Source organism: Bradyrhizobium sp. MOS002 (genome assembly GCF_003020115.1).
Classification (GTDB): Bacteria; Pseudomonadota; Alphaproteobacteria; order Rhizobiales; family Xanthobacteraceae; genus Bradyrhizobium.
On the sequence record NZ_PYFX01000002.1, the window covers coordinates 340485 to 395571 of the forward strand.

Consider the following 55087-nt stretch of genomic DNA (forward strand, 5'->3'; position numbering starts at 1 on the left):
TTCGACGTCAAGCAGGCGGATTCCGATCCGGATTCCGGCTCGAACGCGACGGATGACGACGCGGTCGACGTCCTCGAGGATGACGGCACCGATCCGGTCGTCAACGAACTCGGAAGTTTCATCGTGGCCATGAACGAGGACGAGCAGATCGATCTCGTTACGCTGACCTGGCTCGGCCGCGGCGACGGCACGATCGACGATTGGGACGATTTGCGCGCACGCGCCGTCGAGGCCCGTGCCGAGTATCGCAGTCCCCGGCGCGAGACGGCGCATTATCTGCTCGGTGAGCCGATGCTGGGCGATCTGCTCGCCGACGGGCTCGATGAATTCGGCGTCGACTGGACCGAGGGAGGCCTCGTGGCCGATTCATCCTCTCCCAGCCAGCGGGATGAAGACGAGATCACCAAGCAGCGGTGATCCTGGCCGATACTAGCGCGCGCAGTCGACGACCACCGTGCCGAGCTTGTCGCCTTTCTCGACGGCGACATGGGCCTGCGCCGTTTCCGACAGCGCGAACTTCGCCGCGACGTTGTGGATTCGCGGCCCCGCCGCCAGCCATTTCGAGATGTCGGCCTGCGCCGCCGCAAGCTGCGCCGGCGGCAGCGCGAACAAGACGAGCGAGCGGAGCGTGATGCACTTCTCCATCAGCTCACGCATCGGCACGTTCGGCGTGCGGTTGCCGTTCGTCGCGTAGACCGCGATTGTCGAATTCATGGCCATCAACTTCAGGGTCGTCGCGATGTTGCCACCGAAATCGACATCGACCAATTGGTCGACCCCGCGTCCACCGGTGAAGGCCATCGCCTTGGCAACGACGTCTTCGTCCCTGTAATTGACCACGAGATCGGCACCAGCCTGTCGCGCCTGCTCGCCTTTCATCGCCGAGCTGACGGTCGCGATCACCTGCGCGCCGCCCCATTTCGCGAGTTGCACGGCGTAATGTCCGACCGCACCAGCGCCGCCGGTGACCAGCACGGTCTTGCCCACGACCGGTCCGTCCGCAAACAGGGAGCACCACGCCGTCATGGCGGGAATGCCCAGCGTCGCGCCTTCCGCAAAAGAGAGATTGTCCGGCAACGGCGTCACCAGATGCTCGGCAAGCGCGATATATTCGGCCGCGGTGCCAAAGGCGCGGCCGTTGCGCTGGCCATTGAACAGCCAGACCCTGTCGCCGATCTTGAACCGCGTCGCGCCATCGCCGATCTGGTCGATAAAGCCCGCGCCATCGCTGTTCGGAATGACACGCGAAAATTCCTTCGCGCGATAGCTGCCGCCGCGCCGGCCGACATCGGCCGGGTTGACGCCGGAGGCTTCCAGGCGAATACGAACTTCGCCTGGGCCGGCGACCGGCGTCGTCATCTCACCATAGGTGAGCACGTCCGCCGCCGGTCCTGTGTCCTCGTACCAGACTGCCCTCACAGGGTTCCCGGGAAAGCGCCACCATCGAGCAGAAGGTTCTGACCGGTGATGAAGCCGGCCCTGCTGCCGCACAGGAAGGCGCAGGCATAGCCGAACTCGTCGGGGTCGCCGAAGCGGCCCGCGGGGTTGAGCTTGGCGCGCTCGGCCAGAACCTGGTCCGGCGTGATGCCGCGCTTCTCGGATTCCCCCTTCGCGGTGCTGCGCAGGCGGTCGGTCTCGAACGGGCCCGGCAACAAGCCGTTGATGGTGACGTTGTTGATCACGGTCTTGCGCGACAGGCCGGCGATGAAGCCGGTGAGGCCGGCGCGGGCGCCGTTGGAGAGACCGAGGATGTCGATCGGCGCCTTCACCGCGGCCGAGGTGATGTTGACGATGCGGCCGAACTTGCGCGCCATCATGCCGTCCACGGTCGATTTGATCAGCTCGATCGGGGTCAGCATGTTGGCGTCGATCGCCTTGATCCAGTCGTCGCGGGTCCAGTTGCGGAAATCGCCGGGCGGCGGGCCGCCGGCATTGTTGATCAGGATATCGGGCTCGGGGCAGGCCTTCAGCACCGCCTCGCGGCCCGCCGGCGTCGTGATGTCGCCGACGATCTCGGTAACAGTCACATCAGGATAGGCCTTGCGGATGTCGTCGGCCGTCTTCTTCAGGGCCTCGGCGCCGCGCGCGGTCAGCGTGACGTGAACGCCGGCCTCGGCCAGCGAGATGGCGCAGGCGCGTCCGAGGCCTTTGCTGGATGCGCAGACGATGGCGCGGCGGCCTTTGATCCCAAGATCCACTGTTTCACTCCCGTAATGTCAGGCAGGTTTTTAGAGCCGCCACTCTAGCCAACCTTGGCGCCGCTGATAAGGGACGGGCTCGCATCAAAATGCATGCAGGCTTGCGCGGCGATGCAAATGTGCGGGCATGATCCGGACCCGAAGGGCCCGTTAGCGAAAAGTGTGCAGAGGTTTTCCGGAAAGATCATGTCCGGACAATGAGCTAGATGCGCCGCTCCTGCTTGAGGCGGTCGATCGCGGAGGCCGCCTCCGGCGGGAGCGACTTGAAGCCCATCTGGCCCACCATCGAGAACAGCGGCCGCAGGTGCGAGCCGGCGAGAAACGGCGGCTGGCGGTTGGCGGGCACGATCTGGTCGAACACCAGCACCAGCGTCGTGGCGACGAGGCCGACCCTGATGGCGCCGAGGGCTGCGCCGCCGAGCCGATCGCCGATGCCGGCCTGCCGTATCGTATCGCTCAGCGCCAGCCGGCCGAGATATCCAAACAGCATGCCGACCACCACGAAGATGCCGAAGAACCAGATCCAGTTCTGCAGTATTGGCGCATTCGGATTGCCCGCGACCTGCGGCACGATCAGCGGCATCAGCGCGACCGCGATGGGAGCGGCGAGGAGATAGGCCAGGATCGTCATGGCGCTGCCGAGCAGGCCGGTCCTGAAACCGAAGCCGATCGCGATGGCGAACGCCGCATAGACGGCGAGATCGAAACTGTTCATGCGCGGGAGCCTGCCATGGAACGAGTGAACGCAGAACCGATCATTCCGGTTTCAGATCGTTAAAATCGTCTGTATTGATGGCCCAAAGCTCAGGGATCGCCCCAAGGAAAGCGTCAAGGAAAGCGTCATGTCAGACCTATTCGACGTCAGTCAGGAAACCATCCTCGTCACGGGTGCGAGCCAGGGGCTGGGGCGGCAATTTGCCCGGGTGTTGGCGGCGCATGGCGCGGCCGTCGCGCTCGCGGCGCGGCAGACCGACAAGCTGAAGAGCCTGGAAGACGAGATCCGCGGCAAGGGCGGCCGCGCCGCCGCCGTCGCGCTCGACGTCACCGACACCGCATCGATCGCCAGGGCCGTCGATGAAGCGGAAGCCGCGCTCGGCCCGGTCACGGTCCTGATCAACAATGCCGGTATCGCAATCGAGAAGCTCGCGACCGAGCAGACCGAGGCCGATTGGGACGCGGTGATCGGCGCCAATCTCAAGGGCGCCTATTTCTTGGCGACCGAGATCGCGCGTCGCATGATCGGGCGCAAGCAGGAAGGCAACATCGTCAACATCGCCTCCGTGCTCGGCACCGGCGTGCTGAAGGCGCTGTCGCCTTACGCGATCTCCAAGGCCGGCATCATCCAGGCGACCAAGGCGATGGCGCTGGAGCTCGCGGGGCAGAACATCCGCATCAACGCGCTGGCACCCGGCTATATCGACACCGAAATGAACCATGCGTTCTGGTCGACGCCGCCAGGCGAGCGCCTGACCAAGCGCATCCCGCAGCGCCGCATCGGCGCCGAGTCCGATCTCGACGGCGCGATCCTGCTGCTGGCCTCGAAGGCCTCGCGGTACATGACGGGCAGCGTGGTGACGGTGGACGGCGGGTTCTTGTTGAATTGAGCACACCGCTGTCGTCCCGGCGGTGTCCGGGACCCATGCGCCGAGTGGGAGTTATTAGCGCGAACTGGTCACGACCTATCTTCGCCAAACCAAACTCGGTGGTTATGGGTCCCGGCCTTCGCCGGGACGACAGTGGAGAATGACGCAGCAGCTTCACGCTACCGCATCTCACCCCTGATCATATCCGCCGCCTTCTCCCCGATCATGATGGTCGGCGCATTGGTGTTGCCGCCGATCAGTGTCGGCATGATCGAGGCGTCGACGACGCGCAGGCCTTCCATGCCGTGCACCTTCAACGCCGGATCGACCACGGCCATCGCGTCGGTGCCCATCTTGCAGGTGCCGACGGGGTGATAGACGGTGTCGACACGCGCGCGCAGGATGGCGCGGATGTCGTCGTCCGTTCTCACCTTGGACGTGAACATGTCCTTCTTCTGCAGCGCGCGCAGCGCAGGCGTCTCCATCAGTCGCCGCGTGGTCTTGAAGCCCGCGACCATCGTCTCGAGATCCTCCGCCTCGCCCAAGAAATTCGGATCGATCATCGGCGCTGCCAGCGGATCGGCGCTTTTCAGCCAGACGCTGCCGCGGCTCTTCGGTCGCAACAGGCAGACATGGCATGAGAAGCCCGCCTCCTTGTGCTTCTTGCGACCATGATCGTCGAGCATCGCGATGACGAAGTGCAGCTGGATGTCCGGCACGTCGAGATCGGCTCGGGTCTTCAGGAAGCCGCCACACTCGGCGAAATTGGTGGTCATCAGGCCGCGCCGCTCCCGGCGGTATCGCTGGATGGCGCGAAGCAGGGATGGCAGCCGACCGAGCGACGAGTGGACGAAGTGCGGATAGTCGGAGGCGTAGACGAACACGAAATCCGGATGATCCTGCAGATTGCGCCCGACGCCCGGCAGGTGATGCACGACGCCGATCCCGTGCGCGGCAAGCGCCTCGCTATCGCCGATGCCCGACAGCATCAGCAATTGCGGTGACTGGAAGGCGCCGGAGGCGAGGACCACCTCGCGGCGGGCGCGCAGCTGCCTTGTCTGCTTGCCCTGGACATATTCGATGCCGACCGCGCGCCCGCTTTCGAACAGGATGCGCGTGGCATGCGCCTGGGTCTCGACACGCAGATTGGCGCGCTTGTCCATGTAGGGATGCAGATAGGCGCGTGCTGCGCTCCAGCGCTCGCCATGATGCTGCGTCACCTGGTAGCTGCCGAGCCCTTCGTGGTCGTCTTCGTTGAAGTCCTCGCGGATGCGGAACTGCGCCTCGCGCGCGGCCTGATGGAAGACATCATGGATCGGATTGTCCGAGCGCAGCCTGTTGACATGCAGCGGGCCGCCCTTGCCATGATACGCGCCGTCGAAATCGGTGTTGTTCTCCGAGCGCTTGAAATAGGGCAGCACGTCCGTGTACGACCAGCCGGCATTGCCGAGCGAGGCCCAGTGGTCGTAGTCCCATTTGTTGCCGCGGATGTAGACCATGGCATTGATCGCCGAGGAGCCGCCGAGCCCCTTGCCGCGCGGTTGATAGCCGATACGGCCGTTCAATCCCTTCTGCGGCACGGTATCGAAGGCCCAGTTCGCTGCCTTGTATGGCAAAGCGAGTCCGAACGGCGTGGTGATCCGCCAATTGTCGTTCCGACCGCCGGCATCGAGCAGCGCCACGGATGTCCCCGCGTCCTCCGACAGCCGCCCCGCAACCGCGCAGCCGCCGGAGCCCGCGCCGACGACGACGAAATCGAATGTGTCAGTCACTGATGTTTCTCCCGTTATCGTCATTCCGGGGCGATGCGGAGCATGAACCCGGAATCTCGAGGTTCCGGGTTCGCTTCGCGCCCCGGAACGACCACCCCTACGACATGAACCGCATCATCTTCTCCAGCCGCGCGATCTTGCCGCCATAGGGCGGATAGAGGTCGGCGAGGCGGTTGAATTTCGAGCGATAGAACACCGGCTTCAGCTTGCTGAACGTGCGAAAGCCCCATTCGCCGTGATAGGCGCCGGTGCCGGATGCGCCGACGCCGCCCATCGGCTGGTTGATTTGCGCGAAGTGGAACAGGCAGTCGTTGATGGTGACGCCGCCGGAGACGGTGCGCGCCAGCACCTCGTCGCGCGCAATGCGGTCCTTGCCGAACCAGTACAGCGCCAGCGGCCGGTCGCGGGCGTTGACGAAGGCGATGGCGTCGGCCGGTTCGCGATAGCCGAGCACGGGGAGTACCGGTCCAAAAATCTCCTCCTGCATGACCGCCATGTCTGCGGTCGCGCCCACGATCAGCGTCGGCGGGAATTTGCGGTGTGCCTTCCAGTTGGGATCGTCCGCCTTCGCCGGCTGCAGGATCTTTGCGCCGCGACGTGCCGCGTCCGCGACGAGATTTTCCAGCCGCGCATAATGCCCGTCGGAGATCACGGAGGTGTAGTCCTTGTTGGCGGGGTCGGTGCCGAACATGCGCCGCATCTGCGCCCGCATTTTTTCGGCGAAGGCCTGCAACGAGCGCTCGGGCACCAGCACATAGTCCGGCGCGATGCAGGTCTGCCCGGCATTGAGCAGCTTGCCGTAGGCGATGCGCCCGGCGGCCTCTTCGAGGTCGGCCGAGGCGTCGATGATAACAGGCGACTTGCCGCCGAGCTCGAGCGTGACGGGCGTGAGGTTACGCCCCGCGGCCTCCGCCACCAGCCGCCCCACTCGCGTCGAGCCGGTGAACACCAGATGATCGAACGGCAAGCTTGCGAAGGCTTTTGCGATCTCGTCCTCGACGCCGGTGACGAGCAGCTCCGCAGGATCGAATTTTTGCGCGACCGTCTCCTTCAGCAGCGCGGAGAAGTGGGCGACGTGTTCGCTCGGCTTGATGATGACGCGGTTGCCGGCGGCGAGCGCGCCGATCGCGGGCGCGAGCGTCAGCTGCAGCGGATAATTCCAGGGCGCGATGATGCCGACGACGCCGAGCGGCTGCGGCATCAGCCGATTGCGCGCGGGCAGGAATTGCAGCGCCGTCGAAACGCGCTGCGGCGCCATCCAGCTCTTGAGGTGCTTGGTGGCATGACGGATCTCGGAGAACACCATCATGGTCTCGGCGATGGTGGTCTCGACCGCGCAGCGGTGGCCGAAATCGGCCGAGATCGCCTGCCGGAAGCGCTCCTCGTTGTCCGCGACGACAGTGCGCAGCCGCGCCAGCCGGTCGAGCCGCTCGGCGAGGCCAGGCGCCGGCTCGGCCCGCGACCGCGCGACCATGGCATGGCAGGCGTCTTCGAGGCCCCGAAGCGGGGCGCTCGGCGGGGGGCGATCCAAGGGGCGATCCAAGCCGAGGTCCATGGCGTTCTCCCCTTGAAGTGGCGTTTCCGCCTGGTTTTGTGGCCGCAAGCTGGCCCCTTGTGGAACTTCTGGCAAGGGCGGGCCAAACGGGCCGCAAATTCGTCCACCGCGCTGTCATAAAGTTCGAAAAAAACGTCCCCGCAGCCCTTTCCAAAGGCAGCCCGGGTTGGTACATACCGCCCGCACCCAACGGGCTTTGCCCGGGGTTGCCTTCCAAGGAAGCCTTCGGGACGGACGAAGCAAGCCACGCGAACAGCGCCGGCCCTTCATTCACCGTCCCCGGCACTTTCACGAGGGCAAAGCAACGGTTAACGCGGGGTGGAGCAGCCCGGTAGCTCGTCAGGCTCATAACCTGAAGGTCATAGGTTCAAATCCTATCCCCGCAACCAAGTTCGGACCTTACCGGTCCCGATCCGAAAATGGCCCGCTTCATGCGGGCCATTTTTGTTTTGGGCGTGGTGCGGTGGAAACGTCGGCCGCACCTTGCGCAAGAGTGGGGGAACGCCTCACTCTGGATAGCTCAGGATCATTTTCAGCAGCTTCGGAAACCGCGCATTGATGTCCTCCTCGCGCAGGACATTGCGGTGCTGGACGCCTTGCTTGGAGGTCCGGATCAGGCCGGCCTCGCGCAGGATACGAAAATGGTTCGACAGGGTCGACTTCGCCATGTCGGGGCAAGGCGCCGCCTCGGTGCACGACATGCAATCGCTCTGTGCGGCCAGGCTTTTGACGATCCGCAGCCGCATAGGGTCCGCGAGCGCTCCCAGCACCCCAGCCAGTGAAATCTCGCTCCGCGGTGGGTGAACGAACTGCACCATGAACAAAATATAGCACCTCCCTTGAACTCATTCAATAGTTCACTAGTATTGAACTATTGAATATCGGCGTCGTGCCGGACGGTGGAGAATATGTGATGACCAAGAGACTCGAAGGAAAAGTTGCGCTCGTGACCGGCGCTTCCAAAGGCATCGGCGCCGAAATCGCCGCGCGGCTCGCGGCCGAAGGCGCGGCGGTTGCCGTCAACTACAGCTCCAGCAAGCAGGCCGCCGACCGCGTGGTCGCCGCCATCGTCGCCAAGGGTGGCAAAGCCGTCGCGGTCCACGGCAATCTGGCCGACGCCAAGGACGTGACAAGCGTGGTCGCAGAGACCGTAAAGGCGTTCGGCGCGATCGATATCCTCGTCAACAACGCGGGCATTTACGAATTCGCCCCGCTCGAGGCCATCACGCCCGAGCATTTCCATAGGCAATTCGACCTCAATGTGCTTGGCCTGCTGCTGGTCTCGGGCGAAGCGTCGAAGCACTTCAACGCCAATGGCGGAAGCATCATCAACATCAGCTCCGGCGTATCGACCATCGCGCCGGCGAACACAGCCGTCTACACCGCGACCAAGGCATCGGTGGATGCAATCTCCGCCGTCCTGGCGAAGGAGCTGGCGCCGCGCAAGATCCGCGTCAACGCCGTCAACCCGGGCATGATCGCGACCGAAGGCGTCGTCTCGGCCGGCCTGCACGAAGGTGACATGCGCAACTGGATCGAATCCACCACCCCGCTCGGCCGCATCGGCAAGGTCGAGGAGATCGCTGCCGCGGTGGCCTTCTTCGCTTCGGACGACGCGTCGTACGTCACGGGCGAGACGCTGCATGTGACAGGCGGCCTGCGCTGACGGAGCGCAAAGCTTAAGGGTTTCGATGAGGAGATGGCCCGCGCCGTGCGGGCCATCTTTATCGCGCGCCTCTCAAAACCCCGTAATCGCCTTCCCGTCCGCCCCGACCAGCATCGACGGTGCCTCGCCGAACACCAGTCCCTCCGGCTGAAACTTGATCGTCTTTCCGCCCTCGACGAACTCCGCAAAATTGCGCGGTGTCGCCGAGTGCACGCCGTTCTCCAGGAAGTCGTCGATCTCGTAGCAGGTGTCGGGCTTGCCACCGGAGCCTTCGCCCAAGAACTTCTGGAAATTCTGGCTCGTCACTTTTGCCTTCTTGCGCGCCGACCAATTGGCGTAGCGGCGGTAGAGCTTTGGCATGATCACCGGGCCCTTGTCGGTCGCGAGCACGTCGGTCTCGTTTGTCTTGGGTTCGCGCAGGTCGAAGTCGAAGGCGGGAATCGTCCTGGCGAGGTGCTTCCAGACCGGCAGCTTCCTCGTTCGCGCGGTCTTGGCCGGCGCGAGGAAAGCCTTGATCTCGTCGTCGTTCATCGAGGAGTAGAACGTCGGATAGGCAAAGCCCTGCTCGACCAGCCAGTGGTTGATGTCGACCTTGTGGCCGCTGACCGTCACCTCGATGTCGCCGACCAGGCGCCCATAGGTGTCGAACACCTCGTTCGGCGCATCGACATGGGTGAAGACCCGGCAGGCGAGCGTCGCTTCGCCGGCGCTGCTGAGGAAATCATGCAGGGCCTTGCTCGCGGTGGCGCCGAGGAATTGCCGGTAGGAATGGGTGACCTCGTGATAGGCCTGCCGCTTGGCGTCGGTCAGCCCCTTCTTCTCCGCGGTCGAGAGCGGCGAGGGCTGGTAGTGCAGCTCCGGCGCGTCGATGCCCTGGAGGCGGATAGTGAGCTTGCCGTTCTTGATCGGTGCCGTGTTGGTTCGGCCCTTGACCTTGGCGTTGTCGAAGACATGGGTCGGCTGGAACGCCGAGCTGTCGTTCTTGCGAAAGCGGATCGCGTCGGGCGCGACGGCCACCACGACCTTGGTGGTGTCGGCATCCGACCGCCCCTCCGGCCAGAACTGCTTGACCTCGATGGTGCCTTCGACCTCCAGCAGTCCAATGGGCATCGGCCGCTCCTGTCATGGTTCAGGAGGCAGCGAATCATTTTCGTACGACAAGCCCATGACGGAAGATGGGACAGGCGCGACGTGTCACGGACACGCCGGATGCTCTAACCCGCGCGCTCGTAGCGCGCGGGCGAAGATGATCTTTCTGGAGGAAGCAGAATGGCTCCGAAGATCAGTCCCTGTGCGGGCAGACCATCGTCAGATAGAGCAGCGTCGGGGCCTTATCCTCGCCATCGCGATATTCCCACTCCAGCCGAATCTCATGCCGGTGCGCATAGGCGTCGTTCGCCTTGTGCGTGATGATCTTCGTCTTCATCGGGATCGGCGGCTCGGAGTTGAAGCATTTCCGCACGCAGGCATCGAGCAGATCGCATCGCGTCAAAGGGATGACGCCCGGCTCGTCTTTGGACAATGGGATCGTGTTGGGTTGGGTGCTAAGATCGACGCGAGCCCGGCCCTTTTCCTTGTGCCAGTATGCCGCGCTCCCATCCGGCCATTTGTCCGCCGGCGTCAGGATCAGGTGATACTGCCCGTATTCCAGGGTCGGCAGGTGGATGTCCGGGGACGCCTTGAGGATGTCCACGCTCCGCTGCATGTTTTCCAGCGGGAAATAGTTGTCGTTCATCAAATCTTTGAATGAAGCCCCGGTATAAGTTCTTGAGCCCATCGCCTTTTCCCTCAATATGTTCTTGGCTTCGCGAAAATACGTACAACTCCAGCGACGCCGGTCAGCTTGGCCAATCCTCGCGCCCTCGAATATGTGCCCCATCTTTGTTGGGATTTGCTTACGCTACCACTCAGGACTGTGTTTCGTCCAGATCGCCAACTGCACCGTGCCCCGCTAACGGTGAGGGAGCGAGCGCGATTGCTAAGAGGCTTTCGACAGGTATTCTTATCGAGAGGTGCTTGCGGTTCTGGTCGACAGAATGACCGCGGCCTTTGAGGCGCAGGAATGAATTGCTTCACGTGTCAGTCTGCGATCGGTCCGGACGACAGCTGGTGCTCCAAATGCGGGGCGGCGGTCCGCCAGCGCGTCGATCCCGACAGCGAACGAAGGTTTGTGACCATTCTGCGCGCCGATGTCGTCGACTCCACGGGTCTTGTTGCCGAGCTGGAGCCGGAGGCGGCGGTATCGCGCCTCGAACCGGCTCTTGCGGCGATGAGAGGCGCGGTGCGCCAGTTCGGCGGCATCGTCAGCAAGGAGTTGGGTGACGGGTTGGCTGCCGTCTTCGGCGCCCCGATCGCCGACGACAACCACGCCCCCCTGGCCTGCCACGCGGCCATCGAGCTGGTCCGGCGCGTTGGCAGTCTGGGCGATCCAGGACTTCAGGTCCGGGTCGGCCTCCACTCGGGTCATGTGGTGGCCTACATGGTCGCCAGTGAATTTTCCAAGGTCTACGAGATCGGCGGCGCCGCCCAGCATCTGGCCGCGCGGCTGGAGACGGCAGCCGAGGCGAACCAGATCTACGTGTCCGAAGCCTGCCAGAAGCTTGCGGACGGACATGTCCGCTTTGATTTTCTTGGCCGCAAGACTCTGCGCGGCTTCAACGAAGCTCTGCCGGTCTATCGGATCATTGGAGCGAGCGATCTTTCGAGCTGGCGGGTGCGTCGCGCTCGTAGCGTCTCCCGGTTTGTCGACCGGACGACGGAGCGGGCGCTGCTATGGCGCGCTGCGGAGAAGGTTGTCACCAGCGGGCAGACGGTTCTGCTGATGGGGGATGCGGGCATTGGAAAGTCGCGGCTTGCGCATGAATTTGCGCAGGGCCTCAGGGCTGACGGCTGGCGGTTGCTCGACGTCGAATGCAGCCCAAATCTTCAAGGCGCGCCATTTAGCACCCTGAAACGACTGGTGCTTTCCCTCCTGGAGGCAGTCTCCAGGGACTCGGATCGCCTGGCAGACCCTCGAAAGGAATTGTCGGCGGTCCATCAGTTTGCAATCGACGCGGTGCTGGATTTGCCCATTTCCGATCCGCGTTGGAGCGAATTGGAGCCCTACGCGCGGGGGCGGGCGATTTCGGAGGCAAGCTGCGCAATCCTGGAAGGCGTGGCCCGTCACAGCGGCACCGTTCTTCTCATCGAGGATCTGCACTGGGTTGATCGAGCCAGCGACACGGTCATTGCCGCCATAGCGTCGCTACAGGTGCCGAATCTGTTTGTTTTCCTCACGAGCAGGCCGAACGGAATGCCGGAATGGATCGCGCGTTGTCATGCAGAAGTGATCGCGATGCGGTCACTGGATGATGAATCCGGAATGGCCATGTTGGCTGACATGCTCGGCACGTCCGTGACAAATGCAGGCTTGAAGAACCGGATCATCTCTCACACGGCCAACGTTCCGCTGTTCATCGAGGAGGTCTGCCGTGGTCTGAAGGATAACGGCACACTTCGCGGCCAGTGGGGTGATCTGGCCCTGGTGCGTCCGATAGAAGAGCTAGGTATTCCCACAAGTATCCAAGGCGTGATTGCGGCGCGACTCGATCGGGTGTCGAGGCAGGAGCGCCTGGTTTTGCAGGTTGCTGCCGCATTGGGGCCGCGATCGAGTGAAGCCGTCGTGCGGAGAGTCTCAGAGTTGCCCGAAGATGCCCTCCGGGATTGCCTTGCAGCGCTCGATCGGGCCGAGCTGCTGGTCAGGATCGATAGCGACATCGCGGACTCGCTTGAGTTTCGACACGAGATGGTTCGCCAGGTGACCTACGAATCGATGGTCGAAAAGGTCCGCGAGAGCGTGCATGCGCGGGTTCTCGCGGCATTCGAGAACGACGACATATTGAGAGATGATCCTGACGCCCTCTGCTACCACGCAATGCGTGCGAAGGACTGGCCCAAGGCGTTCAACTACGGGAGAAGCGCCGCGCAGAAGTGTCTTTTGCGCTCGGCATATGCCGACGCGGTCGACTACTTCCGGACAGCGATGAGTTCACTCGACAAGACGCCAATAACCAGTTCGAGGGAGACGAATGCCATTGATCTCCGGATGGAGGCGCGCATGGCGTTCATCTGGTCCGGTCGGGTTGCCGAGTGGGTCGATCTGGGAAAGGAAGCTGACCAGCGGGCCAGCGAGATCAATGATGTCGGCAGAAGGGTTGCCGCCAAGACGGTCATGGCGGGTGGGCAGAACTTCTATGGGACGCCTGCGGAGGCCGTTACTCTTGGCGAGGAGGTCGTTGGTCTCGCCGAAGAGTCCGGCAATCCCGGTTGGCGCAACCTTGCGCAATACAATCTCGGGCAGGCCTATTTTCTTGCCGGGCGCTATCGTGAGGCGGAGCGGACTATCGCACGAGCCCGTGCCCATCTGATGGGCCCGGACGCGAGTGCGCCGTTCGGCACGCCCCCGAAATACACCCTCCTGCTCTGCTGCATGATGAAAAGCTTCACCCACACCGTGATGGGTGAGTTCGATGCCGCCGAGCAGCTCCAGCAGCAAGCCGCAGCGATCGCGGAGGAAACGGGTCGCCCCTACGACCATGTCGCCGCGGCCTATAGCGGCGGCTGGCTGAAGCTCGGCCGCGGCGAGCCGGCGGCGGCCGCGGCCATTCTTGAGGACGGTTTTGTCCTGGCGCAGAAGCACGGCATCCGGCTGTTCGTGCCGGTGCTCGCCTGCCATCTCGGCATGGCCTATCTGGAGCAGGGGCTGTTCGACCGCGCGCGCGGCATGCTGACGGAGGCGCGCGAGGAGGCGAAGGCGGTCGGCTATACCTCGGCGGTGCTGCGCAGCTCGATCTACCTGGCGCTCGCCACCCACCGCCTCGGCGACGTCCAGGCCGCGCAGAACATGCTGCGCGAGGCGCGCAACACCGCGCGGCAACAGGGGTTCTCGGGCCTGGAGGCGGAGGCTCTGTTCGGCGAAGCCATGGTGACGCCGCCGTCGGGTCCGGAGGCCAAGGCGGCCATCCTTGGCGCCTTGCGCGCGACCATCGCGATCGCCGCCGAAAGCGGCGCGCTGCCGCTGCAGCACAAGGCCGAGGCGATGCTCAACGAGATCCAGGCGACGGGTGACGAGCTCAGCTGACGGCAGCGGCGGCCCGGCTGCCATCGCGGCCGAAATCTGCCCGACGCGTCAAATAAATCCAGCAGGCATTGCAAGGAGTTAGCTACTGTGCATGGGGTTGTTTTCGCCCTTTTATTTCGAAGGGCCCCTCATGGTGCAGCGCGGAGGAAGGCCCGCTCGTGCGGGCCCGCTCCGATGACTATGCCCTTGCACGCGCAGCAAGGTCGGCTACCGTCGGCCCTGGCCGCTCGGCCAGGTGACTTTTGATTTCAATTTTTTAGCATCCGATTTTTCGGCGCCGCGACGGCGCGACGCCCACCGAACGAGGCGGGGCCATGATCACACGGGACCAGTCGGCGCTGCTCGCGCCGGTCGAGCGCGACCTGCGGCTCGATCTCTTCCGCGGCATCGGTCTGTGGATGATCTTCCTCGACCACATCCCGCACGACGTCGTGGCCTGGCTGACCTTGCGCAATTACGGCTTCAGCGACGCCGCCGAATTCTTCGTCTTCATCTCCGGTTATCTGGTCGGCTGGATCTACGGGCCGATCGTCGCCGGCGGCTGGTTTCTCGCCGCGCTGAAGCGTCTGTGGCGGCGCGCGGTCGAGATGTATGTCGCCCACATCATGCTGTTCCTGTTGTTCACGGCGCAGATCGCCCGCACCGCGCGCCGCTTCGACAATCCGATGTACGAGCACGAATTCAACGTGTTCAATTTCCTGTCGCATCCGGACGAGCTGATCGGGCAGGCGATCCTGCTGAAGTACAAGCCGGTCAATCTCGACGTGCTGCCGCTCTACATCACGCTGGTGTTCGCCTCGCCTTTCATCGTGTGGTGCCTGGTGCGCCGGCCGAACCTGACGCTCGCCGCGTCCGTGGTGCTCTACGTGCTGTCGCGCTGGTTCAACTGGAACATCGCCTCCTATCCGCCCGGCACGACCTGGTACTTCAACCCGTTCTGCTGGCAGCTGATGTTCGTGTTCGCGGCTTGGTGCGGCGTCGGCCAGATCGACAAGATCGCGACATGGGTGTGGTCGAAGGCGGCGATGGCGCTGGCCGCCGCCTGGCTCGCCTTCGCGTTGCTGATCGTGATGACCTGGCACGTCCCTGCGCTCGAAGCCCTGATCCCGAAATGGATGATCAAGGCGATCTACCCGATCGACAAGACCGACCTCGACATGCTGCGGTTCACGCATTTCCTGGCGCTGGCGATCTGGGTAACTCATCTCGTCTCGCGCAAATGGCGGACCTTGCACGGGGCCTGGCTGCGCCCTGTGATCCTCTGCGGTCAGCATTCGCTGCCGATCTTCTGCCTCGGCGTCTTCCTGTCGTTCTCGGCGCACTGGATCCTGACGCAATACACCAGGGGCGTCTGGGAGCAGCTCGCGGTCTCCGTCGTCGGCATCGTCATCATGATCGCAGTCGCCTGGGTGCTCGATCGGGCCGAACGGGTGCCGAACCTGTTCGTGAAGGTGACGGAGGTCGAGGAGGCCGACACCGCGCTGGAAAGCGCGCCTGCGGACAGGTCTGCCGTGGCGCCCGCGGGTCATTGAGTATCACCGGCCGGCATTTCGTCGAGAGGTCCAACGGAGAGGTTTATGTCCAGACTTGTGTTGACGATCGCCGCCACCCTCCTGCTCCTGATCTCTGGTGCGTCGGCGCAAGCACCGTCGCCGGAGGCGATGAGCGCGGCGCGCAAGCTCGTGGTCACCTTGAAGATCGCGGATCAGTATCGCGCCCTGTTGCCGCAGCTCCTGCTCAAGCTGAGGCCCGTGGTCGCGCAGGACAGGCCGGAGATCGAGCGCGACTATGACGCGGTGACGGCACCCGGCTCCGAGATCTACACCCCGGCCCTCAGCTCGATGATCGACCAGGTCGCCGCCCTCTATGCCCAGAGCTTCAGCGTCGACGAGCTGCGCCAGATCGAGGCCTTCTATGTCCAGCCGGCCGGGAAGAAACTTTTGGAGAAGTCGGATGCGCTGGCGCAGGCAAGCGCGCAGATCGGCCAGGACGTCAGCCAGAAGACGGCCGACGAGCTGAAGCTGCGCCTCATCGAGGCGCTGCGCCAGAAAGGGCACAAGCTCTGAGCTCAACTCTTGCGTAAGGGCGCCGCGCTCGCTGATTTGACGCGGCCGTTCGCGCCGACTACGCTTTTGCAAAGACAAGAAGCGCGTGAATGCCGTGGCCTGACCTGTGCTCAGGGCGGCCCTCACGCCAAGAGAAAAATTCTGGGGAACGGAAATGACCGGCGATATCGCAGCCACCATCTCGAAGGCCCGCGAGCATTCCATCGGCGACCTTCTGCGCCGTGCGGCGGGCCGCGATCTGGGCAAGCTCGCCGTGAGCTGCGGCGATGTGAGCTGGACCTTTGCCGAGATGGACGCGATCTGCAATCGGCTCGGCCGCGGCCTGCTTGGCCTCGGCGTGAAAAAGGGTGACCGCCTCGCCGTGCTTTCGCGCAATTCGCACGCCTTTGCGGTGCTCCGGTTCGCGCTGGCCCGGATCGGCGCGGTGCTGGTGCCGATCAACTTTATGCTCAATCCGGACGAGATCAATTTCATCCTGAAAAGCTCCGGCGCAAAGCTGCTCGCGGCCGGCCCTGATTTCGTCGAGTCTGCGCGCGCGGCCAGCGCCCGGGATTGCGCGGTCGAGAAGATGATCTGGCTGCCGGGCGAGGATCCCGCCACGGCGCCCGCGGGTCTCACCACCTTCGACGATCTCCTCAGCCCCGATGGCTCTTACCTCGAGGCGTCCGTCGACAGCCGCGATCTCGCGCAGATCGTCTACACCAGCGGCACGGAGTCGCTGCCCAAGGGCGCGATGCTGACCCATGAAGCGGTGATGTGGCAGTATGTCAGCTGCATCATCGACGGCGGCATGAGCGTGGACGATAAATTCCTGCACGCGCTTCCGCTCTATCATTGCGCGCAGCTCGACGTGTTCCTGGGGCCGCAGATCTATCTCGGCGCCTCCGGCGTGATCACAGGCAAGCCTGCGGCCGACAACATTCTGTCACTGATCCAGACGCACAAGATCACGTCGTTCTTCGCGCCGCCGACGATCTGGATCGCGATGCTGCGCTCGCCCAATTTCGACAAGACGGATTTGTCGTCCTTGCAGAAGGGCTATTACGGCGCCTCGATCATGCCGGTGGAGGTGCTGCTCGAGCTCCAGCGGCGCCTGCCCAGCGTGAAGTTCTGGAATTTCTACGGCCAGACCGAGATCGCGCCGCTCGCGACCGTGCTGGGTCCTGCGGACCAGCTGCGCAAGGCGGGCTCGGCGGGCAAGCCCGTGCTCAATGTCGAGACCCGCGTGGTCAATACTTCGATGGAGGATGTGAAGGTCGGAGAGGTGGGTGAGATCGTGCACCGCTCGCCGCATCTGCTCTCCGGCTATTACAACGATCCGGTCAAGACGGCGGCGGCATTCTCCGGCGGCTGGTTTCACTCCGGCGATCTCGCCACCGTCGATGAAGAGGGCCACATCACCGTGGTCGATCGCGTCAAGGACATGATCAAGACCGGTGGCGAGAACGTCGCGAGCCGCGAGGTCGAGGAGATGGTCTACCGCATCCCCGCAGTGTCTGAGGTTGCGGTGGTAGGCCTGCCCGATCCGCGCTGGATCGAGGCGGTGACTGCGATCGTCGTGGTCAAGAGCGGCGAGAAGCTCGACGAGGACACGGTCATCAAGCATTGCGCCGGCCAGATGGCGCATTTCAAGGTGCCCAAGCGCGTCATCTTCGTCGAGGCCTTGCCCAAGAACCCGAGCGGCAAGCTGCTCAAGCGCGAGCTCCGCCAGCGCTTCGTCGGCGGCGAGACGCTCGACAAGGCCATCCAGAAGAATTTTGCGACCTGAGGCGGAGCGCCTGACCATGAAAGTCTGGCAGATCGCGCGCGACTGGTCGATTGAGGGCATGGAGCTCGCCGAGCTACCGGAACCCGCGCCGGGTCCCGGCCAAGTCACGGTGCGGATGGTGGCCGCATCGCTGAACTACCGCGATCTCCTGACCGTGCAGGGCAAGGGCGGCGTCTCCAGACTGCCGCTGATCCCGTTCTCTGACGGCGCGGGCGAGGTGATCGCTGTCGGCGATAGCGTTTCCCGCGTCGCAGTCGGGGACCGCGTCTGTCCGATGTTCTTCCAATCGTGGATCGATGGAAAGGTCTCGGCCGCGAGCCGGCGCTACGCGCTCGGCGGCACGCGTCCGGGGGTGTTGCAGGAAGTCATGTTGCTCGATGCCGAGGGTGTCAGCCGCATTCCCTCGCATCTCTCTTTCCAGGAAGCGGCGACGTTGCCCTGCGCCGGTCTTACCGCCTGGCGCGCGCTGTTCGAGGAGGCCAAGGTGCAGCCCGGCGATACCGTTCTGGTGCAGGGCACTGGCGGAGTGTCGATCTTCGCATTGCAATTCGCCAAACTTGCAGGCGCGAGCGTGATCGTGACCTCATCGAGCGATGAGAAGCTCGAACGCGCCCGTGCGCTCGGCGCCGATCACACCATCAACTATCGCTCAGTTCCTGAGTGGGGCAAGGCCGCGGCAGAGTGGACCGGCGGCGGCGTCGACCACGTCGTCGAGGTCGGCGGCAAGGATACGTTCTCGCAGTCGCTCGAGGCGGCGCGGATCGGCGGCACCATTCTGGTGATCGGCGTGCTCTCCGGCTTCTCGCAGCAGATCGCGATCCCGAGCCTGTTCTCCAAAAATTTGCACGTCATCGGCCTCTCTGTCGGCAGCCGCCGCATGTTCGAAGGCATGACCGCCGCGATTGGGCGAAATGGGATGAAGCCGGTGATCGATCGCGTGTTCGCCTTCGAAGCCGTCCCCGATGCGCTGCGGTTGATGCAGCAGGGCGGCCACTTCGGCAAGATCGTGGTGGAGTTTGGTTGAGTGGAGTTCGGCGGGTGTCGCACCGCGCAACTCGCCCCACATCGCAATGACGGCTGAGAAGTTCGGGCCTCAATACTTCTTTACAGCCGCGCCGAACGCGAACCACAGCGCCATGGACGCGAGGCCAAAACCGCCGAGTAGCAGGAAAGTCGGGCCATAGCCGATCCATTGCGCGATCCAGCCGCCCAGCGCGGGGCTGAGGCTCGCGCCGATGCCCTGCACGGTGATCACCGCACCCTGGCCGAGATTGATGCGGCCGGTGCCGTTGAGCGAGCGCGCGACCATGCCCGGGACGGCAACCGTCTGGAGCCCGGTGCCGATGCCGTCGAGCACCTGCATCGGCACGACGCCCCACCATCCCGTGACGAAGAAGGCGAGCACGCCGCGGATGGGCAGGAACATGAAAGAGACGAGGATGATAGGCCAGTAGTTGCGCTTGCTCGCGGCCTTCATTGCGATCAGCGACGTGATGACCATGACGCCCTGCGCGATCACCACGGTGGTCGCGACGAAGCTCGGGCCGTTGGCCTGGCCTTCGGCGACCGCCGCAAGGCTATAGAGCGGCACGATGGCGGCATTGCCGAGATGGAACAGCGCGAGCGCCATTGCCAGCACCAGCAGAGCACGGTGCTTGAGCAGCATCGTGAACGCGTCCGGCGCGCTGTCGGGATCGTCCTCCTTGCTGCCGCGCGCGGCGCGATCGTCGATCGCCTTGGCCGGGATCATCATCACGCAGGCGATCGCGATGGCGCCGAAGATCGCCGCCAGCACGAACACGGAGACATAGCCGAACTTGTAACCGAGATAGCCCGACAGCGCAGCGCCGACCATGTTGCCGGCATGGTTGTACGCCTGGTTGCGGCCGTTGAGCGCGTTGAAGCCCTTCTGCTTGGCGATGCCGAGCGTGATGCCGGTGACCGCCGGCACGATCGCAGCGCTCGCCAGCGATTGCGCGACCTGCGAGAATGTCACCGCCCAGAAATTCTGCGAGATCAGGATGATTGCGGACGCGAGCACCACACAGATGCCGGGAATGACGACCCACATGCGCTTGTTACGGCTGGCGTCGATGAAGCCGCCGATCGGCGTCGTGATCAGCATGCCCGCGACATTGCCGATCGTCATCGCGGTGCCGATCAATCCGCTGGCCCAGCCGCGCTCTTGAAGAAAAACACCGACGAACGGGCCGATGCCCGACTGCATGTCGGCCATGAAGAAGTTGAGAGCGAACAGGGGCCAGATACGAGACGAGGAGGGGGACCGCGATGTCATCGATACCAAAACATGGTCTCAGCCGGGATACGGCGGGTGGGACATGATCCTTTCAGCCAATCGTTCTGGCGCGGACGAAACTTTAACGGGCGCTGATCGGGTTGGTTCCAGGCCTCGGGCCTTGCGGTCCCCGCCAGCAATTCCGTATTGACGTTGGATTGTCTCTGTTGGGAGTACGGCATGCCCCTCTGGACCTGCGAAACCTGCGGCGCGCAATTTCCGGATGGCGAAAATCCGCCCGCGTCCTGTCAAATTTGCCAGGACGAACGGCAATACGTCGGCTGGAAGGGGCAGACTTTCCTCACGCGCGAGGCGCTCGCGGAACGTCACCGCATGGTCTGCCGCGACGATCTCGGCCTCACCGGCATCGCGCTCGAGCCGAGCTTTGCCATCGGTCAGCGCGCGCTGCTGGTGCCGCTCGCGGACGGCTGCCTGATGTGGGACTGCGTGCCGCTGGCGACGCCGGAGGCGGTCGCGCATGTGCGATCACTCGGCGGCCTGAAGGCGATCGCGATCTCGCATCCGCATTACTATGGCGCGCTCGCCGACTGGAGCGAGGCGTTCGGCGGGGTGCCGGCCTATTTGCACGCCGATGATCGCCAATGGGTGACGCGACAGCATCCCTCGATCGTGCACTGGACCGGCGACAGCCATCGCATCTCCGACGATGTGCGGCTCCTGCGCACCGGCGGTCATTTCGCCGGCGCCACCATCCTGCACCACGCGAGTGGTGCGGACGGCAGGGGCGCGCTGCTCACCGGCGATATTGCGCAGGTGACGATGGATCGCCGCTTCGTCAGCTTCATGTACTCCTATCCGAACTACATGCCGCTCAATGCCGCCGCGGTGCGACGGATTGCGGCTGCCGTCGAGCCGCTGGCCTTCGATCGGATCTACGGCGCCTGGTGGGGTCGCAACATCGCCGCAGGCGCCAAGGCCGCATTCGCGGCCTCTGTCGCGCGCTATCTGGCCGGCATCGCCTGAGCCGGTTCGTGACCGGATTTATCTTGCTGATCCACAATAAGTGGACTATAAGTACAGTTATTAAGCGTGGCGCGACGATGCGTCTGCGGGACCGGCATGATCGATGCATCGCTGTTTCCGCGGCGCGCTTGCCGCGTGAGCGGGAGTTCGGTCCATGACGGCAGGGCGCGACTACGAGATCTTCGAGGCCGGGGACGTCACGCTCCGGTCCGGGGCCGTCTTCCCCTCGCTCAAGCTTGCCTACAAGACCTACGGCACGCTCAGTCCGGACAAGGACAATGTCGTTCTCTATCCGACCTCGTTCAGCGCGCAGCACACCGACACCGAGTGGCTGATCGGCCCCGACGGCGTGCTCGATCCAACACGCTGCTTCATCATCATCCCGAATCTGTTCGGTAACGGCTTGTCGTCTTCGCCGTCGAATTCCGCCGCGCCGTTCCCGGTCGTGACCTATCACGATTCCATCGCGGTCCAGCACCGGCTGCTCGCCGAGCGGTTCGGCATCTCGAAGCTGGCCCTGGTCTATGGCTGGTCGATGGGCGGCATGCAGGCCTATCACTGGGCGGTGCTGCATCCCGACATGGTCGAGCGGGCGGCCGTCGTCTGCGGCAGTGCCCGCTGCGCGCCCTATAATTACGTCTTCCTGGAAAGCGTTAAGGCCGCGCTGACCGCCGATCCCGCCTTCCGCGACGGCCGCTTCGCCGAGAAGCCCGTCGCAGGCTATCGCGCCATGGGGCGCGTCTACGCGGGTTGGGCGATGTCGCACGGTTTCTATCGCGACGAGATCTGGCGCGAAGCAGGCTTCACCTCGCTGGACGACTATCTCGTCCGCACCTGGGACGCGGCGTTTGCCCGGCGCGATGCCAACGATCTCCTGGCGCAGATCGGCATCTGGCAGAACGGCGACGTCAGCCGCTGCACCGCATTCGACGGAGATTTCGATCGCGCGCTCGGTGCGATCAAGGCGCACATGCTGCTGATGCCGGGCGCGACCGATCGCTATTTCGACGTCAGCGACAACCAGGGCGAACTCGGCCGGCTGGTCAACGCGAAATCGGCCGTGCTGCATCCGATCCCGTCGTTGCACGGCCATCGCGCCGGCAACCCCGTCAACAATCCGCGCGATCAGGCCTTCATCAAGGCGGAGATCGCAGAGCTCCTCAGCAAGTAAGACAGGTTTCCGATCATGAGCGACGCGACCGTTTCAGAGCCCGGCCACCGCCTGAAGCCGCTCACGCCGGCTATGCTGCGTGAATTGTCGGTGCGCTCCAATCTCAGGGGGGCCGCGAAAAGCCTCAGCCATTACGGCCTGGTCGCGCTGGTCGGCGCGTTGGTCTGGAAGGTCGCTTCGACCTGGGGGGTGTTATGGGCGCTGCCGCTGATGGCGGTGCAGGGCTATTTCGTCGCCTTCCTGTTCATGGCGTTGCACGAGACCGCGCACAAGACCGCGTTCAGGAGCCGTGGCCTCAACCTTGCGGTCGGCTATCCCGCGGGCTTCATCATCGGACAACCTTACGAATATTATTGCCTGTTTCACTGGGACCATCACCGCTACACCCAGGATCCAGACAAGGATCCTGAACTCATCGTTGGTGTGAAGCCGACATCGGACACGCAGCTCGCGATCGCCTATAGCGGCCTGCTTCAGGTCGTTGGACGCCTGCGGCTGATGCTCAGCCATGCCGTCACCGGCAAGGTCGTCGTGCCCTGGATTCCCGAGAACAGGCGCGGCATCATCGTTACCGAGGCGCGCGCCTATGCCGCGCTCTATGCGCTGCTGCTCGTGCTGTCGCTATGGTTCTCGTCGGCGCTGCTGCTCTGGGTCTGGATCGTGCCGCTGATCATTGGGCAGTTCTTCCTGCGGCCCTATCTCTACGCCGAGCACACCGGCTGCGAGCGTACCCGCAGCGCATTCCAGAACACCCGCACCACCTACACCGGCGCGGTCGTCAAATGGGTTGCGTGGAACATGCCCTACCATGTCGAGCACCACGCTTATCCCTCGATCCCGTTCCACGCGCTGCCGAAGCTGAACGGGATCGTCGACGGCGAAATCGTCCATCGCGGCCGCGGCTACATCAGGACGACGCGAGAGACCTGGGCCTGGTTTCGCCGGCAGCGGCAGGCAGGGACTTAACTGCGGCTCGCCAAACCGTTGGTGGCAGCCTCAGCAGTGCTTTGCGACATCCGTAGCAGTCCGGTCATCGGTACAAGCTTTTGCGCCTTTCCGATTGGAATCTTTACGCTGCGATAAGCGCGAATTGCGGTCGCCGCGGGCACTCCGATACCTTGCTCTCCATGCGCCCCAAACGCGAAAAAAGTTAGCCAACCGCATCAAGGGCTTGGCGCTGTCGTGGGCCGACGCAGCCGTTGGTTAGCGGCGTGTTGCAAGGTCGTACGCGTTTTAGCTGAAGCTTTTCACGACAAGTCTAGCCATCCCTCATAGCGTCTCTCGCGACGAGACTGGCTCGCCGCAAGCGGTTGAAGACGCAACCTCGGCATTGCAGAAAATATTGGAAACACCGAATTCGCGAGGTCAGGTTTGCTGGCCTCGAACATGGAGATTGCGTGATGCGAGAATTTCCCCGCTAGACAGACAAACCGCTGGGGCGGCTGCTGGTCGTAGACGATGATCTCGTGCAACGGATGATTGTCGGCAAGGTCGGTGCGAAGGCCGGGTATGACTGCTTGGTCGTGCCGTCGCTGGAGCTTGCTGAATCGGCCCTGTCGAGAGAGCCCTTCGATGTGATGACCGTCGATCTTTCGCTCGGTGTGCGCGATGGCATCGAACTGCTCCGGTTTGTCGCCGAGCGGGGTCTCCGCGACATGTCGATTGTGGTCATCAGTGGCTGCGATGGCCGCGTTCTGAAGTCGACCAGGCGCATAGCAGAAGGCTTGGGATTGTCGGTGATCGGCACGCTCGCCAAGCCGCTGGACCTGGAGGAATTGAAGGATCTCTTGCAGTTGCCAAGACGCGAGCGGGCTTCTGCGCAAGTTCGACCGTCGCAGATCGACGTGTCGCCGGAACGCATCGCCGCAGGCATCCGCCAAGGCGAGTTCGTGGTCGAGTTTCAGCCGAAAGTCGAGCTCGCAAGCGGCAGAGTCGTCGGAGCCGAAGCGCTTGCGCGCTGGCGCACGCGTGAATTCGGGATTGTCCCGCCGGCGACTTTCATACCGATTGCCGAGCAATGCGGCCTGATGCCGGAGCTCACCGACGCGATCCTGTCCTCGGCGATGTCGCAGGGGCGCAAGCTGATCGATCGATATCCGGATTTCACGATCGCCGTGAACGTGTCGGGATCCCTGTTGTCCGACCTGGCATTACCGGAACGGATAGAGGAGGTCTTGCGAAGGGAGCAGGTGCCGGCGCATTGCCTGACAATCGAGATTACGGAAACGACCGCGATGGAGAACGTCGATCGAGCTGCGGATATTTTGGTGCGGATGCGCCTCAAGAACATCGGAACTGCCATCGACGACTTTGGAACGGGCTATTCGTCGCTTGCTGCGCTGGCCAGGCTGCCATTCAGTGAGCTCAAGATCGATCGGTCCTTCGTCAATGGCTGCGAAAACGACGAAGACATGATGAAAATCATCGAGACGTCGGTCGGCCTGGGACGCGCTTTCAACATGAAGGTGGTCGCTGAGGGTGTCGAGACCGCGGACTCGCTGGCGCGAATCCGGCGAGCGGGCTGCGACGTCGCTCAAGGCTTCTTCTTCAGCCCGTCCTTGAGGCTCGCCCGTGCCGAAAGCTGGGTGTCGCAACGCAATGAATTTGTGGCGAAACGGACGGCCTGGATGAGCCAGCAATCGCCGGCGATGGCGGATTCTGGTGCGGTTACCGTCCCGGGGAATGGCCATCAACAGATCGATGCTGCCCAGGTTCAATAGAAGGTACGCGCGGGGGTGAAGTCGCGGCAGGAGTTGAAACGCAACCCCGGCCGCGGAGCGATCGGGGTTGCGCCAGCCGATGCCGTGCTCAGTAGATCCCGTACGCGCAGACGTTCACGACGCGGACGCGCAGGCCGTGGCGGGTCTGGACGACGCGCTCCTGATAGCAATTGTTGACGCCGCTGTTGACGTAGACGCCGCCAAAGCCCCAGCCGTGACCCAAATGATGGTGGAAGCCGTGGGCCGACGCGGCGGTGGGCGCGAGAGCGGCAACGCCGAGCGAGCCGGCGGCGATCAGACCAAGTGCAAGCTTACGAAACATTTTCATTCTCCGGTATGGCGCAAAGGGCCGTTGTTGTGTCCCTGCATCTCGGTCGAGCCGAAACGCGGACGCGTTCATGCAGCGAGGCGAGAATCGTGTTTCAGGAGTGTTTCGTCGGTCGCGGCGGGTTGCGCCGCCGTCCTGCTTTCCGCGCCGTCGCCCCGCGATAACGCGCGGCCATCGCTTGCGTCAGCTCCGCCATCTTCTCGCGCAGATCGGCCGGCTCCAGCACTTCGGCCTCGGGCCCGAGCCGCAACAATTCGGCCGCGGCATGCCATGACGTCTTGCCGGTCGGCACTCTGGCTATGCGCCAGCCGTCGGCATCTGCGGTGTCTTCGAGCTGCGTACGCGCTTTGACGTAAGGCTGGCTTAGCGCATCGAGCAGTTTCACGCCGAAGGGCGACAGGCGAACGATCGCGACATTGGGATGCATCTCGGCCTCGAGACGCAGCGTTGCGTCCCGCCAATAGGCTGCGAGATCGAAGCCGGCGGGCCGCTCACAGCGATCGTCGAGCGCGGTGCAGTCGAGCACGCGCGCGACGCGATAGGTCCGCACGCTGCCGTCGACCAGACCTGCGAGATACCAGCTGCCACCTTTCAGCACGAGACCGAGCGGCGCGACGCGGCGCTGCTTTTCGGCGCGCCAGCTCTGGTAGCGGATCTTGATCAGTGTCCCGCGCAGGGTCGCGCCGGCGATGGCGCGCAGATGCTTGGGTTCTTCCGCCTCGCCAAACCAGCCCGGCGCGTCGAGATGAAAACGCTCCTGCATCCGTCCGGCGTCTTCGCGCAGATTGGCGGGCAGGGCGGCCATCAGCTTGTTCTGTGCGGCGATCATCGCCGCATCCAGGCCGAGCGCCGCCGCCGGGCCCGGCAAGCCCGTCAGAAACAGCGCTTCCGCCTCGCTTTGCGACAACCCGTTCAGCCGCACGCGATAACCGTCGAGTAGGCGATAGCCGCCCTCTGCGCCGCGGTCGGCATAGACGGGGACGCCGGACGCCGCGAGCGCGTCGATGTCGCGGTAGATCGTGCGCACCGAGACTTCGCAGGCCTCCGCGAGCTCAGGGGCGGTGACCTGCCCCCTGGCCTGGAGGGTGGTGAGGATCGACAGCATCCGGCTCGCGCGCATGATCCCTTAAACCATACCTGACACAGGATGTCAGGTATGGTCCGCTACAACGCCATCGCCAGCCGGCCAGATGGAGACTCGCCATGACCGATCCGAAGCGCATCACATTGTATTATTCGCCGCAAAGCCGCGCCACCGGCACGCGGGTGCTGCTGGAGGAACTGGGTGCGCCCTATGATCTTCATGTCCTCAACATGAAGGCCGGCGAGCAGCGCCAGCCGGCCTATCTCGCCATCAACCCGCTCGGCAAGGTGCCGGCGATCCGCCACCGCGACGCGCTGGTGGCCGAGCAGGTCGCGATCACCATCTATCTCGCCGATTTATTCCCGGAGGCCGGGCTGACACCCGCGCTGAACGATCCGCTGCGCGGCCCTTATCTGCGCTGGATCGCCTATTACGGCGCCTCGTTCGAGCCGGCCCTGATCGACAAGTTCATGCAGCGCGAGCCGGCGCCGATCACGCAATCGCCCTATGCCGACTATGACACCATGCTCGGCGCGCTCGAGGCGCAGCTGTCGAAGGGGCCGTATCTGCTCGGCGAGCGCATGACGGCCGCGGATGTTCTCTGGGGTGTTGCGTTCAGCTGGACGATGATGTTCGGTATCGTGCCGAAGAAGGAAGTGTTCGTCCGCTATGCCGAACGCATGACCTCGCGGCCGGCGTTCCAGCGCATCAACGCGGCTGACGACGAGATGGCGGCTCAGCATGCTGCGGCTGCTGGTGGAGGGTGAACGATCCAGGGGTTGCAGATGACGAAGCCTATGCACACGACCAACTGCTTCGACACCTTCATCCAGGTTGCTGAAGATTGTCCTGCGCGTACTGGCGAAGAGCCGCCACTGCGCGCGGGAAAGCCGACGGTGGCGTGCCTGCAATACGGGATGATCGCCAAAGCGCCTTACAAGTACACGTCCGACGACGTGATCTTCGCGACGTCTGCGCCGGGACGCGAGCTCGATGGGAAGGCGACGAAAACGGAGAAGCATGCGGCTCGTGAAGCGTTCTTCTCTCGTGGCCAAGCCTGCATGAGGGCGTCGAGCCTGGGCAAGCGCTTCGGCTGGGGCGTTCATGCCGACAAAGAGGGCCGGATCGCGATCTACGCGATCGACAGCAAACGTTACCAGGCGCTCGTCCGCGATCCCAAGCTTACACAGGTGCGTGCGATGCGGTCGAAGCGGGCGTGATCAGAATTTCGGCGGCCGTTTTTCCGCGAACGCCTTGATGCCTTCCTTGATCTCGTCGCCGCGCATGCTGTCGCGGTGACGCTGGTCGGCGGCTTGCTGGTCGAGTTCGCCGCGGGCGAATTCGTTGATCGCGCGCTTCATGCCGCGCATCGCCTGTGGAGCGTTGCCGGCGAGGATGTCGGCGAGCCTGTCGACCTCCTCGTCCAGAAACTCCACCGCCACCATGTCCGTGAGATAGCCGATCCGCAGCATCTCCGGCGCGCTGATCTTTTGCGCGGTCAGGAACAGCTTCTTCGCATTGTCGACGCCGAGCCGCGTCACATAGCGTTTGATGCCGCTGCTGTAATAGTGCAGCCCGAGCCGGGCCGCGGGCATGAACATCTCCGCGGTGTCGACGCCGATGCGGAAGTCGCAGGCGAGCGCGAGATCGGTCGCACCGCCATAGACGCCTCCGTTGAGCCGGCAGATCGTGGGGACGCCGAGATCCTCCAGCCGGTTGACGACCACCTCGAAGGCGGAGCCCGCGCTCTGCTGCTCGTTCGCACTGACCGCCCGCTCGGCAACCGAGTTGAGGTCATAGCCCGCCGAGAAGGCGCGCCCCGTGCCGGTCAGCACCAGCACGCGGATATCGGGATCGGCCTCGACCCGGTCGAACAGTTTGATCAGCTCGCCGAGATCCTCGGCCTGGAGCCGGTTGAGATGTTTGGGACGATTGAGGCGGATGGTGGCGCGTGCACCAATGAGTTCGAGCACGGGGCCGGTGGCTGCGTCGGTGATGTCCGACATTCTTGTCTCCATTTATTTGCTTGTCGCCATCTATCTGTTTTCGAGCGTGCGCCGCTTTGCTTCCGCATCGATGGTCTCGGCGAGATCGGGATGCCGCGCCATCAGCACGCGGAAGTCGACGAGGTCGAGCACAAGAAGCCGCGACACCTTGGTGGTCGAGACATTGGCGCCGCGCAAATTGTTGCCGAGCAAGGCCATCTCGCCGAAGAAGGCACCGTCGCCGAGCTGCACCTTCTTGCCGGGCAGGTCGACCTCGACCTCGCCGGCGGCGATGAAATACATGCAGTCGCCCTGCGCACCCTTGCGGATGATCATGGTGCGCGCCGGCAGCTCCATGGTCCGCAGCATGTGGGTGACATCGGCGATGGCGGCCGGTCCAAGCGCCGCGAAGAACGGCACCTTGCTGACGGATTCCCAGGTCTTGAGGAAGTTGTCGCGCCGGGTCTCCGCGGCAAAGCCGGTCGCCAGGATACCGGTCCAGAGGCCGAACACGCCGAGGCCGGAGATCATCACCAGCGCCGCCACCATGCGGCCCAGCGGCGTCACCGGCACGACGTCGCCATAACCCGTCGTCGTCAGGGTTGCGACGGCCCACCACAGCGCGGCCGGCACGCTGCCGAACGTCTGCGGCTGCACGTCCCGCTCCAGGAAATATTCGGCGACCGAGGCGAGGAAGACCACCATCAGGAAGATCACGAGCACGCTGACCAGCGGCCCCGATTCCAGCACCAGCACCCGGCGAAGCTGCCGCAGGCCGGGAATGCCCGGCACCACCTTCAGCACCCAGAGCACGCTGAGCAGCCACGCCGTCCTGGGCTCGATCCCCAGCATCAGCGCGGCCGGCACGGCCAACGCTCCGACCGCGTCGACCAGCCCGGCGGAGGAGGACATGTAGAGTGCAAGGCGCCCCTGTCGCGCCATATGGCGCAGCCGGACCACCCATTCGAACACGAAGTAGACGAGGCAGGTCCAAAGCAGGGCGTCGACCCAGCGATGCGCCGTCTCATAGGCCGGGTTGACCGTCAGGAGCATCATGGCGAGCACGCCGACGCCGACTGCCACATAGGCCGCCCTGGTCATGTTGCGGCCGGCCGTGGCGGCCGCGAACTGGGCCAGAGCGGAGATCAGCGGCTTGGACATGCGGGAAGGCGGCTCGATTTTGTCTTTGCGGTCCCCGGCTGGAACCTCGGCGCCAAAGTGCCTGCCCGGGCCGAGGCCGTCAACGACGGGCGCGTCCGCCGGACCCCGCGCGCTACTTGAAATGCGGCGGTTCGTCGTAGCCGCGACGGCTGCTGAAGAACAGCAGCACCATCAAGCCAATGCCGACAAGAACGGAAAAACCGGCCCCCAGCGCCAGCGCCACATAGCCTTCCGTCGGGATCGGCTCGCCCTCGACGGCCATCGCGGAATAAGCGAAATAGCCAACTGCCGCCAGCATTCCCAGCAGACAGATGATGAGGAGTGCACGCATGGCGCGGTCTCCGGTTGATCCGGGGACAAACGGTTGTGGACGGGGACGGTTCCCGGACTGGGCCCCGCGGTCGTTCGTAGGGGGATCACACATGACGTCTCGGCGGCGCCTGAGCGAGCGCCTCCTCCTTCGAGACGACCGCTTCGCGGCCTCCTCAAGATGAGGCTCAGCTGCATCCATCTGCGTTCAATGCTGCCGCATACTCATCCCTCATCCTGAGGGCCCGCCGCAGGCGGGCGTCTCGAAGGATGGCCGCAGTCGAGCTTCGATAGGTCAGGCACTCTGAGCTGTCTTCACCACCACGACATTGCTCTCGTCGTGCTGGGGAGGGGCCACATCGTGAACGGCCTTTTCGCCCTCGCCCGCATGGCGTTTGAGGTAGTCGCGGCGCATGCCGATCTCGTCGCGGACGAATTCGTAGCCGAGCTTGAAGGTGTCGAGACCGTCGGTACTGATCGTGCCGTCTCGCAACCCGATGACCGCGCCGCGCAAGATGCCTTCCAGCTCGTCCTGGAGACATTCGAGCTGGTCCAGCGAATGGGCGTGTTCGATCCGCTCGCCGATGTCGAGGATGGCGGTCGAGAGCTCGCTGGCCTTCTCCGGCGCGATCCGGGTGATCTTGGCGTAGATCGCGGCGAAGATCGAGCCGATGACGCTGAGCGCGGCAGCGCCCAGATACATCAGGTCGCTGTACTTATCCATGAACGACTTGGTGTCGTCGTTGATGTAGTCAGCCGCCCCTTGATGCGCCATCACGAAGGCGTCCTTCTCGACGGAGGCGGGCTCGATTCTGCTGGCGAAGCCGCTGTCGAGCCCGAGCGCGGACTTGTTCTCGTAGACGGTGCGCGCGAGCTCCCCCGCCGCCGTCGGCGACATCCTGGATTGGGCGACCAGCAACCATTCGAGCCCGATCGTGTCGAGATCGTCGTCGGGAATTTCCGGCGATGCAGACAGCGTGCCCGCCGTGAGCGTCTCGCTGGAAATGCCGGGGATCTTGCGCGCCAGCGCTTTCGCCTCGTCGATCGCGTTCAGCGTGAAGCCGCCGCGCCGGGCGACCTGCTCATACGCCTTGTCCCGCAACGCCCTCGAGGCGTGGACGATGGCGACGACCGCGCCAAAGCCGCTTGCCGGCGCGAACAGCTTGTCGAGCGTTGCGCCCGGCGGCGCCATCTGGATCTTCACCGCGTCCGCACCGTCGGGAATGTCGAGGATGCCGCGGACGAAGGTGAGCGAGGAGTCGTTGTCGGCGAGGACGGCGACCTTCTTCTTCTTCAGCTCGGCGAGCGACTTGATCTTCTTGTTTCCGGGCCCGAGCAGCAGCACGAGATCGTGCTCGAGGATCGCGAGCGTGCGGGCCCGCAGCGGCACCTTGGCGTCGGTGCGCAGCACCGCGAGGTCGGCCTGCTTGCGATCGAACTGGGCGATCGCCTTGGCGTTGTCGGCGTTGTTGACGATCTTGATCCGGAAGCGCGAGGCGTTGTTCTTCAGGACGGCGGCGAGCTTGGCTGCGAACAGCGCCTCGTCGCTGTTGGGAGCGCCGACGGCAAAGGTCAGCGTCTCCGAATTGTGCACTAGCATGCGGCCGCCCCAGACAGTGGCAAGCGACAACAGCAGGGTCAGCACGACGTAGAGGAAGACCTGCTGCTGGTTGGTCTTGATCACCTTGGGTCGCCGGGGCGGTGGCTCGATCGGCGATGAGGTAGGGCCCTCAGTACTCATGGCAGCACTCTGGCCTTATGCTTCCGGTGGCGGGGGGCTCGCGGATGTGATCGCTGCGGTCGCCCTGAAATTCGTAAACGTCTGAAAAAAGAACGATATTCTCTATCGGCAATGATAGCGCGCAGGCTGCGGAATGCAAATTCCGAGCCGAAGGTAACCTTACTCAACTCGGCCGCGGCGATTGGTCATCCTATCACCAGTTAGCCACAGTTGGCGATTTTCCGGTTCCCCCCGGCTGCATTCCGTCGCGGGAGGTGTCATAAATCGCAAGTCCCGGCGATTTGACCGGTCCAGGAAGAGGTTGCGCTGAACGCTCCAATTCTTCCTGTCACGTCAATGAGGGCGTCAGCCTTGTCGTTTCCACCCCTGTCATCGGCGGCTCCGGTCGAAGCGCTCATTGGTTGGATGTTGCTGCTCACCTTCAAGCACATCATCGCCGATTTCGTTCTCCAGACCGCCTGGATGGCGCACGGCAAGGACCAGAAGCACGGCTGGGCCCTGCCGCTCCTGGTGCACTGCCTGGTTCACCTTGCGGTCGCGCTGCCGCTGATCCTGATCGTGGCGCCGAAATTCTGGTTTGTGGCGTTGATCGACTTCGCGATCCACATCACGATCGACCGCGCCAAGGGCCTCGTTTCGGCCAATTTCGGTGTCGATCTCACGCATCCCTGGTTCTGGACCCTGATCGGTGTCGACCAGGCCCTGCACCATCTGACCGGCTTCGGCCTCTCCATCTTCATGGCGGCGAACTGACCGCTGGCGCGCGTCTGGAGTGGCCGGCGGCCTGCATGGTTCGAGACGGAGCTTCGCGCCTCCTCACCAGGAGGGGGGGGAATCTTTCAGCAGAAATGGACCTCATCCTGAGGGCCCGCCATAGGCGGGCGTCTCGAAGGATGGCCCCGGTCGACTGTCCGCCTAGCCCATTGATTCGCGGCCCACGCGCAACGACCCCCGGGTGACTACCGGGCAGCGTGGTTAACCTTTCATTAGAGAATTGCACTGCATCTTCCCACACGAGGGAGAACTGCAATGTTTTCAAGCCGCGATACCTTTGAAGGCGATTCCTGCCCGGTCCGCGACGAACTCCTTGGCGAGATGTACCGCGCCAGCGAGAGTGGCCTGCCGAGGCTGGTTGAAAGTGTTTCCCCTGACGCGCGCGCCAGGCTGGCGCTGTTCTGCTATCGCCGCAGCCATCTGCACTCGCTGGCGGTCGCGATCGCAGGCAGCTGTAACGAGCGCGACCTGATCGAGAACGGCGGCCGTGTCGGTTCGACGCTCTACGCGCTTGCGCGCGAAGGCGCGGCGAAATCCTCGCCATCGCTGTCCGGTGGCCGCAAGCCGATCACGCTGTCGACCAAGCCGCTCTCGGTGCTCGCACCACTGGACGACGAGATCGACGACGACATCAGCGAAGCCGTCCCGGCCTAAAGCGCGATCGATCGCGCTTTAGCTCTCTATTGGCGAATGATCTCGGCGGAAACCCGCCGCACATTTTTTCGGATCATACGCCGGCCGCGTCTATCACCGGCAGCCCGAATTTCCGTCGCGCCATTGCGCATTCGGCATCGCCCGGCATGCACGTACGGCACACCTCCGGCCGCACTGCGTAGATGCCGCACGCGGTCGCTTGTCCGATCTCTCCCTGCAACGCCGAACAGCGATCGCCTTCGCAGCGCATGCCGGATTGACGGTCGTTGACGAGCGCCTCGGGAATCGCGGCGAGCTCCTCGTCGCTCTCGATCGAGAAGCGCGGCCAGTTCGCCGAATAGCCGCAGCAGGCGCCACAACTCTGGCAACAGCTCGACAGGTCGATGGGGGCGTTCTGGTCCATCGTCACGTGTCCTTCACGTATCCTTGGGCGGGCCCCAGACCAGGCTCTGCCGCCATTTCGCGCGCAGCACGTCGCGCCTTTCAGGATATCTTTCGTCGGGATAGCTCGCATCCACGACGCGGTCGGTGCGGAAGCTGCGGAAATCGCCGCGCAGCTCGCACCAGGCCGCGAGCAGGCGCACGGCTTCGAGATAGCCGATCGAAATCGGCCAGATCATGCGCTCGCTGGCGCGGCCCTGCTCGTCGCGATAGCGCAGCATGATCTTCTTGCCTTCGTGGATCTGGGTGCGGGTGCGCGCCATGTCCAGGCGGTCCGGCTCCCTGTTCCAGCTCGGCCGGGCCCGGCTTGCCGGCTCCAGCACGAAGGGGCGCAGGCGCTCGGGGACAGTGTCGGCGATCTTGGCCATCAAGTCTTCAGCCGCGCGTGCCAGCGCGGGATCGGCATGGCCGGCGACCCATTGCGCGCCCAGCACCGCCGCCTCGATCTCGTCGGGTGTCAGCATCAAAGGCGGCAGGTCAAAACCCTTCTCCAGGATGTAGCCCATGCCGGCTTCACCGCGGATGGGCACGCGCTGGCCGATCAACGTGGCGATGTCGCGATAGATCGTGCGCTTCGAGGTCTCGAGCTCGGCCGCGATGGCGTCCGCCGTCAGCGGCTTACGCGTGCGCCTCAGCACCTGGATGATTTGAAACAGCCGGTCGGCGCGTCTCATGACGGGTCTCTTGTCGGTGGTCTTTTCACAAGGCGGCGCGTGGCTGCTGACAGGATGTTGGCAGCAGGGGAGTTCTATACCGGGTCAACACGTCGACTGAAGAGGATTTGTCCATGATCATTCCAACCCATTTCGGCCCGGCCGCCGCGCTGTGGCGGACCCAGCCTTTACAGGTCCAGCCTTTGCGAGTCCCGGCTTTGCAGGTCCGAGCTTGGTACGCATGGGCGTTCGGCCGCCTCGTATCCCTTGATCTCATGGTCGTCGACCTCCGCCTTGCGCTCGCGACCATGGTGGCTCGCTTCCTGGTCCAGGCCGCGGACGCGCTGGTCCGTCATGTCATGGGCCGCGCCTGGCGAGGGGCCCGTTTCGCAGAAGATATCACGGCTGCTGCCACCATGGTGGCAGCAGCCCGCGGTTAAATTCCCTCAACTCTTTCGGTGGTTTCAGGAGAGCCTTCATGATCACGCTTTACGGCTTTGGCACCGGCTTCGGCCTGCCGGAAATCAGCCCCTTCGTCACCAAGACGGAGGTGCAGCTCAAGATGGCGGGATTGCCCTACCGGAAGGAGCGGGCGATGCCGCCCGCCTCTCCCAAGGGGCAGCTGCCTTTCATCGACGATGGCGGCGAGGCGGTGGCCGATTCCACCTTCATCCGCGCCCATATCGAGCGCCGCTACGGCTTCGATTTCGACGCCGGCCTGTCGCTTGCCGAGCGCGCACAGGCCTGGGCATTCGAGCGCATGATCGAGCATCACGTTTATTTTGCGCTGGTCGGGGCGCGCTGGGTCGATCCGGTCAACTTCGCCAAGGGACCTGCGCATTTCTTCGACGGCGCGCCGGAGCACAATCGCGAGAAGTTGCGCGAGGATGCGCAATTCCGTGTTGCCGAGAACTACCTGCTCTCCGGATTAGGCCGCCACGCGCCGGATGACGACGTCGATCTCGCCGTGCGCTCGCTGTTTGCGCTCTCGGTGCAGCTCGGCGACAAGTCCTATCTGATGGGCAACAAGCCCTGCGGCGTCGATGCTACCGCGTTCGGTGCACTCGCCGGGATCCTGACGCCGTTCTTCGAATCGGCACTGCGCCGGCGCGCCGAAGGATTTCCAAACCTCACCGCTTATGTCGACCGGATGATGGACAGTTACTATCCGGAGTTCGCCTGGACCTCGCTGCGGCAGGCGGCTTGACGACAGCGCGTCCGCAGACTCGGTGCACCTCTCCCGCTTGCGGGAGAGGTCGACACGCTCGCAGAGCGTGGCGGGTGAGGGTTATCTCCTCTGGGGGCTTTGCCCGTAGACCTCAGACAATCCCAATGCGGAGGCACCCTCACCCCAACCCTCTCCCGCAAGCGGGGGAGGGGGCGCAGCGACACCGGAGGTGCGGCTCGCTCTTACAGCCAAAACAAAAAAGCCGGCCCATCGGGCCGGCTCTCGTCGTCTCAATCCTGCCGCTGCGTCTATTTCACCAGCATGTACTTGCCGTTCTTCACCGTGAGCAGGATGCGCGAGCGCTCGTCGAGGCCGTAGCGGTCCTTTTCGGTGAAATTGTAGACGCCCTGGCTAGCCGCGAGCTCCTTCTCCGACAGCAGCGCCTGGCGGATCGCCTCGCGGAATTCCGGCGTACCGGGCTTCGCCGTCTTGAGTGCCGCCGGGATGATACGCTTGAGAATCTCGAACGCATCGTAAGAGTGACCGGCGAACTGGCTGCGGCTGTTCGGGCCGTACTTGGCTTCATAGGCCGAGTTGAGCGCGAGGCCCGGCTTCTTGGTGGCGGCTTCGTCCGGCTGGTCCTCGGGATCCATGACGGGACCAGAGGCCATCAGCACGCCTTCCGCCGCTTTGCCGGCGATGCGGATGAAGTCCATGCTGGCGGCGCCATGGGTCTGGTAGATCAGGCCCTGATAGCCGCGCTCGCGCAGCTCGGTCTGCGGCAGCGCGGCCGCGGTGCCGGAAGCGCCGACCAGAATGGCGTCGGGATTCGCAGCCACGAGCTTCAGCACCTGTCCGGTCACCGACGTGTCGGGGCGAGCGAAGCGCTCTTCGTCGGCGATGGTTATGCCCATCGGCACGCCCTGCGCCTTCAAATCGTTGAACCAGAGGTCGCCGTAGGAGTCGGAATAGCCGATATAGCCGACGGTCTTCACGCCCTTGGCCTTCATGTGATCGTACAGCACCTTGCCCACGATCGGGATCGGCTGCGGCATCGCCACCGACCACTTCATGCGCTCCGGCGTGATCGGGAACGGCGCCAGGCCGAAATGCGGAATGCCGGCTTCGTTGGCGACGTTGGACACCGCGATGGTCGGCGGCGTCAGCGCCGAGCCCATGATGATATCGGCCTTGGATTCGGTCACGAAGCGGCGGGCGTTTGTGGTCGCGGTGGTGGGATCGCCGCCGTCGTCGAGCACGATCACCTTCAGCGGCACGCCGCCGATCTCCTTCGGCACGAACTCCAGCGCATTGCGCTCGGGAATGCCCAGCGCTGCGCCCGGGCCGGTCGTGGTGGTGGTGATGCCGATGGTGACCTCGGCGGTCTGGGCCAGCGCCGGCAGAGCCGGCAGCGCAAGCGCGGCTGCGGTGACGGCGGCGGTCAGGTAAAAGCGTTTCATCTATTCCTCCCTTTATGTGTTTCTTTGAAAGCAGAAATCGGGGGGTAATTCAGCCCCCTCTTTTGGTGATGTGGCGATTTAGCTCCGGGCCTCGCTCCCCGTGAATTTGGCTACCATTTCCGCAGGAAACGGTGCCGATTTCAGTTTGTCGGGGTTAACGGGGTCGCGGCCGACCAGGACACGGGTCTCGAAACCCTCGATCGCCAGCGCCTCGCCCTTGTAGACGCTGTGCTTCACCTCGAAGCTCGAGCGCTTGATGCTCTCGACCTTCGTTTCGATGGTGATCCAGTCGCCATAAGTCGAGGGAATGTAGAACTTGGCGCGCGTGTCGACCATGGGAATGCCGACCAGGCCGTATTTGCGCACCAGGTCCTGTTTGGAGAAGCCGGCGACTTCGAACAGGGTCGAGGTCGAATCGTCGAACATCGCGAAATAGCGCGGATAATAGACGATGTTGGCGGGGTCGCAGTCACCCCACTGGATCTGGACGTCGCGCCGGTTCACGAACATGTGTCGCGCCCTATTTCGGTGCCATGCGCAGCGAGCCGTCGAGGCGCACCACTTCGCCGTTCAGGTACGAATTCTCGACCATGTGCAGGGCGAGCGCCGCGAACTCGTCGGCGTGGCCGAGCCGGCGCGGGAACGGGATCGCGGCGGCGAGCGAGTCCTGGGCTTCCTGCGGCAGGTTGGCGAGCAGCGGTGTGAGGAACAGGCCGGGCGCAATCGTCAGCACGCGGACGCCGAACTGCGCCAACTCGCGCGCGATAGGCAGCGTCATGCCGACGATGCCGCCCTTCGAGGCCGAATAGGCCGATTGCCCGATCTGGCCGTCGTAAGCGGCAACGGAAGCCGTGTTGATGATGACGCCGCGCTCGCCGCTCGCCTGCGGCTCGAGCTTGGACATCTCGGTTGCGGCGAGGCGCAGCATGTTGAAGGTGCCGATCAGGTTGACCTTGATGACCTTCTCGAAATCGGCAAGCGCCATCGGGCCGTCGCGGCCGACGACGCGCTTGGCAACGCCGATGCCGGCGCAATTGACCAGCACGCGCGCGGGGCCATGGGTCTTGGTCGCCTGCGCGATCGCAGCTTCCGCGGAGGCGGCATCGGAGACGTCGCAAGTCACGGCCACGCCCTTGATCTCGGCGGCGACAGTCTCGGCGAGCTTGGCATTGAGATCTAACACCGCGACCTTGGCGCCCTGCGCCGCCAGCTTTCGCGCGGTCGCCGCGCCCAGTCCCGATGCGCCGCCGGTGACGATGGCTGCCTGATCCTTCAACAACATGGCGTTCTCCTGGTGCGTTGGTTTCTTAGCCGACCGATATCACACGGTCCGATGGATTGGCGGCGTAGAGCTCCTCGATCAGAAGGCTGCGATGCTCGAGCACCGCGCGCTGGTTGATCGAGCCCTTGTCGGTGACCTCGCCCTTGTCGATCGAGAGCGGCGTGTCCATGAGGATCGCGCGCGTGATCCGCGTCGAGGACCCGGTGGCCGCGCCGAGAAAGCGGGTCAGTCGTTCGCGAAATGCCTCGCGCACCAGCCGGTCGCGGGTCGCGACAACGAGATCGTCGGTCGGCAGCGTCGGGTTGATCAGCCGGCAGCCGTCGAGATCGAGCACGACCAGCGCTGAGACCTCGTCACGGTTGATGCCGGCGATGACGACGTCGCGTACCAGCGGTGCGCAGGCCGCAACGAAGCGCGCGCGCAACGGGCCGACGCTGACCCATGTGCCGCTGCCGAGCTTGAAATCCTCACCGATGCGGCCGTCGAAATCGAAGCCGGCGTTGAAATCATCGGGATCGACGGGCTTGAGGGCATCGCCGAGCTTGTAGAAGCCTTCTTCGTCGAACGATTTTGCGGTGATGTCGGGCTGGCGCCAGTAGCCGGGCATCACGTTCGGCCCCTTGCAGCGAACTTCCATCTTGCCGTTGTTCGGCACCAGCTTGGCATCGTTGCCAGATACGGGAAGCCCGACATGGCCGGAGCGGCTGGTGCGCGGGTTGACCGACATGAAGAACGGCGCGGTCTCGGTCGCACCCAAGCCGGTCAGCATCGGGACGCGGTAGCCTTTTTCCTTCACCGCGAGCTCGTCGAGGCTGTTCCAGACGAACGGCGACAGGGCCGCGCCCGAGAAGAACATCGCGTGCAGCCGGTCGAAGAATTTTGCGCGCAGGCCCTGGTCGTCGCGCAGATAAGGCAGCAGCGATTCGTAGCCCTTGGGCACGTTGAAATAGACCGTCGGCGAAATCTCCTGGAGATTGCGCACGGTTTCCTCGATGCCTCCAGGCACCGGCTTGCCGGCATCGAGATACATCGAGCCGCCATTGTAGAGCGTCAGCCCGATATTGTGGTTGCCGCCAAAAGTGTGATTCCAGGGCAGCCAGTCGATGATGACGGGCGGCTCGTCCTTGAGGAAGGCGAGCGTCTCGCGCAGCATTACCTGGTTGGCGCAGATCATGCGTTGGGTGTTGATGACCGCCTTGGGATTGCCGGTCGAGCCCGAGGTCAGCAGGAATTTCGCGATGGTGTCGGGGCCGATCTTGCCGTGGACCTCGTCCAGATCCCCGCGGATCGGCGTCGCCATGAGGTCGGCGAGCGAGGTGACGTCGCGGCCCGGCACGTGGCCGTAGGAGGCGGCGATCTCGGTGCCGAGCGAGACGTTGGCCGCGAGCGCGGCGGCGAACTTGTCGGCGTCCTCGGCGAAGACGAGGCCGGGCGTCAGCAGCTGCATCAGGTAGGACAGCTTGCCGTAATCCTTCGACACCAGCGAATAGGCCGGCGACACCGGGCAGAACGGAATGCCGGCATAATACGCGCCGAACGCCAGCAATGCGTGGTCGATCGAATTGCCGGAGAGGATGACGACCGGCCGCTCCGCCGACAACCCGCGCGCAATGAGCCCTGAGGCGATGTGCCGGCTCGCGGCGAGCAACTCGGCATAGCTGATCTTGCGCCAGAAGCGGCTGCCTTCGCGCTCGGCCATGAAGACGCGATCGGGCGTCGCGCTCGCCCAGTGATGCAGGCGGTCGGTGATGCGGGCCGGATAGTCGCCGAGCGGATGTTTGGGCCGCAGGTAAATCGTGCCGTCGTCGCGCCGCTCGATATTCACGACGGGGTCGCCGAACGAAATGGGCCGCAGCGGGGAAGTGCTCGCGCCGCGCTCCATGCTGGAAGAGGACGGCTGCGCGCTCATGATTTCGGCTTCACCTTTGCGGTCTTGTGTTCGAGAAACTCGCGGATCCTGCGCTTGGCTTCCTTGTCGCTCTGCGCCACCGTCGCCATCAGCGATTCCATCAATAGGCCGGTCTGCGGATTGGCCTCCGCGATCATCGGCAGTGCCTGGAGCACGGCGAAATTCGTCAGCGGCGCGTTGGAGGCGACCTTGGTCGCAAGCTCCATCGCCTTGCCGAGGCCGTTGCCGGCTTCCGTGACATATTGCGCAAAGCCGTAGGAGGCGCCTTCGGTCGCGGTATAGACGCGGCCGGTCAGCATCATGTCCATCATCCTGGCGACGCCGATCAGCCGCGGCAGGCGCACCGAACCGCCGCCACCGACGAAGATGCCGCGTTGCCCCTCCGGTAGTGCGAAATAGGTCGAGGGTTCGGCGACGCGGATATGCGCCGCACAGGCGAGCTCCAGCCCGCCGCCGATCACGGCGCCCCTGAGCGCCGCGATCACGGGCACCCGGCTGTACTGGATGCGGTCGAACACCCGGTGCCACATCTGGGAATGGAGAAGGCCGCCGGTGGCGTCATGGTCGGTCAGCTCGGAGAGGTCGAGACCGCTGGAGAAATGGTCGCCGATGCCGTGGATGACGACCGCGCCGATATCCTCGGGCAGGGACGCAAAACACTCGCCGATTTCCAGGATGATGCCGTCGTTGAGCGCATTGCGCTTGGCCGGCCGGTTCAGGCCGACGGTCAAAACCCGGTCCGCCCGCTCGATCCTCAAAAGCCCGGAGGCGCCCGCGTCAGCGGTCTCGGCGTTTCCCTGTGTCATTTGCGTCCTTGTCAGAATAGTTATGTTGTATAACGAATTCAGGGGGAGTCAATACGGCTGACGGCGGGGAAGCCAATGCGTAGTCCGGAAAAGGACGACACTCCGGATGCAGACCTCGTACCCGAATGCTCGACGCGCAAGGTTGGGATAAATATCGCGGACGCCGCTTCTATCCGGCCGCTACGCCGCCTTCGTTCCACTTTGGGGTTGCGCCACAAGATTGATACCCATGGCGTGGAGAACTTTTATCACAGTGCCGAACTCGGGTTTGGCCTCGCCGCCAAGCGAGCGATACAAGTTCTCACGGGATAGACCGGCCTTTTCGGCAATGGCGCCCATGCCCTGAGAGCGGGCTACGGCGCCGATTGCCATCGTTATTGCGGACGGATCGTCGGATTCAAAGGCTTCGGTGAGATAGGCCGCAACCATCTCGGGGCTGTCGAGGTACTCCGCAGCATCAAATGATTTCAGTTTTGCCATCGCTCAGACCTCCAATTCGCTCGCGATCTTCTTTGCCAACGCTATGTCCCCTGGCTGGGAGCCTTTATCGCCACCGCAAAGAAGAACGATGATCTCCTCGCCTCGGGGAACGTAGTAGATCCGGTATCCGGCGCCCTCATGGACTCTCATTTCGCTGATGCCGCCTCCGACCGGAGCAACGTCTCCCGGATTGCCGAGCGCCAACCGATCGATCCGGGCGAGGATTTTTGCCTTCGCTCTCCGGTCTCGCAGGTTTCTAAGCCAGTCAGAGAATTCGTCGGTTCTCTTGATTGTCGGCATGTGTAGCGTATACGCTACAAACGCCGCGATGTCAATGGACTAGCCGGCCTTTGGCGCGGCGCGACGCGTTCACATCACCTGATGCACGTCGATCACCACGCGGTCCGCATGCCGCGCTGCCGAACCGACAAAAATGTGCTCCATCAGCCAGCGGTATTTCTCATGCCCGGTCTCGAACTTCGGCACGGTGCGGAAATAGATTAGCTTCGGGTCCACCGGCTCGCCGCGCTTGAGCTTTTGCAACAGCTCGACCGGGCCAAAGCGCATGCCCTTGTTCTCGACATAGACGATGGCGCCGTCGTCGGTTTCGAACGCGTACTTCGCTTCGAGATCGATCAGCTCATTCGGGCGGATGGTCTGGAAGTCGGCGCCGAACGGCAGCACCTTGCCGGTGATCGCGCCCGAGACCTCGCCGCCGATGATCGGGATGATGCGGCGAATGCCGATGCCGGTCTCGCCGGCGGTGACGACGTCGCCGATCTTCGCGGTAACGGTAAAGACGTATTTGGTTTCCAGCGCCGGCGTGGTCATCGCTTCATCTCCTCAATGCGCCATCATCCGCGTCGGCAGCCATGTCGCCAGCAGCGGGAAGGCGATCAGGATTACCAGGCGCACGAGGTCTGTCGCCACGAACGGGATCACGCCCTTGAAGATCGTGGAGAAGGAGACGTCCTTGACCACGCTCTTGATGACAAAGACGTTCATACCCACCGGCGGATGGATCAGTCCGAGTTCGACCGTCATGACGATGATGACGCCGAACCAGATCGGGTCGAAACCGAGATGCATGATCACGGGGAAGATGATCGGCACGGTGAGGATGATCATCGCCATGGCGTCCATCAGACAGCCGAGCACGAGATACATCACCATGATCAGCGCCAGCACGCCGTAGGGGCCGAGACCGAGACCGGTGAGGAATTCCGTCACCTTCTGCGGGGTCTGCGTCACCGTGAGGAAATAGCCGAAGATCAAGGCGCCGATCAGCACGGTGAACACGGCGGCCGCCGTGCGCGTCGCCTGGAGCAGCGACGCCAGAATCTTCTCGCGGTCGAGGCGGCCGGTCGCCACGCCGATGATGAAGGCGCCGGCAGCGCCGACGCCGCCGGCTTCCGTCGGCGTGAAGCGCGGCAGATAGGGCAGGCCGTAGAGGCCGCCGATCACGAACACGAACAGCAGCACCGGCGCCCAGATGTCCTTCAAGCCGGCGAAGCGCTCGCGCCACGGCAGCACCTTGCCCTTGGGCAGGAAGTCCGGCCGGAAATAGCCGATCAGGAAGATCGTGATCATGTACATGGTCATCGCCAGGATGCCCGGGATGATGCCGGCGATGAACAGCTTGCCGATGTCCTGCTCGGTGATGATGCCGTAGACGGCGAGCACGGTGGAGGGCGGCAGCATCGCGCCCAGCGTGCCCCCGGCCGCGATCACGCCGGTGGCAAAGGACTGCGGATAGCCGAAACGGCGCATCTCGGGGTACGCGACCGCGGAGAAGGTCGCTGCGGTCGCGACCGAGGAGCCGCAGATCGCGGCAAAGCCGCCGCAGGCGCCGACGGTGGCGATGCCGAGCCCGCCGCGCAAATGGCCGACAAAGCCGTTGGCGGCGCGGAACAGCTCGCGGCTCATGCCGGAATTGCTGACGAACGAGCCCATCAGCAAGAACATCGGAATGACGCCGAAGGTGTAGTCGGTCACCGTGCGCATCGAGGTCTGGCCGACCAGCTTCAGCGCCGGCGTGGCGCCGACGAGATAGGAGAAGCCGGAGACGCCGACGAGGCCCATGGCCATGCCGACCGGCACGCGCAGCAGCATCAGGGCGAACAGGGAAACGAAGCCGATAACGGCGACGGCATCGGTGCTCATGATTACTCCGTCGCCTTCAGCTTGGGGTCGTGCATGTCTTCGGGATGGAAGATCAACCGGTAGGTGCGGATCGCGATCAGCAGCACGGCGGAGACGTCGCCGATCCAGGCGATCGCGAAGAACGGCCAGGTCGGCATGTGCATGTCGAAGGTCTGGACGTTGTCATTGTAGGTGCCGCGGACCTTGTCGAACAACGTCCAGGTCTGCACCGTCACGACGAACAGCAGCACCAGGGTTGCGAACACGTCGATCCAGCGCTGGTAGCGCGGCCCGACATTGCCCCAGACCAGATCGACGGTGATGTGGGTGCCGCGATAGGAGGTCGCGGCGATGCCCCAGAAGATGAGGATGCCGAGCAGCATGCGGCCGATGTCGAAACTATCGGGGATCGCGTAGTTCAGCGTGTTACGCAGCAGCACCGACAGGAAGATGTCGAGCGCGACAATGCCGACGAAGCCGGCCGCGATCCATTCGATCGAATCGATAACGCGATCCATCCAGCTGCGCTTCATGGGGTGGTCCTAAGTGGTGTCATTCTCGTTCCCGACCCGGCTGCTGCTCTTCGCCTCTCCCCGCGTGCGGGGAGAGGCCGTATCGCATCGTAGATGCGATGCGGGTGAGGGGGACTCTCCACGAGTCCATCTCTCACTATTTTTGCGGAAGCAGCCCCTCACCCCAACCCTCTCCCCGTAAGAACGGGGAGAGGGGGAGGAGAGACCGATCGCGTCGCAGCTTCACTCCGCCAGCGCGTTGTGCTTCTTCAGCGACGCCTTCAACTCGCCGAGCGCCGCGTCCGGATCCGCGCCGGCCTTCTTCGCGCCGTCGCTCCAGGTCTTCACCAGCGGCTCGGCGGCTTTCTTCCAGGCGGCGGTCTGCTCGGGCGTCAGCTTGTAGACCTCGTGACTGGACTCCGCCTTGACCTTGTCGATGCCGGCATCCTCGAACTTGCCCCAGTGCTCTCCGACGACGCCGGCCATCTCGACCGTGCAGTTCTTGTCGATCGCGGCCTTCTGCTTGTCGGACATCGCATTGTACTTGTCCTTGTTCATGACGAACACGAAGGTCGTGGTGTAGAGCGGCGCCTCCATGTCGTATTTGGTCACCTTGTCGATGCCGAACAGCACCAGCGAGCCCCAGGGGAAGGTGACGCCGTCGGCGACGCCGCGCTCGATGATGTCGCGCACTTCAGGCGCGGAGGACTGCACATTGGTGCCGCCGAGCGAGGTGACGAAATTGGCCATGGTGGCGTGGGCGGGGCGGATCTTGAGGCCCTTCACGTCCTCCGGCATCACGATCTTCTTGGTGCGGGAGTGGAAGGAGGAGGGCGAGTGGACGAAGGCGAGGCAGTATTTGACGTCCTTCATCTCCTTCTCGGCGTATTTGCGATACCAGGCGTCCAGCCCCATCGAGCCGCCCTTGGCATCCGAGATCAAGAACGGCAGCTCGCCGGCGCCGATGATCGGGAAACGGCCAGGCTGGTAGCCGGGATTGACATAGGTGACGTCGGCGATGCCGTCGCGCGCCATGTCGTAATGGTCGAAGGCCTTGCCCATCTGCTGGGCCGGAAACACCTTGCCCTTGATGGTGCCGCCGGAATCCTTCTCGACCGCCGCGGCCCAGTCCTCCAGCGATTTCTGCAGCGGATGCGAGGCCGGCACCCAGTGCGAGATCTTCAAATCGAAGGTCTTGTCCTGCGCGAACGCAGGGCTCACGCTTGCTGCCAGCAGCAACGCCAGACAGGCTTTCCTCATCACGCGTCTCTCCCTCTTTTGACGGCGGGCTTCGATGGCCCGGTCTCGTTAATTAACATGTTATCTAATTGGCCGGCGCGTTCAAGCCGGAACTGGCGCGACGTGCTGCCGCGCAGTCCCTTTTGCCCAACCGTTATATGATATAATTATCGTGCGCGGACGGCTGCGACAAGCGAGCCGCGACGAAAGCCTACAGGATCGGGAGGAGCAAGTATTGCGGACAAAAGTCGCAATCATCGGGGCAGGTCCGGCTGGATTGTTGCTTGGGCAACTGCTGGACGGCTACGGCATCGACAATGTCATTCTGGAGCGGCAGAGCCCGGACTATGTGCTCGGCCGCATCCGTGCCGGGCTGCTGGAGGAGGGGACTGTCGCGCTGCTCGACCAGATCGGCGCCGGCGCGAGGGCGCATGCCGAAGGGCTGGTGCATGAGGGCATCGAGCTCGCCTTTTCCGGCAGCCGTCACCGCATCGACATGAAGGCGGCGACCGGCAAGACGGTCATGATCTATGGCCAGACCGAGGTCACGCTGGATCTGATGAATGCGCGCAAGGCCGCCGGTCTCACCTCGGTCTACGAGGCCAGGGACGTGCAGCCTCAGGATTTCGACGGCGGTCACCCGCGCGTAACCTATGTCAAGGATGGCGTCACCCACACCATCGATTGCGACTTCATCGCCGGTTGCGACGGGTTTCACGGCGTCAGTCGCGCCAGCGTTCCGGCTTCGGCGATCGAGGAGTTCGAGCGCATCTACCCGTTCGGCTGGCTCGGTATCCTCTCCGATACGCCGCCGGTCAGCCACGAGCTGATCTATTCCAACCACGCCCGCGGCTTTGCGCTGTGCACCATGCGTTCGACCAGACGCAGCCGTTATTATGTGCAGTGCGCGCTCGACGACCATGTCGACCAATGGCCCGACGACCGCTTCTGGGACGAGCTCAGGCGCCGGCTCGACCAGGAGGCGGCCGACAGCCTGGTCACGGGCCCCTCGATCGAGAAGAGCATTGCGCCGCTGCGCAGCTTTGTCGCCGAGCCGATGCGCTTCGGCAGGATGTTCCTGTGCGGTGACGCCGCCCATATCGTGCCGCCGACCGGCGCCAAAGGGCTGAACCTGGCCGCGAGCGACGCGCATTATCTGTCGAGTGCGTTCCGCGAGTTCTACGACGAGAAATCCAGCGCCGGGATCGACGCCTATTCCACCAAGGCGCTGGCGCGGGTCTGGAAGGCCGTGCGCTTTTCCTGGTGGATGACCTCGATGCTGCACAAATTCCCCGACACCGGTACGATTGGCGCGCGCATCCAGCTCGCCGAACTCGACTACGTAACGCAGTCGCAGGCCGCGATGACGTCGCTGTCGGAGAATTATGTGGGGCTGCCGTTTTAGAGGCGCGACTGGTACCGCATACTCCGTCATTGCGAGCGCAGCGAAGCAATCCAGAATCCCTCCGCAGTGACAGACTGGATTGCTTCGTCGCTTCGCTCCTCGCAATGGCGACGGCGCCGCCCATTTCAAACACCCGCGCAAATTCCGTTTAAAACTTTGTAGGTGGTGCATCCGTCGCGTCCGCCGCGTTCAATGGCGGCAGCCACCAACGTGAGACAGACATGACCAGCACCGACATTCCCGCCGGCTTCGAGCCGCATTTCCGCAAGGCCCCGCTCACCGACCCCTGGGAGCCGCTTTACTCCAGGAAGACCGACAACGGCGTCACCGTGGGATTGCGGCTGGCAAAGCCGCACACCAATGCGCGCGGGCTGATCCATGGCGGCCTGATCGCGGCGCTGGCCGATGCCGCCATGGGCTACAGCTGCGCGCAGGCGACGGGCTGGACGACCTCGTTCGTCACCATCTCGCTGTCGGTCGACTATGTCGGCGCCGGCGAGATCGGCCAATGGCTCGCGGTCGAGGGTGAGGCGATCAAGACCGGCAGCACGATCTGTTTCGCGCAGTGCCTCGCGAAGTCCGACGGCGCCGTGATCGCGCGCGCCAGCGGCACCTTTCGCGTGGTGCCGAAGAAGGGATAGTTGTCATTCCGCGGCTCGCGAAGCGAGAACCCGGAATCTCGAGATTCCGGGTTCGGTCCTGCGGAGCGCCCCGGAATGACAGTTGTCATCCAAACCTCCACTCCGCGGTCTCCACCACGAGATCGACGAAGGCGCGCACCTTGGCGGAGAGCAGGCGCGAGGTCGGGTAAACGATGTGGATCGGCAGCGCTGGCTGCTCGTAGTTCGCCAACACGATTCTGAGCCGTCCGCGCCGCACTCCCTCGGCGGCCTGATAGGCCAGCACCCGGGTCACGCCGCCGCCGGCCTCGGCATATTGCAGGGCGGCGTCGGCGCTGTTGCTGGCGAAGCGTGGATTCGGCGCGACTTCGATGTCGCGGCCGTCCTGCACGAAGCGCCAGTTCGCGGATGGACCGAAGGCGATGGTCTGATGCGCAAGCAGCGCCTCCGGCGTCTTCGGTTCGCCATGGCGCTTCAGATAGCCTGGCGTCGCCACCACGATGCGCCGCATTTCGCCGACCTGGCGCGCGACGAGCGAGGAGTCGGCGAGATGGCCGATCCGCACCGCGACATCGACGGCATCTTCCACGAGATTGACGAGGTTGTCCGACAGCCGCAATTCGCAGGCGACCTCGGGATAGCGCTTGAGGTAGGCGATCATGACAGGCCCGACATGGAGGCGGCCGAAGCCGACCGGCGCCGACACCACCAGCCGCCCGCTTGGCCGGTTGCGCTCCTCCCGTGCCGAGCCGTCGGCCTCCTCGACATCGGCGAGGATGCGACGCGCGCGCTCGAGATAGCGCGTGCCGACGTCGGTCAGGGTCACTTGTCGGGTGGTCCGCTGCAACAGCCGCGCGCCGAGATGCTCCTCCAGCGCCGCGATCAGCCGCGTCACCGCGGAAGGGGACAGCCGCAGCTTTCGTGCCGCGGGCGCGAAGCCGCGCAAATCGGCGACGGTGACGAAGACATGCATGGCTTCGAGGCGGTCCATGGCATTATTGCATATATCGCAATGATGAAGTGTCAAGCGGCCTGATTGTTTTAGCCGTCGGAAGGTCCATATTTTGTATGGAAGACGCAGGAATGCGCCGGGATTTCAGGAGATGTTCCGATGACGGCAACTCACACCTACGCCAGCGACGTGGCATTCACGCCGGCGGTGAAGTCGATCCAGACCCGAAAGGGATCACGCGAAGGGTATGCGCATGCCGAGCAGCGCGGCTGGCGCTCCGAGGTCGATGAAAACCTCGCGGCGTTCCTGGCCGACGCCAACAGCTTTTATCTTGCCACCGCCTCGGCCGATGGCCAGCCCTACATTCAGCATCGCGGCGGTCCGAAGGGGTTTTTGAAGGTGCTGGACAAGCAGACGCTGGCGTTCGCCGACTACGCTGGCAATCGGCAGTACATCACGCAGGGAAACCTGTCTGAAAATCCCAAGGCTTACATCTTCGTGATGGACTACGCCCACCGCCGCCGGGTGAAGATCTGGGGCGAGGCGCGGGTGGTCGAGGACGACGAGGCGCTGACGACATCGCTGATGCCGAAAGGCTATCGCGCCCGGCCGGAGCAGGTGATCCTGTTCAAGATCGAAGCGTGGGACACGAACTGCCCGCAGCACATCCCGCAGAAGTTCGACGCGGCGGATGTGGCAGCGGCGCTGGCGGCGAGGGACGCGAAAATCGCGGAGCTGGAAGCCGAGGTCGCGGCGCTGAAGGGGGAGAAGCCGAGCTTACCAGCCGACGAAAGCTAGAGCGGCTTGCGCGGTGCACCCTCTCCCCTTGCGGGAGAGGGTGGCTCGTCGCGGAGCGACGAGACGGGTGAGGGGGTCTCTCCGCGAATGAAGGACTTTCCGTTTGGATAGATACCCCTCATCCGGCGCTACGCGCCACCTTCTCCCGCAAGGGGAGAAGGAAGGCGAGTTGGCGGCGACGTTACAACACACTCGCGCCTTCGTGCTGGAAGCCGAGATAGCTGGCGGCGACGCGTTCATTTGCCGCGATGTCGCTGGCCTTGCCGCTGAGCACGAACTCGCCGAGCTCCATGACATAGGCCTGATCCGCGATCTTGAGCGCGGCCTGTGCGTTCTGCTCGACCAGCAGCACGGAGACTCCGGCGGCGCGCAGTTCGGTGACGATGCGGAAAATGTCGGCGACGATGATCGGGGCGAGGCCGAGGCTCGGCTCGTCCAGCATCAGAAGCTTGGGCTCGCCCATCAGCGCGCGGCCCATCGCGAGCATCTGCTGCTCGCCGCCGGAGAGCGTGCCGGCGAGCTGCTTGCGCCGCTCCTTGAGCCGCGGAAACAGCGTATAGACCCGCTCCATCGAGGCTTTCGCCTTGCTTCTCTCGATGCGGAAGGCCCCGAGCTCGAGATTGTCCTCGACATTCATGGTCACGAACAATTCGCGATGCTCGGGAACGAGGCCAAGCCCCATGGCGACGCGGTCCTCGATGTCGAGCCGCGACAGATCCTGACCTGCGAATGAAACGCGCCCCTTCAGCGGCAAGATGCCGATGATGGCGGAGAGCAGCGTGGTCTTGCCTGCGCCGTTGGCGCCGACGATGGTGACGATCTGGTTTTGGCCGACTTCGAGCGAAACCGAACGCACGGCCTCGACCTTGCCGTAGGCGACATGGGCATCAGTGACGGACAACAGCGCGCTCATGCCGCCACTCCGAGATAGGCCTTGATCACTTCGGGATTGGTCTTGATCGTGGCGGGCGTTCCTTCCGCGATCTTGGTGCCGAAATCGAGCACCACGATGCGGTCGGCGAGGTTCATGACGAAGCCCATGTCGTGCTCGACCAGCAACACGCTCATGCCGCCGTCGCGCAGCTCCCGCAACAGCGTCGCGAGCTGCTGCTTCTCCATGTGGCGCAGGCCGGCGGCCGGCTCGTCGAGCAGCAGCAGCATCGGATCGACGCACAGCGCACGGGCGATCTCGACGATCCGTTGCTGTCCCAGCGACAGCGAGCCTGCGAGGTGATGCATCTGGTCGCCAAGTCCGACGCGCTCGATCTGGCGGGCGGCTTCGGCAAGCAGCTTTGCCTCATCAGCGCGGTCGAGCCGCAGCATCGAGGAGATCGGCCCGGAATGGCCCCGCAGATGGGCGCCGATCGCGACGTTCTCCAGCACGGTCATATCAGGCACCAGCTTGACGTGCTGGAAGGTGCGGGAGATGCCGAGCTTGACGATCTCCTGCGGCGGCGCCCTGTCGACCTTGTTGCCGAGCACGGAGATCGAGCCCGAGCTGGCCGACAGCACGCCGGTGATCAGGTTGAAGGTGGTGCTCTTGCCGGCGCCGTTGGGACCGATCAACGCGACGATCTCGCGAGCCTGAACGTCGAATGAGACGTTGTTCACCGCGACCACGCCGCCGAATTGCTTCCGCGCCTTCTCGACCTGGAGCAGGACGCTGGATTGGCCGGGGGAGCGCGTGCGCTGCTCCAGTTTGAGTGAGGTGTCCGGCTTTTTGCCATTGGTGCGCTGGGGCAGGAACGACATCAGCCAGGGCCAGACGCCGCCGGGCGCGAGCTGGAGCAGCGCCACCAGCATAATGCCGAACACGATGGTTTCGACCTGGCCGGAGCCGGGCAGGATCAGCGGCAGATAGCTCTGCAGCACCTCCTTCAGGACCACGACGAGCGCCGCGCCCAGGACGCCGCCCCAGACATAGCCGGCGCCGCCGACCACGGCGATGAAGAGATATTCAATGCCGGCCTGCGCGCCGAACGGCGTCGGGTTCACCGCGCGCTGAAGATGGGCGTAGAGCCAGCCGGACAGGCCGGCGAGCACGGCGGCATGGATGAACACCAGCATCTTCGCCCGCGGCGTGTGCACGCCGAACGCTTCGGCCGCGACATGGCCGCGCCGGAGCGCGCGGATGGCGCGGCCGGTGCGGGAGTCGAGCAGGTTCATCGTGAGCAGCGCCGAGACGATCACGGCAACCCAGATCGCGTAGTAGATCGAGCCTGGCGAGAGCATTTTGAACGAGCCGATCGACAGCGGCGGGATCGCCGAGATGCCGTCGTTTCTTCCCAAAAATTCCAGCTTGCTGAAGAGATAGAACAGCCCGAGTCCCCAGGCGAGCGTGCCGAGCGGCAGATAGTGGCCGGAGAGACGGACGGTGACGAGGCCGAGCAGCACCGCCAACAATCCGCTGACCACCAGCGACATCGGCAGCGTCAGCCAGGGCGACATGCCGTAGGCGGTCGACAGCACCGCGGTGGTGTAGGCGCCGAAGCCGACGAAGGCCGCTTGTCCAAACGAGGTCAGGCCGCCGACGCCGGTCAGCAGCACGAGGCCCATCGCGACGAGGGCCGCGAGGCCGATATTGTCGAGCAGCACGATCCAGAACGGGGGCATCCCCGGAACAAACGGGATCGCCGCCATGATCAGCGCGAAGATGAGGATGGGGAGCCGGCTCTGCATCTTGGCGTCAGTCCTTCTCTTCCTCGACCGCAGGCGCCGCGAGCGAGCGCAGCAGCAGCACGGGAATCAAGAGCATAAAAACGATCACCTCCTTGTAGTTGGAGGCATAGAAGGACGAGAACGCCTCGACGATGCCGACGACCAGCGCCGCGACGGCGGTGAGGGGGTAGCTGACAAGCCCGCCAATGATGGCGGCGACAAAGCCCTTCAGTCCGATCAGGAAGCCCGAGTCGTAATAGAGCGTCGTGATCGGCACGATCATGATGCCCGACAGTGCACCGATGACGGACGCCAGCAGGAAGGCGATCTGCCCGGACAGCGTGGTGCGGATGCCGACAAGCCGCGCGCCGAGCCGGTTCACGGCGGTCGCGCGCAGCGCCTTGCCGTAGAGCGTCAGTCCGAAGAACAGCCACAGCCCCACGATGAAGGCGATGGTGATGCCATAGACGGTGATGCTCTGGCCGGTGAAGCGCAGTGCGCCGGCGGTGAAAGAGCCGGACAGCACGGCAGGTCCGCGTTGGCCCTCGGCGCCGAAGAACAAAAGGCCCAGTCCCTGAAGCGCGAGGTGGACGCCCACGGATGCGATCAGCAGCACCAGCACGGAGGTGTGCGCCAGAGGCTGGAATGCGATGCGGTAGAGGAACAGGCCGATCATCGCCACGATCACCAGCGACAGCGCGATGCAGACCGCAACCGGCGGCTTCTGAGCGGCAAAGTAAACGGTCAGCGCCAGCACGATCGCCGGCAGCACGATATTGGTGACGATGCTGCGCAGGATCAGGCGCCCGTGCAGCGCCTTGCGCGCCGCGAACAGGTCGAAGGCGAAGGCGCCGATGCCCAGGGCGAGCGCGAGTTTCGCCGTGCCCGGCATCTGGCCCGCGGCCAGCGAAGCATAGGTCAGCGCGCCATAGGTGACGAATTCGCCTTGGGGGATGAGGATGACGCGGGTGACGGCGAACACCAGCACCAGCGCCAGGCCGAGCAGCGCATAGATCGCGCCATTGGTGATGCCGTCCTGCAGCAGGAACAGCATGATGGTGGTATTCAAGACCGGACGCTCCCCCTCAAAGATTCAGGACCGGTCCCCTGATTGTGGTGGACGGTCCGCTCACAGCCATTGAAAAACGCTGACGTTATTTGATATGGTCCATAACAATTATCAAATATAACATCAAGGGTGGCGAACGATCCTCCCGAACTTAACGGGAATGCGAGCATGAGGCGATGACCGTTTCCAAAACCGCTGAAAAGTCCTCTGAAAAACCCGCCGAGACGGCCAAGGGCCGCAAGGACGCGTCCGAAGGACCTGGCGAAGCCCTTCAGCTCGGCGAGCTCTCGGAGCAGCTCGGCTACGTGCTGAAGCGGGCGCAGCTCAAGGTGTTTGAGAACTTCCTGCGCTGCATGGCCTCGCTCCAGCTCACGCCGGCGCAGTTCTCCGTGCTGCTGCTGGTCGAGAAAAACCCGGGCCGTAACCAGACCGAGATCGCCTCTACCCTCGGCATCCTGCGCCCGAATTTCGTCGCCATGCTCGACAATCTCGAGAGCCGCGATCTTTGCGCGCGGATCCGCTCCACCAACGACCGCCGCTCGCACATCCTGGTGCTGACCGACAAGGGCAAGGCCGTGCTGGCCCGCGCCAAGAAGCTCGTCGCCACCAAGCACGAGGCCCGATTGAACGAGCTGCTCGGGCCGTCCAACCGCGAAGCCCTGCTCGGAATGCTCTCTAAGATCGCCAACGAGTTTTGACGGCTTCATTGCTCCGGCGACGGAGCGTCGTACGCGGAATCGCGAGCGAGCTGGCGGCGGTTATGCCGCCGCGAACCGGTGGGGCATGGCAGGTGCTTCCGCGGAGAGGAAGCGGCGCTCGATTTCCACGGCGGGCAAGGGAGGGCTGAACAGATAGCCCTGCATTTCCGTGCAGCCCTCCGCTGCGATCCGGTCCCGTTGCTCCTCGGTCTCCACGCCCTCCGCCGTCGTCGTCATGCCCATCCCGCGCGCCAACGCGGCCACCGCTCGCACGATGCTGAGGGATGCGGCATTGTTTTCCACGCCGCTGACGAAGGACCGGTCGATCTTGATCTTGTCGAAGGGGAAGCATTGCAGATAGGTCAGTGACGAATAGCCGGTGCCGAAATCGTCCATGGCGACCTTGATGCCCAGCGCGCGGAGCTGGTGCAGCGTCGCCAGCGTGCCATTCCTGTCCTGCAGCAGAACGCTTTCCGTGATCTCGATCTCCAGCCGCCGCGGATCGAGACCGGAGGCCGCCAGCGCGCCGACGATCACTTCCGTCAGGCCCGGCTGGCGGAATTGCTCCGCTGAGATGTTGACGGCGACATGCAGATGGTCCGGCCACCGGCTCGCAGTGGCACAAGCCTGCCGGATCACCCACGCGCCGATCGGCACGATCAGGCCGATCTCTTCGGCAAGCGGGATGAAGCTGTTCGGCGCGACCAGTCCGCGCCGCGGATGTCGCCAACGGATCAAGGCTTCGAAGCCACTGATGTCGCCGCCGTCGGTCTTCACGACCGGCTGGTAGTGCAGTTCGAACTCGCCGGCGGCAAGGCCGTTGCGCAGGTCCTGCTCCAGCGCGCGACGGCTTTGCGCCTCTTCGCCCATGGCCGGTTCGAAGAAGCAGTGCATGCCGCGGCCATCGCTTTTCGCGCGATACAGGGCCAGGTCGGCATTGTGCAGGAGCTGCTCGGGGGTCGAGCCGTCGCCGGGCGCAATGGCGATCCCGATGCTCGCGCCCGCGATGGTCTGGTGTCCGTCGAGCCCGAACGGAGCACTCAGCGTGCTGACAACGTCGCGCGCCAGCAGGTCCGCTTCGCTCGAATCGGAAATCGGCGTCTGGAGGATCACGAATTCATCGCCGCCCATGCGGGCGACCGTATCGCCGTCGCGCGTGAGCAGCTTGAGGCGGCGGCTGACATCCTGCAGAAGGATGTCGCCGGCCTGGTGGCCCATGGTGTCGTTGACGGCCTTGAACTTGTCGAGGTCGATGTGGTGGATCGCGAACATCCCACCCTGTTCGAGCGCCTGCTTGAGGCGCTGGCCGAGCAAAGCGCGATTGGCGAGGTCCGTCAGCGCGTCGTGGTGCGCCATATGCGCGATCCGCAATTCCGCCTTGCGCTGCTCGGTGATGTCTTCGTGGGTCGCGACCCATCCGAGATCGGGCATCGGCCGGTGTCTGATCTTGAAGGTACGCCCGTTCTGCATCTCGACGATGCTGTCCATGGCCTCGGCTGTCGTGGCGACATCGGTCCGCCATTTGGCGTATTCCTCCCGCGTCATCGCGGGTACGCTGCCGACCTCGTAGCGCAGGTCCAGGATCTCCGAGAGCGGCGTGCCCGGACGAACGCGGTCGGGAGGCAGGCCGTACATCTCGATGAAGTGCGTGTTGCAGACCAGCAGCCGATGGCCGGCGTCGAAGAAGCAGAGCCCGTGCGACATGTTGTTGATCGCGATGTCGAACTGAAAATTGCGCTCCTGCAGCCGCCGACTGAGCTCTTCGCGCTCGGTAATGTCCTCATGGGTCGCCATGCCGCCGCCGTCGGGCAGGGGATGGATGGTGTAGGCGATGATTCGTCCGTCGGCGAACTGCTGCACA

General features: G+C 64.1%; 55 protein-coding genes and 1 tRNA gene (2 of these 56 only partly in view). 23 read left to right on the top strand and 33 right to left on the bottom strand.

Going from position 1 to position 55087, the window contains the following annotated elements; translation table 11 throughout:
- On the top strand, positions 1 to 417 hold the 3' portion of the coding sequence (locus C7G41_RS06265) for a DUF3775 domain-containing protein (protein ID WP_106941746.1). It extends 60 nt beyond the left edge of the window; only the last 417 of its 477 coding nucleotides appear in the window; the start codon falls outside the window, past its left edge; its stop codon occupies positions 415 to 417.
- Between the two features lie 12 nt (positions 418 to 429).
- Here C7G41_RS06265 and C7G41_RS06270 read toward each other — a convergent pair whose 3' ends face one another.
- The 3 genes from C7G41_RS06270 to C7G41_RS06280 all read right to left on the bottom strand — a co-directional run bounded on the left by C7G41_RS06270 (position 430) and on the right by C7G41_RS06280 (position 2913).
- Positions 430 to 1419, bottom strand: a complete 990-nt coding sequence (locus C7G41_RS06270; protein ID WP_106941747.1) for an NADPH:quinone reductase — start codon at positions 1417 to 1419, stop codon at positions 430 to 432.
- On the bottom strand, positions 1416 to 2198 hold the full coding sequence (locus C7G41_RS06275) for an SDR family oxidoreductase (RefSeq protein WP_027570121.1): 783 nt from the start codon (positions 2196 to 2198) through the stop codon (positions 1416 to 1418). The genes C7G41_RS06270 and C7G41_RS06275 overlap by 4 nt, the downstream gene beginning before the upstream one ends.
- Before the next feature lie 202 nt (positions 2199 to 2400).
- On the bottom strand, positions 2401 to 2913 hold the full coding sequence (locus tag C7G41_RS06280) for a CvpA family protein (RefSeq protein ID WP_106941748.1): 513 nt from the start codon (positions 2911 to 2913) through the stop codon (positions 2401 to 2403).
- A gap of 127 nt (positions 2914 to 3040) precedes the next feature.
- Here C7G41_RS06280 and C7G41_RS06285 point away from each other — a divergent pair, with 127 nt between their 5' ends.
- Complete coding sequence (locus C7G41_RS06285; protein ID WP_106941749.1) at positions 3041 to 3802, top strand: SDR family NAD(P)-dependent oxidoreductase; 762 nt, start codon at positions 3041 to 3043, stop codon at positions 3800 to 3802.
- Between the two features lie 158 nt (positions 3803 to 3960).
- Here C7G41_RS06285 and C7G41_RS06290 read toward each other — a convergent pair whose 3' ends face one another.
- A complete protein-coding gene (locus C7G41_RS06290) occupies positions 3961 to 5553 on the bottom strand; it encodes a GMC family oxidoreductase (protein ID WP_199198218.1) in 1593 nt (530 codons plus the stop codon).
- 97 nt (positions 5554 to 5650) lie between these two features.
- The gene (locus C7G41_RS06295) at positions 5651 to 7108 is read right to left on the bottom strand and encodes a coniferyl aldehyde dehydrogenase (protein WP_199198219.1); all 1458 of its coding nucleotides are present in this window, start codon (positions 7106 to 7108) and stop codon (positions 5651 to 5653) included.
- A gap of 312 nt (positions 7109 to 7420) precedes the next feature.
- On the opposite strand from C7G41_RS06295, the gene C7G41_RS06300 reads away from it, so the two are divergent.
- Positions 7421 to 7497 (top strand) — tRNA-Met (locus tag C7G41_RS06300).
- A 117-nt stretch (positions 7498 to 7614) separates the two neighbouring features.
- Here the strand turns inward: C7G41_RS06300 and C7G41_RS06305 are convergent.
- Positions 7615 to 7926, bottom strand: a complete 312-nt coding sequence (locus C7G41_RS06305; RefSeq protein ID WP_106941752.1) for a helix-turn-helix transcriptional regulator — start codon at positions 7924 to 7926, stop codon at positions 7615 to 7617.
- A 95-nt stretch (positions 7927 to 8021) separates the two neighbouring features.
- Between C7G41_RS06305 and C7G41_RS06310 the strand changes: the two genes are divergently transcribed.
- Positions 8022 to 8774 carry an SDR family NAD(P)-dependent oxidoreductase gene (locus tag C7G41_RS06310; RefSeq protein ID WP_106942175.1) on the top strand — a complete coding sequence of 251 codons (753 nt, stop codon included), beginning with the start codon at positions 8022 to 8024 and terminating at the stop codon, positions 8772 to 8774.
- Between the two features lie 72 nt (positions 8775 to 8846).
- Here the strand turns inward: C7G41_RS06310 and C7G41_RS06315 are convergent, their stop codons facing one another.
- The gene (locus C7G41_RS06315; protein WP_106941753.1) at positions 8847 to 9884 is read right to left on the bottom strand and encodes a thermonuclease family protein; all 1038 of its coding nucleotides are present in this window, start codon (positions 9882 to 9884) and stop codon (positions 8847 to 8849) included.
- A 172-nt stretch (positions 9885 to 10056) separates the two neighbouring features.
- Positions 10057 to 10551, bottom strand: a complete 495-nt coding sequence (locus C7G41_RS06320) for a hypothetical protein (RefSeq protein ID WP_106941754.1) — start codon at positions 10549 to 10551, stop codon at positions 10057 to 10059.
- Between the two features lie 285 nt (positions 10552 to 10836).
- On the opposite strand from C7G41_RS06320, the gene C7G41_RS06325 reads away from it, so the two are divergent.
- The 5 genes from C7G41_RS06325 (at position 10837) to C7G41_RS06345 (ending at position 18751) form a co-directional block, all read left to right on the top strand.
- The gene (locus tag C7G41_RS06325) at positions 10837 to 13893 is read left to right on the top strand and encodes an AAA family ATPase (protein ID WP_106941755.1); all 3057 of its coding nucleotides are present in this window, start codon (positions 10837 to 10839) and stop codon (positions 13891 to 13893) included.
- Between the two features lie 314 nt (positions 13894 to 14207).
- Positions 14208 to 15425, top strand: a complete 1218-nt coding sequence (locus C7G41_RS06330; RefSeq protein WP_106941756.1) for an OpgC domain-containing protein — start codon at positions 14208 to 14210, stop codon at positions 15423 to 15425.
- Between the two features lie 45 nt (positions 15426 to 15470).
- Positions 15471 to 15959, top strand: a complete 489-nt coding sequence (locus C7G41_RS06335) for a DUF2059 domain-containing protein (protein ID WP_106941757.1) — start codon at positions 15471 to 15473, stop codon at positions 15957 to 15959.
- Between the two features lie 154 nt (positions 15960 to 16113).
- Positions 16114 to 17727: an acyl-CoA synthetase gene (locus tag C7G41_RS06340; protein ID WP_106941758.1), complete on the top strand. Its 1614-nt coding sequence runs from the start codon at positions 16114 to 16116 to the stop codon at positions 17725 to 17727.
- Between the two features lie 16 nt (positions 17728 to 17743).
- On the top strand, positions 17744 to 18751 hold the full coding sequence (locus C7G41_RS06345; RefSeq protein WP_106941759.1) for an NAD(P)-dependent alcohol dehydrogenase: 1008 nt from the start codon (positions 17744 to 17746) through the stop codon (positions 18749 to 18751).
- A gap of 69 nt (positions 18752 to 18820) precedes the next feature.
- Here C7G41_RS06345 and C7G41_RS06350 read toward each other — a convergent pair whose 3' ends face one another.
- Positions 18821 to 20023 (bottom strand): MFS transporter, encoded by a 1203-nt coding sequence (locus tag C7G41_RS06350; RefSeq protein ID WP_106941760.1) that lies wholly within the window; start codon positions 20021 to 20023, stop codon positions 18821 to 18823.
- Positions 20024 to 20203: 180 nt separating this feature from the next.
- On the opposite strand from C7G41_RS06350, the gene C7G41_RS06355 reads away from it, so the two are divergent.
- From C7G41_RS06355 to C7G41_RS06370, 4 genes are all read left to right on the top strand, one after another.
- Positions 20204 to 21007, top strand: a complete 804-nt coding sequence (locus C7G41_RS06355) for an MBL fold metallo-hydrolase (RefSeq protein ID WP_106941761.1) — start codon at positions 20204 to 20206, stop codon at positions 21005 to 21007.
- A gap of 154 nt (positions 21008 to 21161) precedes the next feature.
- Positions 21162 to 22178: an alpha/beta fold hydrolase gene (locus tag C7G41_RS06360; protein WP_106941762.1), complete on the top strand. Its 1017-nt coding sequence runs from the start codon at positions 21162 to 21164 to the stop codon at positions 22176 to 22178.
- A 15-nt stretch (positions 22179 to 22193) separates the two neighbouring features.
- Positions 22194 to 23144: a fatty acid desaturase gene (locus C7G41_RS06365; protein WP_106941763.1), complete on the top strand. Its 951-nt coding sequence runs from the start codon at positions 22194 to 22196 to the stop codon at positions 23142 to 23144.
- A gap of 479 nt (positions 23145 to 23623) precedes the next feature.
- Positions 23624 to 24898, top strand: coding sequence for an EAL domain-containing protein (locus tag C7G41_RS06370; protein ID WP_306768032.1), 1275 nt, complete (start codon positions 23624 to 23626; stop codon positions 24896 to 24898).
- Between the two features lie 88 nt (positions 24899 to 24986).
- Here C7G41_RS06370 and C7G41_RS06375 read toward each other — a convergent pair whose 3' ends face one another.
- On the bottom strand, positions 24987 to 25220 hold the full coding sequence (locus C7G41_RS06375) for a hypothetical protein (protein WP_106942176.1): 234 nt from the start codon (positions 25218 to 25220) through the stop codon (positions 24987 to 24989).
- A 100-nt stretch (positions 25221 to 25320) separates the two neighbouring features.
- Complete coding sequence (locus C7G41_RS06380) at positions 25321 to 26346, bottom strand: YafY family protein (protein WP_106941765.1); 1026 nt, start codon at positions 26344 to 26346, stop codon at positions 25321 to 25323.
- An 83-nt stretch (positions 26347 to 26429) separates the two neighbouring features.
- On the opposite strand from C7G41_RS06380, the gene C7G41_RS06385 reads away from it, so the two are divergent.
- Together C7G41_RS06385 and C7G41_RS06390 are read left to right on the top strand one after the other, a co-directional pair.
- Positions 26430 to 27077 (top strand): glutathione S-transferase family protein, encoded by a 648-nt coding sequence (locus C7G41_RS06385; RefSeq protein ID WP_106941766.1) that lies wholly within the window; start codon positions 26430 to 26432, stop codon positions 27075 to 27077.
- A gap of 18 nt (positions 27078 to 27095) precedes the next feature.
- Complete coding sequence (locus C7G41_RS06390) at positions 27096 to 27530, top strand: DUF6157 family protein (RefSeq protein ID WP_199198220.1); 435 nt, start codon at positions 27096 to 27098, stop codon at positions 27528 to 27530.
- Here the strand turns inward: C7G41_RS06390 and C7G41_RS06395 are convergent, their stop codons facing one another.
- The 4 genes from C7G41_RS06395 to C7G41_RS06410 form a co-directional block, all read right to left on the bottom strand.
- Entirely contained in the window at positions 27531 to 28316 is a 786-nt protein-coding gene (locus C7G41_RS06395) for an enoyl-CoA hydratase/isomerase family protein (RefSeq protein ID WP_106941768.1), read from the bottom strand. It lies immediately after the preceding gene.
- A gap of 30 nt (positions 28317 to 28346) precedes the next feature.
- Complete coding sequence (locus C7G41_RS06400) at positions 28347 to 29456, bottom strand: cyclic nucleotide-gated ion channel (RefSeq protein ID WP_106941769.1); 1110 nt, start codon at positions 29454 to 29456, stop codon at positions 28347 to 28349.
- Positions 29457 to 29568: 112 nt separating this feature from the next.
- On the bottom strand, positions 29569 to 29787 hold the full coding sequence (locus C7G41_RS06405; RefSeq protein WP_106941770.1) for a hypothetical protein: 219 nt from the start codon (positions 29785 to 29787) through the stop codon (positions 29569 to 29571).
- A 273-nt stretch (positions 29788 to 30060) separates the two neighbouring features.
- Positions 30061 to 31506, bottom strand: a complete 1446-nt coding sequence (locus C7G41_RS06410; RefSeq protein ID WP_106941771.1) for a TAXI family TRAP transporter solute-binding subunit — start codon at positions 31504 to 31506, stop codon at positions 30061 to 30063.
- Between the two features lie 405 nt (positions 31507 to 31911).
- On the opposite strand from C7G41_RS06410, the gene C7G41_RS06415 reads away from it, so the two are divergent.
- On the top strand, positions 31912 to 32259 hold the full coding sequence (locus C7G41_RS06415; RefSeq protein ID WP_199198261.1) for a DUF3307 domain-containing protein: 348 nt from the start codon (positions 31912 to 31914) through the stop codon (positions 32257 to 32259).
- A gap of 276 nt (positions 32260 to 32535) precedes the next feature.
- Entirely contained in the window at positions 32536 to 32934 is a 399-nt protein-coding gene (locus C7G41_RS06420; protein WP_106941773.1) for a hypothetical protein, read from the top strand.
- A 73-nt stretch (positions 32935 to 33007) separates the two neighbouring features.
- Here the strand turns inward: C7G41_RS06420 and C7G41_RS06425 are convergent, their stop codons facing one another.
- Positions 33008 to 33337, bottom strand: coding sequence for a YkgJ family cysteine cluster protein (locus C7G41_RS06425; RefSeq protein ID WP_106941774.1), 330 nt, complete (start codon positions 33335 to 33337; stop codon positions 33008 to 33010).
- A 13-nt stretch (positions 33338 to 33350) separates the two neighbouring features.
- Positions 33351 to 34049, bottom strand: coding sequence for a YafY family protein (locus tag C7G41_RS06430; protein ID WP_007599649.1), 699 nt, complete (start codon positions 34047 to 34049; stop codon positions 33351 to 33353).
- Between the two features lie 113 nt (positions 34050 to 34162).
- Here C7G41_RS06430 and C7G41_RS06435 point away from each other — a divergent pair, with 113 nt between their 5' ends.
- Positions 34163 to 34468 carry a hypothetical protein gene (locus tag C7G41_RS06435; protein WP_106941775.1) on the top strand — a complete coding sequence of 102 codons (306 nt, stop codon included), beginning with the start codon at positions 34163 to 34165 and terminating at the stop codon, positions 34466 to 34468.
- A gap of 38 nt (positions 34469 to 34506) precedes the next feature.
- On the top strand, positions 34507 to 35235 hold the full coding sequence (locus tag C7G41_RS06440) for a glutathione S-transferase family protein (RefSeq protein ID WP_106941776.1): 729 nt from the start codon (positions 34507 to 34509) through the stop codon (positions 35233 to 35235).
- Between the two features lie 269 nt (positions 35236 to 35504).
- Here the strand turns inward: C7G41_RS06440 and C7G41_RS06445 are convergent, their stop codons facing one another.
- The 11 genes from C7G41_RS06445 to C7G41_RS06495 form a co-directional block, all read right to left on the bottom strand.
- Entirely contained in the window at positions 35505 to 36656 is a 1152-nt protein-coding gene (locus tag C7G41_RS06445; RefSeq protein ID WP_106941777.1) for an ABC transporter substrate-binding protein, read from the bottom strand.
- A 78-nt stretch (positions 36657 to 36734) separates the two neighbouring features.
- Positions 36735 to 37166 (bottom strand): thioesterase family protein, encoded by a 432-nt coding sequence (locus C7G41_RS06450; protein WP_085351696.1) that lies wholly within the window; start codon positions 37164 to 37166, stop codon positions 36735 to 36737.
- 10 nt (positions 37167 to 37176) lie between these two features.
- A complete protein-coding gene (locus C7G41_RS06455) occupies positions 37177 to 37938 on the bottom strand; it encodes an SDR family NAD(P)-dependent oxidoreductase (protein WP_106941778.1) in 762 nt (253 codons plus the stop codon).
- 25 nt (positions 37939 to 37963) lie between these two features.
- The gene (locus C7G41_RS06460; RefSeq protein WP_106941779.1) at positions 37964 to 39847 is read right to left on the bottom strand and encodes a feruloyl-CoA synthase; all 1884 of its coding nucleotides are present in this window, start codon (positions 39845 to 39847) and stop codon (positions 37964 to 37966) included.
- On the bottom strand, positions 39844 to 40653 hold the full coding sequence (locus C7G41_RS06465) for a crotonase/enoyl-CoA hydratase family protein (RefSeq protein ID WP_106941780.1): 810 nt from the start codon (positions 40651 to 40653) through the stop codon (positions 39844 to 39846). Before C7G41_RS06465 ends, C7G41_RS06460 begins: the two co-directional genes overlap by 4 nt.
- A 180-nt stretch (positions 40654 to 40833) precedes the next feature.
- The gene (locus tag C7G41_RS06470) at positions 40834 to 41133 is read right to left on the bottom strand and encodes an addiction module antidote protein (RefSeq protein WP_106941781.1); all 300 of its coding nucleotides are present in this window, start codon (positions 41131 to 41133) and stop codon (positions 40834 to 40836) included.
- A gap of 3 nt (positions 41134 to 41136) precedes the next feature.
- Positions 41137 to 41433: a type II toxin-antitoxin system RelE/ParE family toxin gene (locus C7G41_RS06475; RefSeq protein WP_106941782.1), complete on the bottom strand. Its 297-nt coding sequence runs from the start codon at positions 41431 to 41433 to the stop codon at positions 41137 to 41139.
- Positions 41434 to 41502: 69 nt separating this feature from the next.
- Complete coding sequence (locus tag C7G41_RS06480) at positions 41503 to 41964, bottom strand: DUF3237 domain-containing protein (protein WP_106941783.1); 462 nt, start codon at positions 41962 to 41964, stop codon at positions 41503 to 41505.
- 12 nt (positions 41965 to 41976) lie between these two features.
- On the bottom strand, positions 41977 to 43296 hold the full coding sequence (locus tag C7G41_RS06485) for a TRAP transporter large permease (RefSeq protein ID WP_007599671.1): 1320 nt from the start codon (positions 43294 to 43296) through the stop codon (positions 41977 to 41979).
- Positions 43297 to 43298: 2 nt separating this feature from the next.
- Positions 43299 to 43808, bottom strand: a complete 510-nt coding sequence (locus C7G41_RS06490) for a TRAP transporter small permease (protein ID WP_106941784.1) — start codon at positions 43806 to 43808, stop codon at positions 43299 to 43301.
- A gap of 222 nt (positions 43809 to 44030) precedes the next feature.
- Positions 44031 to 45047: a TRAP transporter substrate-binding protein gene (locus C7G41_RS06495; RefSeq protein WP_106941785.1), complete on the bottom strand. Its 1017-nt coding sequence runs from the start codon at positions 45045 to 45047 to the stop codon at positions 44031 to 44033.
- Positions 45048 to 45261: 214 nt separating this feature from the next.
- On the opposite strand from C7G41_RS06495, the gene pobA reads away from it, so the two are divergent.
- Positions 45262 to 46431: a 4-hydroxybenzoate 3-monooxygenase gene (gene pobA, locus C7G41_RS06500; RefSeq protein ID WP_106941786.1), complete on the top strand. Its 1170-nt coding sequence runs from the start codon at positions 45262 to 45264 to the stop codon at positions 46429 to 46431.
- A gap of 221 nt (positions 46432 to 46652) precedes the next feature.
- Positions 46653 to 47072, top strand: coding sequence for a PaaI family thioesterase (locus tag C7G41_RS06505; protein ID WP_106941787.1), 420 nt, complete (start codon positions 46653 to 46655; stop codon positions 47070 to 47072).
- A gap of 85 nt (positions 47073 to 47157) precedes the next feature.
- On the opposite strand, the gene C7G41_RS06510 is transcribed toward C7G41_RS06505, so the two are convergent.
- Positions 47158 to 48042, bottom strand: a complete 885-nt coding sequence (locus tag C7G41_RS06510; RefSeq protein ID WP_106941788.1) for a LysR family transcriptional regulator — start codon at positions 48040 to 48042, stop codon at positions 47158 to 47160.
- 120 nt (positions 48043 to 48162) lie between these two features.
- On the opposite strand from C7G41_RS06510, the gene C7G41_RS06515 reads away from it, so the two are divergent.
- The gene (locus tag C7G41_RS06515; RefSeq protein WP_106941789.1) at positions 48163 to 48801 is read left to right on the top strand and encodes a pyridoxamine 5'-phosphate oxidase family protein; all 639 of its coding nucleotides are present in this window, start codon (positions 48163 to 48165) and stop codon (positions 48799 to 48801) included.
- 181 nt (positions 48802 to 48982) lie between these two features.
- On the opposite strand, the gene C7G41_RS06520 is transcribed toward C7G41_RS06515, so the two are convergent.
- The 3 genes from C7G41_RS06520 to C7G41_RS06530 are packed head-to-tail and all read right to left on the bottom strand — an operon-like array spanning position 48983 to position 52528.
- Positions 48983 to 49714, bottom strand: a complete 732-nt coding sequence (locus C7G41_RS06520; protein ID WP_106941790.1) for an ABC transporter ATP-binding protein — start codon at positions 49712 to 49714, stop codon at positions 48983 to 48985.
- Positions 49711 to 51480: an ATP-binding cassette domain-containing protein gene (locus C7G41_RS06525; protein WP_106941791.1), complete on the bottom strand. Its 1770-nt coding sequence runs from the start codon at positions 51478 to 51480 to the stop codon at positions 49711 to 49713. The genes C7G41_RS06520 and C7G41_RS06525 overlap by 4 nt, the downstream gene beginning before the upstream one ends.
- Before the next feature lie 7 nt (positions 51481 to 51487).
- Entirely contained in the window at positions 51488 to 52528 is a 1041-nt protein-coding gene (locus tag C7G41_RS06530; protein WP_199198221.1) for a branched-chain amino acid ABC transporter permease, read from the bottom strand.
- A 176-nt stretch (positions 52529 to 52704) separates the two neighbouring features.
- Here C7G41_RS06530 and C7G41_RS06535 point away from each other — a divergent pair, with 176 nt between their 5' ends.
- Positions 52705 to 53226, top strand: coding sequence for a MarR family winged helix-turn-helix transcriptional regulator (locus C7G41_RS06535; protein WP_106941792.1), 522 nt, complete (start codon positions 52705 to 52707; stop codon positions 53224 to 53226).
- Between the two features lie 60 nt (positions 53227 to 53286).
- Here the strand turns inward: C7G41_RS06535 and C7G41_RS06540 are convergent, their stop codons facing one another.
- On the bottom strand, positions 53287 to 55087 hold the 3' portion of the coding sequence (locus C7G41_RS06540) for a bifunctional diguanylate cyclase/phosphodiesterase (protein WP_106941793.1). It continues 296 nt past the right edge of the window; the window shows 1801 of its 2097 coding nt (coding positions 297-2097); its start codon lies beyond the right edge, outside the window; it ends in the stop codon at positions 53287 to 53289.

Excerpts from the sequence above, each read along its gene's own strand:
- C7G41_RS06325 (WP_106941755.1), top strand. The coding sequence starts at position 10,837 with ATGAATTGCTTCACGTGTCAGTCTGCGATCGGTCCGGACGACAGCTGG.
- C7G41_RS06315 (WP_106941753.1), bottom strand. The coding sequence starts at position 9,884 with ATGCCCATTGGACTGCTGGAGGTCGAAGGCACCATCGAGGTCAAGCAG.
- C7G41_RS06485 (WP_007599671.1), bottom strand. The coding sequence starts at position 43,296 with ATGAGCACCGATGCCGTCGCCGTTATCGGCTTCGTTTCCCTGTTCGCC.
- C7G41_RS06360 (WP_106941762.1), top strand. The coding sequence starts at position 21,162 with ATGACGGCAGGGCGCGACTACGAGATCTTCGAGGCCGGGGACGTCACG.
- C7G41_RS06475 (WP_106941782.1), bottom strand. The coding sequence starts at position 41,433 with ATGCCGACAATCAAGAGAACCGACGAATTCTCTGACTGGCTTAGAAAC.
- C7G41_RS06440 (WP_106941776.1), top strand. The coding sequence starts at position 34,507 with ATGATCACGCTTTACGGCTTTGGCACCGGCTTCGGCCTGCCGGAAATC.
- C7G41_RS06450 (WP_085351696.1), bottom strand. The coding sequence starts at position 37,166 with ATGTTCGTGAACCGGCGCGACGTCCAGATCCAGTGGGGTGACTGCGAC.
- C7G41_RS06355 (WP_106941761.1), top strand. The coding sequence starts at position 20,204 with ATGCCCCTCTGGACCTGCGAAACCTGCGGCGCGCAATTTCCGGATGGC.
- C7G41_RS06330 (WP_106941756.1), top strand. The coding sequence starts at position 14,208 with ATGATCACACGGGACCAGTCGGCGCTGCTCGCGCCGGTCGAGCGCGAC.
- C7G41_RS06350 (WP_106941760.1), bottom strand. The coding sequence starts at position 20,023 with ATGACATCGCGGTCCCCCTCCTCGTCTCGTATCTGGCCCCTGTTCGCT.
- C7G41_RS06525 (WP_106941791.1), bottom strand. The coding sequence starts at position 51,480 with ATGCAGAGCCGGCTCCCCATCCTCATCTTCGCGCTGATCATGGCGGCG.
- C7G41_RS06380 (WP_106941765.1), bottom strand. The coding sequence starts at position 26,346 with ATGCGCGCGAGCCGGATGCTGTCGATCCTCACCACCCTCCAGGCCAGG.
- C7G41_RS06455 (WP_106941778.1), bottom strand. The coding sequence starts at position 37,938 with ATGTTGTTGAAGGATCAGGCAGCCATCGTCACCGGCGGCGCATCGGGA.
- C7G41_RS06465 (WP_106941780.1), bottom strand. The coding sequence starts at position 40,653 with ATGACACAGGGAAACGCCGAGACCGCTGACGCGGGCGCCTCCGGGCTT.
- C7G41_RS06515 (WP_106941789.1), top strand. The coding sequence starts at position 48,163 with ATGACGGCAACTCACACCTACGCCAGCGACGTGGCATTCACGCCGGCG.
- C7G41_RS06535 (WP_106941792.1), top strand. The coding sequence starts at position 52,705 with ATGACCGTTTCCAAAACCGCTGAAAAGTCCTCTGAAAAACCCGCCGAG.
- C7G41_RS06420 (WP_106941773.1), top strand. The coding sequence starts at position 32,536 with ATGTTTTCAAGCCGCGATACCTTTGAAGGCGATTCCTGCCCGGTCCGC.
- C7G41_RS06385 (WP_106941766.1), top strand. The coding sequence starts at position 26,430 with ATGACCGATCCGAAGCGCATCACATTGTATTATTCGCCGCAAAGCCGC.
- C7G41_RS06470 (WP_106941781.1), bottom strand. The coding sequence starts at position 41,133 with ATGGCAAAACTGAAATCATTTGATGCTGCGGAGTACCTCGACAGCCCC.
- C7G41_RS06460 (WP_106941779.1), bottom strand. The coding sequence starts at position 39,847 with ATGAGCGCGCAGCCGTCCTCTTCCAGCATGGAGCGCGGCGCGAGCACT.
- C7G41_RS06400 (WP_106941769.1), bottom strand. The coding sequence starts at position 29,456 with ATGTCCAAGCCGCTGATCTCCGCTCTGGCCCAGTTCGCGGCCGCCACG.
- C7G41_RS06345 (WP_106941759.1), top strand. The coding sequence starts at position 17,744 with ATGAAAGTCTGGCAGATCGCGCGCGACTGGTCGATTGAGGGCATGGAG.
- C7G41_RS06340 (WP_106941758.1), top strand. The coding sequence starts at position 16,114 with ATGACCGGCGATATCGCAGCCACCATCTCGAAGGCCCGCGAGCATTCC.
- C7G41_RS06305 (WP_106941752.1), bottom strand. The coding sequence starts at position 7,926 with ATGGTGCAGTTCGTTCACCCACCGCGGAGCGAGATTTCACTGGCTGGG.
- C7G41_RS06405 (WP_106941770.1), bottom strand. The coding sequence starts at position 29,787 with ATGCGTGCACTCCTCATCATCTGTCTGCTGGGAATGCTGGCGGCAGTT.
- C7G41_RS06375 (WP_106942176.1), bottom strand. The coding sequence starts at position 25,220 with ATGTTTCGTAAGCTTGCACTTGGTCTGATCGCCGCCGGCTCGCTCGGC.
- C7G41_RS06480 (WP_106941783.1), bottom strand. The coding sequence starts at position 41,964 with ATGACCACGCCGGCGCTGGAAACCAAATACGTCTTTACCGTTACCGCG.
- C7G41_RS06285 (WP_106941749.1), top strand. The coding sequence starts at position 3,041 with ATGTCAGACCTATTCGACGTCAGTCAGGAAACCATCCTCGTCACGGGT.
- C7G41_RS06495 (WP_106941785.1), bottom strand. The coding sequence starts at position 45,047 with ATGAGGAAAGCCTGTCTGGCGTTGCTGCTGGCAGCAAGCGTGAGCCCT.
- C7G41_RS06490 (WP_106941784.1), bottom strand. The coding sequence starts at position 43,808 with ATGAAGCGCAGCTGGATGGATCGCGTTATCGATTCGATCGAATGGATC.
- C7G41_RS06310 (WP_106942175.1), top strand. The coding sequence starts at position 8,022 with ATGACCAAGAGACTCGAAGGAAAAGTTGCGCTCGTGACCGGCGCTTCC.
- C7G41_RS06430 (WP_007599649.1), bottom strand. The coding sequence starts at position 34,049 with ATGAGACGCGCCGACCGGCTGTTTCAAATCATCCAGGTGCTGAGGCGC.
- C7G41_RS06295 (WP_199198219.1), bottom strand. The coding sequence starts at position 7,108 with ATGGACCTCGGCTTGGATCGCCCCTTGGATCGCCCCCCGCCGAGCGCC.
- C7G41_RS06445 (WP_106941777.1), bottom strand. The coding sequence starts at position 36,656 with ATGAAACGCTTTTACCTGACCGCCGCCGTCACCGCAGCCGCGCTTGCG.
- C7G41_RS06505 (WP_106941787.1), top strand. The coding sequence starts at position 46,653 with ATGACCAGCACCGACATTCCCGCCGGCTTCGAGCCGCATTTCCGCAAG.
- C7G41_RS06520 (WP_106941790.1), bottom strand. The coding sequence starts at position 49,714 with ATGAGCGCGCTGTTGTCCGTCACTGATGCCCATGTCGCCTACGGCAAG.
- C7G41_RS06435 (WP_106941775.1), top strand. The coding sequence starts at position 34,163 with ATGATCATTCCAACCCATTTCGGCCCGGCCGCCGCGCTGTGGCGGACC.
- C7G41_RS06320 (WP_106941754.1), bottom strand. The coding sequence starts at position 10,551 with ATGGGCTCAAGAACTTATACCGGGGCTTCATTCAAAGATTTGATGAAC.
- C7G41_RS06395 (WP_106941768.1), bottom strand. The coding sequence starts at position 28,316 with ATGTCGGACATCACCGACGCAGCCACCGGCCCCGTGCTCGAACTCATT.
- C7G41_RS06390 (WP_199198220.1), top strand. The coding sequence starts at position 27,096 with ATGACGAAGCCTATGCACACGACCAACTGCTTCGACACCTTCATCCAG.
- C7G41_RS06425 (WP_106941774.1), bottom strand. The coding sequence starts at position 33,337 with ATGGACCAGAACGCCCCCATCGACCTGTCGAGCTGTTGCCAGAGTTGT.
- C7G41_RS06510 (WP_106941788.1), bottom strand. The coding sequence starts at position 48,042 with ATGGACCGCCTCGAAGCCATGCATGTCTTCGTCACCGTCGCCGATTTG.
- C7G41_RS06410 (WP_106941771.1), bottom strand. The coding sequence starts at position 31,506 with ATGAGTACTGAGGGCCCTACCTCATCGCCGATCGAGCCACCGCCCCGG.
- C7G41_RS06365 (WP_106941763.1), top strand. The coding sequence starts at position 22,194 with ATGAGCGACGCGACCGTTTCAGAGCCCGGCCACCGCCTGAAGCCGCTC.
- C7G41_RS06280 (WP_106941748.1), bottom strand. The coding sequence starts at position 2,913 with ATGAACAGTTTCGATCTCGCCGTCTATGCGGCGTTCGCCATCGCGATC.
- C7G41_RS06415 (WP_199198261.1), top strand. The coding sequence starts at position 31,912 with ATGTTGCTGCTCACCTTCAAGCACATCATCGCCGATTTCGTTCTCCAG.
- C7G41_RS06335 (WP_106941757.1), top strand. The coding sequence starts at position 15,471 with ATGTCCAGACTTGTGTTGACGATCGCCGCCACCCTCCTGCTCCTGATC.